52 protein-coding genes, 1 tRNA gene and 1 pseudogene (2 of these 54 running past the window's edge) are annotated in these 57,671 nt (G+C 42.2%); 18 read left to right on the top strand and 36 right to left on the bottom strand.

All coding sequences use genetic code 11. The features are described from left to right. From AC1EK4_RS06605 to AC1EK4_RS06535, 15 genes are all read right to left on the bottom strand, one after another. Window positions 1-159, bottom strand: the 5' portion of a protein-coding gene (locus AC1EK4_RS06605; RefSeq protein WP_480357507.1) for an AAA family ATPase. The gene continues 1,662 nt to the left of window position 1, outside the view; only the first 159 of its 1,821 coding nucleotides appear in the window; it begins with the start codon at window positions 157-159; its stop codon lies off the left edge, out of view. Between the two features lie 2 nt (window positions 160-161). After that, on the bottom strand, window positions 162-3,074 hold the full coding sequence (locus AC1EK4_RS06600) for an N-6 DNA methylase (RefSeq protein ID WP_480357505.1): 2,913 nt from the start codon (window positions 3,072-3,074) through the stop codon (window positions 162-164). Window positions 3,075-3,079: 5 nt separating this feature from the next. After that, window positions 3,080-3,970, bottom strand: coding sequence for a DNA-methyltransferase (locus AC1EK4_RS06595; protein WP_480357503.1), 891 nt, complete (start codon window positions 3,968-3,970; stop codon window positions 3,080-3,082). Beyond that, window positions 3,960-4,250, bottom strand: coding sequence for a helix-turn-helix domain-containing protein (locus AC1EK4_RS06590; protein ID WP_276911411.1), 291 nt, complete (start codon window positions 4,248-4,250; stop codon window positions 3,960-3,962). Before AC1EK4_RS06590 ends, AC1EK4_RS06595 begins: the two co-directional genes overlap by 11 nt. Window positions 4,251-4,398: 148 nt before the next feature. Further along, window positions 4,399-5,040 (bottom strand): hypothetical protein, encoded by a 642-nt coding sequence (locus AC1EK4_RS06585; protein ID WP_480357501.1) that lies wholly within the window; start codon window positions 5,038-5,040, stop codon window positions 4,399-4,401. A gap of 2 nt (window positions 5,041-5,042) precedes the next feature. Further along, on the bottom strand, window positions 5,043-5,963 hold the full coding sequence (locus tag AC1EK4_RS06580) for a relaxase/mobilization nuclease domain-containing protein (protein ID WP_480357500.1): 921 nt from the start codon (window positions 5,961-5,963) through the stop codon (window positions 5,043-5,045). Further along, window positions 5,960-6,313 carry a plasmid mobilization protein gene (locus AC1EK4_RS06575; protein WP_480357498.1) on the bottom strand — a complete coding sequence of 118 codons (354 nt, stop codon included), beginning with the start codon at window positions 6,311-6,313 and terminating at the stop codon, window positions 5,960-5,962. Before AC1EK4_RS06575 ends, AC1EK4_RS06580 begins: the two co-directional genes overlap by 4 nt. Before the next feature lie 143 nt (window positions 6,314-6,456). After that, window positions 6,457-7,386 carry a toprim domain-containing protein gene (locus AC1EK4_RS06570; protein ID WP_480357497.1) on the bottom strand — a complete coding sequence of 310 codons (930 nt, stop codon included), beginning with the start codon at window positions 7,384-7,386 and terminating at the stop codon, window positions 6,457-6,459. Between the two features lie 106 nt (window positions 7,387-7,492). Beyond that, window positions 7,493-7,843, bottom strand: coding sequence for a hypothetical protein (locus AC1EK4_RS06565; RefSeq protein WP_464685093.1), 351 nt, complete (start codon window positions 7,841-7,843; stop codon window positions 7,493-7,495). A 17-nt stretch (window positions 7,844-7,860) separates the two neighbouring features. Continuing rightward, window positions 7,861-9,051 (bottom strand): primase-helicase family protein, encoded by a 1,191-nt coding sequence (locus AC1EK4_RS06560; protein ID WP_480357495.1) that lies wholly within the window; start codon window positions 9,049-9,051, stop codon window positions 7,861-7,863. A 4-nt stretch (window positions 9,052-9,055) separates the two neighbouring features. Then, window positions 9,056-9,370, bottom strand: a complete 315-nt coding sequence (locus tag AC1EK4_RS06555) for a helix-turn-helix transcriptional regulator (protein ID WP_480357494.1) — start codon at window positions 9,368-9,370, stop codon at window positions 9,056-9,058. A 173-nt stretch (window positions 9,371-9,543) separates the two neighbouring features. Beyond that, window positions 9,544-10,467: a DUF6043 family protein gene (locus tag AC1EK4_RS06550; RefSeq protein WP_480357492.1), complete on the bottom strand. Its 924-nt coding sequence runs from the start codon at window positions 10,465-10,467 to the stop codon at window positions 9,544-9,546. Window positions 10,468-10,475: 8 nt separating this feature from the next. Then, window positions 10,476-11,813: a site-specific integrase gene (locus AC1EK4_RS06545; protein ID WP_480357516.1), complete on the bottom strand. Its 1,338-nt coding sequence runs from the start codon at window positions 11,811-11,813 to the stop codon at window positions 10,476-10,478. Window positions 11,814-12,129: 316 nt separating this feature from the next. After that, window positions 12,130-12,306 carry a hypothetical protein gene (locus AC1EK4_RS06540; protein ID WP_232223197.1) on the bottom strand — a complete coding sequence of 59 codons (177 nt, stop codon included), beginning with the start codon at window positions 12,304-12,306 and terminating at the stop codon, window positions 12,130-12,132. 29 nt (window positions 12,307-12,335) lie between these two features. After that, on the bottom strand, window positions 12,336-12,533 hold the full coding sequence (locus tag AC1EK4_RS06535; RefSeq protein WP_480357489.1) for a hypothetical protein: 198 nt from the start codon (window positions 12,531-12,533) through the stop codon (window positions 12,336-12,338). A 271-nt stretch (window positions 12,534-12,804) separates the two neighbouring features. Here AC1EK4_RS06535 and AC1EK4_RS06530 point away from each other — a divergent pair, with 271 nt between their 5' ends. Beyond that, window positions 12,805-14,025 (top strand): restriction endonuclease subunit S, encoded by a 1,221-nt coding sequence (locus AC1EK4_RS06530; protein WP_480357488.1) that lies wholly within the window; start codon window positions 12,805-12,807, stop codon window positions 14,023-14,025. 27 nt (window positions 14,026-14,052) lie between these two features. Here AC1EK4_RS06530 and AC1EK4_RS06525 read toward each other — a convergent pair whose 3' ends face one another. Then, entirely contained in the window at window positions 14,053-14,856 is an 804-nt protein-coding gene (locus AC1EK4_RS06525) for a tyrosine-type recombinase/integrase (RefSeq protein ID WP_480357486.1), read from the bottom strand. A 63-nt stretch (window positions 14,857-14,919) separates the two neighbouring features. Here AC1EK4_RS06525 and AC1EK4_RS06520 point away from each other — a divergent pair, with 63 nt between their 5' ends. Next, complete coding sequence (locus AC1EK4_RS06520; RefSeq protein ID WP_371563633.1) at window positions 14,920-15,441, top strand: restriction endonuclease subunit S; 522 nt, start codon at window positions 14,920-14,922, stop codon at window positions 15,439-15,441. Here the strand turns inward: AC1EK4_RS06520 and AC1EK4_RS06515 are convergent. The 9 genes and pseudogenes from AC1EK4_RS06515 to AC1EK4_RS06475 form a co-directional block, all read right to left on the bottom strand. Continuing rightward, on the bottom strand, window positions 15,436-16,821 hold the full coding sequence (locus AC1EK4_RS06515; RefSeq protein ID WP_480357484.1) for a restriction endonuclease subunit S: 1,386 nt from the start codon (window positions 16,819-16,821) through the stop codon (window positions 15,436-15,438). The genes AC1EK4_RS06520 and AC1EK4_RS06515 overlap by 6 nt on opposite strands. 11 nt (window positions 16,822-16,832) lie before the next feature. Beyond that, window positions 16,833-17,993, bottom strand: coding sequence for a PDDEXK nuclease domain-containing protein (locus AC1EK4_RS06510; RefSeq protein WP_480357483.1), 1,161 nt, complete (start codon window positions 17,991-17,993; stop codon window positions 16,833-16,835). 5 nt (window positions 17,994-17,998) lie between these two features. Further along, window positions 17,999-19,420 (bottom strand): type I restriction-modification system subunit M, encoded by a 1,422-nt coding sequence (locus AC1EK4_RS06505; RefSeq protein WP_480357481.1) that lies wholly within the window; start codon window positions 19,418-19,420, stop codon window positions 17,999-18,001. A gap of 3 nt (window positions 19,421-19,423) precedes the next feature. Next, entirely contained in the window at window positions 19,424-22,135 is a 2,712-nt protein-coding gene (locus AC1EK4_RS06500; RefSeq protein ID WP_480357478.1) for a DEAD/DEAH box helicase family protein, read from the bottom strand. Between the two features lie 14 nt (window positions 22,136-22,149). Then, on the bottom strand, window positions 22,150-22,293 hold the full coding sequence (locus AC1EK4_RS06495) for a hypothetical protein (protein WP_156958402.1): 144 nt from the start codon (window positions 22,291-22,293) through the stop codon (window positions 22,150-22,152). A 99-nt stretch (window positions 22,294-22,392) separates the two neighbouring features. Continuing rightward, on the bottom strand, window positions 22,393-22,875 hold the full coding sequence (locus AC1EK4_RS06490) for a hypothetical protein (protein WP_480357476.1): 483 nt from the start codon (window positions 22,873-22,875) through the stop codon (window positions 22,393-22,395). A 15-nt stretch (window positions 22,876-22,890) separates the two neighbouring features. After that, window positions 22,891-23,718, bottom strand: a complete 828-nt coding sequence (locus tag AC1EK4_RS06485) for a GIY-YIG nuclease family protein (RefSeq protein WP_480357474.1) — start codon at window positions 23,716-23,718, stop codon at window positions 22,891-22,893. Between the two features lie 87 nt (window positions 23,719-23,805). Then, window positions 23,806-24,009 (bottom strand): helix-turn-helix transcriptional regulator, encoded by a 204-nt coding sequence (locus AC1EK4_RS06480; RefSeq protein WP_006949100.1) that lies wholly within the window; start codon window positions 24,007-24,009, stop codon window positions 23,806-23,808. 116 nt (window positions 24,010-24,125) lie between these two features. Beyond that, window positions 24,126-24,546 (bottom strand): annotated as a pseudogene (locus tag AC1EK4_RS06475) (site-specific integrase); the annotation flags it as partial. Between the two features lie 141 nt (window positions 24,547-24,687). Here AC1EK4_RS06475 and AC1EK4_RS06470 point away from each other — a divergent pair. After that, the gene (locus AC1EK4_RS06470) at window positions 24,688-26,235 is read left to right on the top strand and encodes an L-lactate permease (protein ID WP_480357473.1); all 1,548 of its coding nucleotides are present in this window, start codon (window positions 24,688-24,690) and stop codon (window positions 26,233-26,235) included. A gap of 471 nt (window positions 26,236-26,706) precedes the next feature. Here AC1EK4_RS06470 and AC1EK4_RS06465 read toward each other — a convergent pair whose 3' ends face one another. The 3 genes from AC1EK4_RS06465 to AC1EK4_RS06455 form a co-directional block, all read right to left on the bottom strand. Continuing rightward, window positions 26,707-27,783, bottom strand: coding sequence for a glycosyltransferase family 9 protein (locus AC1EK4_RS06465; RefSeq protein ID WP_052052992.1), 1,077 nt, complete (start codon window positions 27,781-27,783; stop codon window positions 26,707-26,709). Further along, a complete protein-coding gene (locus AC1EK4_RS06460) occupies window positions 27,780-28,385 on the bottom strand; it encodes a DUF4254 domain-containing protein (RefSeq protein ID WP_036899950.1) in 606 nt (201 codons plus the stop codon). The genes AC1EK4_RS06465 and AC1EK4_RS06460 overlap by 4 nt, the downstream gene beginning before the upstream one ends. A gap of 92 nt (window positions 28,386-28,477) precedes the next feature. Continuing rightward, complete coding sequence (locus AC1EK4_RS06455) at window positions 28,478-30,250, bottom strand: alpha-1,3-galactosidase-related protein (protein WP_480357472.1); 1,773 nt, start codon at window positions 30,248-30,250, stop codon at window positions 28,478-28,480. A 241-nt stretch (window positions 30,251-30,491) separates the two neighbouring features. On the opposite strand from AC1EK4_RS06455, the gene AC1EK4_RS06450 reads away from it, so the two are divergent. From AC1EK4_RS06450 to rnc, 3 genes are all read left to right on the top strand, one after another. Then, on the top strand, window positions 30,492-30,728 hold the full coding sequence (locus tag AC1EK4_RS06450; RefSeq protein WP_036899954.1) for an acyl carrier protein: 237 nt from the start codon (window positions 30,492-30,494) through the stop codon (window positions 30,726-30,728). Window positions 30,729-30,859: 131 nt separating this feature from the next. Then, window positions 30,860-32,122 (top strand): beta-ketoacyl-ACP synthase II, encoded by a 1,263-nt coding sequence (gene fabF, locus AC1EK4_RS06445; RefSeq protein ID WP_062435755.1) that lies wholly within the window; start codon window positions 30,860-30,862, stop codon window positions 32,120-32,122. Next, window positions 32,112-33,200 carry a ribonuclease III gene (rnc, locus tag AC1EK4_RS06440; RefSeq protein WP_036899958.1) on the top strand — a complete coding sequence of 363 codons (1,089 nt, stop codon included), beginning with the start codon at window positions 32,112-32,114 and terminating at the stop codon, window positions 33,198-33,200. Before fabF ends, rnc begins: the two co-directional genes overlap by 11 nt. Window positions 33,201-33,292: 92 nt before the next feature. On the opposite strand, the gene AC1EK4_RS06435 is transcribed toward rnc, so the two are convergent. After that, window positions 33,293-33,937: a DUF4476 domain-containing protein gene (locus AC1EK4_RS06435; protein WP_480357471.1), complete on the bottom strand. Its 645-nt coding sequence runs from the start codon at window positions 33,935-33,937 to the stop codon at window positions 33,293-33,295. Window positions 33,938-34,352: 415 nt separating this feature from the next. On the opposite strand from AC1EK4_RS06435, the gene AC1EK4_RS06430 reads away from it, so the two are divergent. The 12 genes from AC1EK4_RS06430 (at window position 34,353) to AC1EK4_RS06375 (ending at window position 50,674) form a co-directional block, all read left to right on the top strand. Then, on the top strand, window positions 34,353-36,425 hold the full coding sequence (locus tag AC1EK4_RS06430; protein WP_480357469.1) for a glycoside hydrolase family 20 protein: 2,073 nt from the start codon (window positions 34,353-34,355) through the stop codon (window positions 36,423-36,425). Window positions 36,426-36,465: 40 nt separating this feature from the next. Next, window positions 36,466-37,062, top strand: coding sequence for an RNA polymerase sigma-70 factor (locus AC1EK4_RS06425; protein WP_480357467.1), 597 nt, complete (start codon window positions 36,466-36,468; stop codon window positions 37,060-37,062). 66 nt (window positions 37,063-37,128) lie between these two features. After that, window positions 37,129-38,112, top strand: coding sequence for a FecR family protein (locus AC1EK4_RS06420; RefSeq protein WP_480357465.1), 984 nt, complete (start codon window positions 37,129-37,131; stop codon window positions 38,110-38,112). Between the two features lie 107 nt (window positions 38,113-38,219). Continuing rightward, entirely contained in the window at window positions 38,220-41,678 is a 3,459-nt protein-coding gene (locus AC1EK4_RS06415) for a TonB-dependent receptor (RefSeq protein WP_480357464.1), read from the top strand. Between the two features lie 14 nt (window positions 41,679-41,692). Next, the gene (locus AC1EK4_RS06410) at window positions 41,693-43,498 is read left to right on the top strand and encodes a RagB/SusD family nutrient uptake outer membrane protein (RefSeq protein WP_480357461.1); all 1,806 of its coding nucleotides are present in this window, start codon (window positions 41,693-41,695) and stop codon (window positions 43,496-43,498) included. A 65-nt stretch (window positions 43,499-43,563) separates the two neighbouring features. After that, the gene (locus tag AC1EK4_RS06405) at window positions 43,564-45,069 is read left to right on the top strand and encodes a sulfatase family protein (protein ID WP_480357514.1); all 1,506 of its coding nucleotides are present in this window, start codon (window positions 43,564-43,566) and stop codon (window positions 45,067-45,069) included. 570 nt (window positions 45,070-45,639) lie between these two features. Next, the gene (locus tag AC1EK4_RS06400) at window positions 45,640-45,933 is read left to right on the top strand and encodes a hypothetical protein (protein WP_062433606.1); all 294 of its coding nucleotides are present in this window, start codon (window positions 45,640-45,642) and stop codon (window positions 45,931-45,933) included. After that, window positions 45,923-46,117, top strand: coding sequence for an alpha-N-acetylglucosaminidase C-terminal domain-containing protein (locus AC1EK4_RS06395; RefSeq protein WP_036900693.1), 195 nt, complete (start codon window positions 45,923-45,925; stop codon window positions 46,115-46,117). Before AC1EK4_RS06400 ends, AC1EK4_RS06395 begins: the two co-directional genes overlap by 11 nt. A gap of 26 nt (window positions 46,118-46,143) precedes the next feature. Continuing rightward, complete coding sequence (locus tag AC1EK4_RS06390; RefSeq protein ID WP_480357460.1) at window positions 46,144-47,211, top strand: Gfo/Idh/MocA family protein; 1,068 nt, start codon at window positions 46,144-46,146, stop codon at window positions 47,209-47,211. A 66-nt stretch (window positions 47,212-47,277) separates the two neighbouring features. Beyond that, window positions 47,278-48,762: a Gfo/Idh/MocA family protein gene (locus tag AC1EK4_RS06385; RefSeq protein WP_480357458.1), complete on the top strand. Its 1,485-nt coding sequence runs from the start codon at window positions 47,278-47,280 to the stop codon at window positions 48,760-48,762. Between the two features lie 70 nt (window positions 48,763-48,832). After that, complete coding sequence (locus AC1EK4_RS06380; protein WP_036900689.1) at window positions 48,833-49,738, top strand: 3-keto-disaccharide hydrolase; 906 nt, start codon at window positions 48,833-48,835, stop codon at window positions 49,736-49,738. 12 nt (window positions 49,739-49,750) lie between these two features. Further along, on the top strand, window positions 49,751-50,674 hold the full coding sequence (locus tag AC1EK4_RS06375) for a sugar phosphate isomerase/epimerase family protein (protein WP_480357457.1): 924 nt from the start codon (window positions 49,751-49,753) through the stop codon (window positions 50,672-50,674). A 91-nt stretch (window positions 50,675-50,765) separates the two neighbouring features. On the opposite strand, the gene AC1EK4_RS06370 is transcribed toward AC1EK4_RS06375, so the two are convergent. The 7 genes from AC1EK4_RS06370 to AC1EK4_RS06340 all read right to left on the bottom strand — a co-directional run. Next, on the bottom strand, window positions 50,766-54,179 hold the full coding sequence (locus AC1EK4_RS06370; protein WP_480357455.1) for a glycosyl hydrolase 2 galactose-binding domain-containing protein: 3,414 nt from the start codon (window positions 54,177-54,179) through the stop codon (window positions 50,766-50,768). A 268-nt stretch (window positions 54,180-54,447) separates the two neighbouring features. Further along, window positions 54,448-54,518 (bottom strand) — tRNA-Gln (locus AC1EK4_RS06365). 83 nt (window positions 54,519-54,601) lie between these two features. Further along, complete coding sequence (locus AC1EK4_RS06360) at window positions 54,602-55,015, bottom strand: hypothetical protein (protein ID WP_480357453.1); 414 nt, start codon at window positions 55,013-55,015, stop codon at window positions 54,602-54,604. A gap of 56 nt (window positions 55,016-55,071) precedes the next feature. Beyond that, window positions 55,072-55,524: a hypothetical protein gene (locus AC1EK4_RS06355; protein ID WP_198025882.1), complete on the bottom strand. Its 453-nt coding sequence runs from the start codon at window positions 55,522-55,524 to the stop codon at window positions 55,072-55,074. A 132-nt stretch (window positions 55,525-55,656) separates the two neighbouring features. Beyond that, on the bottom strand, window positions 55,657-56,958 hold the full coding sequence (gene tyrS / locus AC1EK4_RS06350) for a tyrosine--tRNA ligase (RefSeq protein WP_480357451.1): 1,302 nt from the start codon (window positions 56,956-56,958) through the stop codon (window positions 55,657-55,659). 169 nt (window positions 56,959-57,127) lie between these two features. After that, window positions 57,128-57,379 carry a membrane protein insertion efficiency factor YidD gene (gene yidD, locus AC1EK4_RS06345; protein WP_036897697.1) on the bottom strand — a complete coding sequence of 84 codons (252 nt, stop codon included), beginning with the start codon at window positions 57,377-57,379 and terminating at the stop codon, window positions 57,128-57,130. Next, window positions 57,376-57,671, bottom strand: the 3' portion of a protein-coding gene (locus AC1EK4_RS06340; RefSeq protein ID WP_036897700.1) for a ribonuclease P protein component. 112 nt of this gene lie beyond the right edge of the window; 296 of the gene's 408 nt are visible here — the last part of the coding sequence; the start codon falls outside the window, past its right edge; it ends in the stop codon at window positions 57,376-57,378. Before AC1EK4_RS06340 ends, yidD begins: the two co-directional genes overlap by 4 nt.

Raw genomic sequence — 57,671 nt, 5'->3', positions numbered from 1 at the left:
TTTAACTATATCATTGTTGAAAAAAATCTCTAACGCCTCTAATATAGTTGATTTCCCCGCATCATTTTTACCGATAAAAGTAGTTATGTTCTCAAAGTCTACACTAATCAAGTCTTTATAACTTCTAAAATTCTCAAGATATAATCTTTTTAATTTCATATTTATTTGTTTTTTAATGTTACTCTATCTGTTACCGCACTTGTTACAACTGTATATACGCTTGGTAGCATGTATTTATCTAATCTAAAGCACTCAAATACCGTCTGATCGAATTTTATACGGTCTTTATCGTTAACTTCTTCAAAAACACTGTTGATTTTTCTGTGTTTTAATGGTTCAAATGCTCTTTTTATCTTTTGTGAGTGTTCTTTTGATAACAAATTAGGATTTAATAAGCATATCTGCTTCAAATAATCGGCATTTAAATCTAAAGCACCTAAGTTTCTCGATGTCCCTCGCATTTCAAGTATTAGGAATGTTATAACAGAGTTCAGTAGGGCAGCAATCAACTCTACATCATAACTATCCTGTACCTGCATTGCTATCAAACGTTGATCAATAACAAATGGCTCTTTGGAAAAGGTAAAGAAGAAACGCTCATATGGATTAATTGCAGTGATAATATGTGCCCTTTTGGGATTCAGAGAATACCAATAAGGACGATGTCCTGCACATGCCTGTGATATTGTTTGGCTACCATTCTTGTTTGGTGCATTCACAAATTTATCAATCCATGATTTCGTTCCTTTGTCTATTGCATTTTCCTCATCTTGGCAGACGAATGTCCTAAACTTATAATTATCATCAAACTCTATCTGTTGAAGCTCTGATGATGACTTCACATACGGGACCAAATACTTTTCGTCAATGTGCGAAGTCCTTACATTTTCTTCTTTGATAACGAACATTGGGTTCCAACCCGTTCGCTCGCCTCTAAACACCTTTACGATGTTGGGATAATATTGTGTCAGACAACTATCAAAGCTGCCAAATAGATTGGTGGAAAGGAAAAATTGTCCCCAATTAGTCTTGCTTTCAAGACTATCTAACAAGTGTTCTTTAGATGTCAAGCATACCGACAAACTCCCATCTTTACGCTTATACAGGTCAGCAAAGAAGTTATCCTTCTCCCATAGCCCATTATGAGAATCACTGCAATTATCTATATCACTATAAAAATCTTCAATTTGCTGTATTTGTTCGTTCTTAGATTCTGCAACAAACAACTCACTCAACTTACGATTGAGTGTGATAAACTTTGTTGGTTCATTACTTTGTATCTTGTCTAAGACAAAATAAATCGTGGACACTTGAGAATCCTTAAACCAATGTTCTGCATTGCTCTTTACAACATATCGTATATGAAAGTTGTCTAATAAGAACTTCTTAAATTGGAACCCATACTCTTTCCCTAACCACGCATTAGATGTTATTGCCGACAAGCAACCATCAGGTTTGAGAAATCTATCAGCGTTATAAATACAGTATGTAAAATAATCAGATCGCTCATTGATTTTGAATGTTTTGTCTTTCAAAAAAGCTTGCTGCTCACTTTGAAATTGCTCTCTAAAGAAAGCTGATAGTTTCTCATTGGGAATATCCTCCTGCTGTATGAACGGGAAATTGCTTGCAATGCCATCAAAAATTGGTATAGGCACATCAATACGCTTATTATGGTCGTGCGAATCTGGAAAAACGACCTTTTCTCCAACTTCCAAATTAAAAAAGTCATTACGCATAACACGAGGAAAATTGTCAGTTGCAACCACATCTTGCTTATATAGGTTGATAACAGATAAAATTGCAGGGAAATGGGAAACGTCATTACCCCATATCTGCTTTAGTAGTTTCCTATGCTCCTTTGTACCTAATATTCGTAAAATCTCATAAAAAGAACTTAGAAAAGTACCAGTTCCGCAAGTTGGGTCGAACAATACGTCTTTATTGGTCTTAACAACAGGGAAAGCAACAAGTTTTGCCAATACTTCATTAGTAAAATATTGTCCAAACTTCTGCTTCTCATCATCAGGCACAAGGTTTTCCAATATATGCCCAATAACTTCTGTTGGCAACACTTTGAAATCAAAAGCGATCAGCACCTCCAATAGAGCATAAATAGCTTTATCGACCAAAGTAGAATATTCTATACTATCTGTGAAATACGGTCTAAAGATAGCTTGATAATCAATCTTCTTTGCTTTGTCAAAATAGCTATTCAATAAATCTTTAGCAGATTTATTATCATCAAGAGCAATTGGTTTCAACTCTCCGCTTAAGTTCTCGCAAAGAGTCAAATAGAAAATGGTCTTGCCTATCAAGTTGTAGAAAGTAAACTTCGCCAAAACCTGTTCTGGTATGACATGCTCCTTCTTTCTTGACGAGGATTCTAAAATCTTCAAAGTGGAACTTTCATAAATTTTCCATTTATTAAATTCATCTCTAAACGCACGATTACTACCTTTCTCCTGAATTATTGCCTCTTGAAATTGTGGAATAATGATAGTAGATGCTTCTCGTACAGCAGAAATGATATTTTTAGAAATATCAAGTGCAGGTTTCAAAGTTCCATTATGATACAAAGAATCTAAATCATGCAGAATTTCCTCAGTACGCTCTTTCAAAAATGGTTCGTGCTGTGCAAACTTTACAGGATCAGCTAAATCCTCACGACTGTTGATAGTTGAAACCTTTGGATAGACTTTTAACTTTGATAGGCTATCAAGTGTATATTCTTCATCGTCTATATGCCAAATGATAGCTTCTGCACCGTTCCATGTAACAAAGGAATCAGAGTGTAACTTATTTGCCTTTTCCAGCGCATTCTCCAACATAACGGTATCGTCAACGGCAGTATCTGGAAACTTCAATTCCCATCCATTGAATATTACACCAGAAGTCTTATCAACGAAAAGAAGAATATCAGGAAATTTAGTTCTTCCCGATTTCATTTTTATTCCTGTATCATTAGTTGCATCTTGAAAAACAGTAGTCTTTTTGTCAATAGCTGATTTTATCCAACTAATAAGTTGACCAGCCCAATCTCGTTCGTTTCTCCTTACATCAAGTTTTGCCATAACTATTACTTTGCAGCGGAGGTATATACTTTGTTGTCAAAAAGTCCTTGTATGACAGGTTGCATTTTATCATTGTGCTGCTTAGCAGTAACCTTTGCAAGGCGATCTGCACATACTTGTATATAATCTATTTCTTTGACCTTATGTAGCATTACATTCTGATTTTTCTCAATTCCGATATACTTTCTATGCTCCATAGCAGCAGCAACTAAAAAACTACCACTGCCACAAGCATTATCAAGAATAATATCGCCAGGGTTAGAGAATGTTCTTATTAAGTATCGCCCAAGCTCAACAGGTTTTTGAGTTGGATGATATACAGCTCCTTCTGATTCTGCCGTTTTAACATACAAAAAGTCTTCTATTGGCAATTCATTATCATCCATAAGCAGAACATCATTTGGATAGCGCATACCATTACTTTGAACGTGTCGCGGTTTGAAATCTCCATAACTCCCTGTATATTGATTCTTGCGGACGCCCTTATCATAACTTTCTCCCTTTGTCATTTGAGGATTATATGTGGGTTGTTGTTTATAAAACACACAAATATCCTCGTGTTTTCGCAAAGGCTGTTTCTTGGCATTTAAGAAATTTGTTGATTTGGATTTTATCCATACTATTTTATATTTAAACCAATCCTCATTGCTTAAAATGAGTTTTGCAGTAAAAAGACCTTGGGCAGTCAGAACAATAGCACCATTATCCTTTATTATACGCATATACTGTTGCCAAAGCTTCTTTAAGTCAATGACAGAATCCCACTTGTTTTGTGTTGTACCATAAGGTAAATCGCACAAAATCATATCAACAGATTTGTCTGGAATATTAGGCATAACTTTCAAACAATCGTTTTCAAAAACCTTATTAGTAAAATCTTGAATGTTATTTTCCATATTCGCGTATATTTTCTGCAACCATACTAATTACTCCATCAGCACAATCTTCTTCTGCTAAAACATCATAGACTTTATCTGCGAGCCATAATTGCAGAAGTTCCTTTTCGTTTGCGTCAAGTAATTTTGCCAATAAAATGACTTGTTCTCTTTTGGCTTTTCTTTCTCCTCTTTCAATACGGCTATACATAGGGGTATCTATCTCCAATGCAGAAGCCAACTGCCTTTGAAGTAACTGTTTCCCCTCTCTTAGTTCTTTTAATTTATCAGCAAACAGCATATTTGTCAATAATTGATTTGTCTTTATTTGGCAAATTTAATATTTCTATTTGAAACAAACAAATTTTTCAAAGACTTTTTGAAACATCCTGCGGCCATTTAAGTTAGATAGAGCGAAGTACATTCAATCTATCTTGACAGATTTCATTTCATCTTGCCTGCATCAAGCTATCAGCCTTAGATTTTAGTTGTAAGTCGTATCCGTCTGCTTTTTCCTTAATGAGCTTAATGGTCTTTTCGTTTCGATGAATATCGAACACCTCATTGAGCCATAGGATTTCCTTTGGACTACAACCTCTCCACACTCTGATAATACGGAATTTCAAGGCATCATCCTTGTATTGCTGTTTGCTTTGCCACAAGAAGTAATTGCCGACCAAAGAAACAAAACAAAGGACAGATACTGCTACCATATAAGTAAAGACTTTCGAGGACTTGAGGTCAAAACTGTGCCTGTGGATATGTTCTTGCGGTTGTGGATGCTCTTTCTGTTCCTGCCATTCGTGCAACATGGCCAATACGCTTGCCACCAATTTGTCTATGGATTTAGCCTCCTCGTCTTTGATGCGCACTTGCACACCAATATACTTGTTAATCACTTCTTTTGTTCGCTGTTCATACTGATTGAGCAATTCCTGTTCTTTCTGCTCATCACTTTGTGCTGGTGTAGATTGGACAGGGAGGGAAACAGAACCGTTCTCCTTTTCTTTCAACTCCTTTAGCTCCCTGTAAATTGTCTCCAGTTTGTTTTTGATTTCCTCAAAGAGGACAAATGTATTATTATCAGCCATAGTTATAAATGTATTTTACGTTTTTTCTTTTTCTTCTTTTTATCGAGTGTGTTGTAAACCTCCGCAGGGACAGTACCATGAGTTTGAAACAAATCCAATCCTCCTTCTATGAGTTCGTTGACTATTTCGCTCGTAGCATCTGCAACATTAGATATAAGGTTTATCGTTCCTTGCATCTGTTGTTTGAGTTCCCTGTCATTCTGTTGCAGGGCAAAGTCTATTTTAGAATAGCTGAAATTCCTATCCACCTTAGAGCCATTGAAATGATAGCCATTCTTTTCAAAGATAATTCCCTGCACCTCCTGTGAGTTGCCTTTGTACTTGAAGCGGACATCAATATCTTGCTTTTCCAAATGACTAAGGAGAGTTGTCCAATCCCTGCACCGTGCAATTTCTGCTTTCAATGCCTGATAGATTTCATATTTTGTCTTGTCAGGTTCTTTCAAGCGATACTCTTTGACTTTCTCCTTGCCATCGGCGAAATACAAACCATATTTGGTGGTCAGTTCCTTACAAATCTTCTCACTTCTGAATCTGTCGTTACGATCAGAAATGGTCTTGCCGTTGTTATCTATTCGGTTGAAAGCTATATGCACATGAGGGTGCTCTTTGTCAAAGTGGCGACCGATAATGTACTGCGTATCTTTTATTCCCATCTTCTCCATGTATTCACAAGCGATCTGCGCCATCCATTCATTACTGAGTTTGGAAGAATCCTGTACAGAGAAACTTAGGGAGATATGTCCCACAACCTTACCCACTCGCGGATTAAGTTCTGTTTGGTCGATGAAACTTTGGACAATATGACTAATACTGTCTGTCCGCACTCCGGAACTGTCTATAAGCTCCGTTCCTTTCTTCGGGTCAAGGATGTAATTGATTACACCCTTGAAGCCCGAACCTTTCATTATCTTTGCAATCATCTTCGTATCAGATTTAGGATTTCATCAATCTTGCTAATGATGATTTTATGGAAAGGAGCAATGGTATGAAATCCTTCCGCATTAGCACGATGTGCCAACTGATTGAGATTATTTGCCATGCCACACAGCTTACGGATGAAGTCTGCTTGCTCTACGGTCAGTCGCTCAATGATATTTCCTTTATCAAGAACTTTTCTTACAAACTCACTCATGGTTACTCCTGCACTTTTGGCTTTACCTTTGAGCGTATAGTAATCCTGCGTATTCAGTTTCACCGTGATACGGTATTTCTTCTTTTCGGCTACGCCCTTGGTTGGACGACCACCTTTTTTATATTCTGTTTTTATCATACTTGTTTCGTTTATTGATTTGATGGAGACCAACGGGATAATCCTCCAAACCGAGTGATAGGAGGTGGAGCAAGTGGTTTTGGTATGCCCAAAACATAAACTTGCTCCCCGAAAAATAGATTATGCGGAACATATTCCTGTAATCATCGCTTAATCCCTTTGGTTTTCTTGATTTCTGCTTTCTCAGAACGTTTGAATTCAGCACACAGATACTCGTTCAAGTCCTTGAAACCATTGTATATAGTTGATGAATCCGTAACAGAATCTCGTAGTCTTTTTGATAATTGCAGGTAGGCATTTCTTCCTGCATCGTCATTGTCTAAGAAACATTGAACACTGTCATAGCGTGATAATCTCTCTATCGCCTTATGAATATTCGTTACAGAATTGAGTATCAAATAATCCTGTTGCCTTAGTCCAGTATTCTGTGGATTTTCTTTCCTTTTCAGTGTCATGAGTGACAGGAAGTCCATGAAACCCTCGAAAAGAAAACAGACTTTCTTTGGCTCGTCGGCATAGAAATGACTGATATCTTTCGGTGCAATGCAGCCCTTGAAGAATGGATTGCGTAATTCGTAGCCACCTGCGATATTGGGAAAACCAATACCGAAGTAATGTTTGCCATTGGAGTCATAATGTAGTTCCTTACATACAGAAGATGCCACCTCCAAATCAATACATCTGTCCCAGAGATATCTCATCAAAGCTGGGTGAGATAAAGGAAGTATTTGTAAATTCTCAAAATAGTTTGTTTGCTGTTTCTCCTTAATATCTGCAAATGATGTAGAAAATATGGATGTACAATTGGGAACATTATCCTCTATCTTGCGAATAAGATACGACACATTAGAGGATTTGTAGAGCAGTTCTGCTAAGTCTATGATGTTTCCACCCTTGCCAATACCGAAGTCGTACCATTGGTTGAGTTCTGTATTTACCTTGAATGAAGCTTGGCGTTCAGTACGAAAGGGAGAGAGATACCATAGCTTATTACCTTGCTGTTTGATAGGCGTATGTCCCAGACTTGCAAGAAAATCTTGCAGCTTTATTGTTTTGATTTCTTGAATGTTCATATTACAGTGAAGTTGAATGGTATGAAAAATTGATGATTTGATGAAATGAAACATAATATGCTAATTATAAAAGGCTTATATACTCATCGTTGCTTCATCGCAATGCTTATCGAAGTAGAAGATACTTCTTAGAAGTACCAATATCTCGATTGCATGATTTCGTTATTTCCCTATCTCGTTTCTTAATATTTTCCCGAAATACTGAGATTTCTCCTTTATTGCATACCTGACTTTGTTTAGCAAGTTGTACTTTTGTGCGGACAAAAGTGTTGCCAATTTCGTGAAATCGGGAAGGGGAGGCGCAACTCACGTAAAGGAGCCAACCAAAAGAGAAACTTGATGTATTTTTCTTTTGGATAGTACAGAATACTTCTTTCATCATTCCTTTATACTGATGAGCAAAAGGATGAATGAGCAAGATGTTGCCAATCAGGAATTTATATGCTTCTTTTATCATTTCATCAAAATAAATGATTAAATGTTTGTGAGTAGTTCTTTGGTCACGGTGTAGTACCTACCTGTCCTCTTGATGGGCGAATAGTTCCTGAAACTATTGTAGTCAATCTGATAGGTGAGATAGGTAAGGCTGTTGGGAGCAGGCGAGAGTTTCCAAATATCCTGTACAATCCTTCGGACTTGGCTTTTATCAGCCTTGCATCCTGTGTTGTTCAGCAAGCATACCATATCATTAATACAGAATGAAAGTTCGGTAACAGCCATCTGCTCCATTATCTCCAAACAGAGTTCGGACAATTCCAACTCAATCTTATTGCGGTTGCTGCGGATAATGCGCTGCAAGGCTGGAGTAAAGGTCAGTTTGGGAGCAAACCACATACGACTTTCCTTGTGGGTGGACAACGTTCGGTGCTGTAGGAAATAGAGAAAGGCTGGAATTTCGGCTTTCAGCTTTTGCAGAAAGTCGGTATCATCGCTTTTAAGACGTTCTATCTTCCTGACCCAATATCGGGTTTCTCCCACGTCAATGATGACAGGGAGTAACTCGTTATTGGAACAGAGCACAAACTTGGCAAAGAAGGAGATTTCATCTCGGTCTTTGCCTTTTGCTTCCACCTTATAGGAAAGCGTTGTACTGAGATTTTTCAATCGTTCACTGTCTTCCCTGCGGTTGAGTAATACCTCGTCCACAACAATGAGCAGCTTTCCTGCCCAATCCGAATTGAACTGACTGCGAAAATCCTCGTTAGTGTTGAAAGTTACATTGTTCTGGAAAACGGCTTTAAGGAAATTGAGGAATGTACTTTTCCCAGTATTGCGTTCCTCTGACACCATTAGGAGGATGGGTAGTTTCTGCACGGGTTGGAGATAGAGCAACTGCAAGTAGTCCATCCCCAACTCGTATTGTTCCCCGAAAATGTGTCTTATCAGAGATTCAATGTGTGGGAACTCTCCTTCTTTTGGTTGGTGTCCTATTGGCTCGTAGAGATTGAGAAACTTGTCAATAACTGGTTGATAATTCACATGGTTAGGAACAGTACAGAAACCATCATACTTCGGTACAGTGGCAATGAAGTCCTTGCCATAGTCTTGCCGTAGCGTTTCGTTGTTCCATACGATACGCTTCTTGACAAAACCGCCATTGATGCGTGGTTGGTTCACGATTTTGTATAAGGTCGTGCCAACACGGATAAATTTTTCCTGTGCCATAATATTAGATGTTTGAAGTATGGTTTCCTAAAATCCTCTGCACGTCAGACATTTTATATCTGACTTTGTTACCAACCTTTATTGGCTTCAGGTAGTTCTTTTTACCCCAATGCCATAAGGTTGCATCGCAGACACCACAAAGTTGTTTTACCTCTTCTTTTGAAAGAAATCGTTCCTTACGTGCTTCTTCGACAATAGTTGTTAGCTCGTCTTTAGCACGGTTAATAAGATTGTTGGAAAATGCCAACAGATCCTCACCAGATACTTCTAATCGCACATGTGCATTAGAATCTTTAATGATAGACAAAATATCGGTCATAATTTTTAGATTCCACCTGCTTGTTTGACTCTCTGTTGTCGGTGGGTTTAACTAACAAAAAGTCGTCACCTCATTTGAGATGACGACTGCAAATTTATATCGTTAAATAATTGATTTTCAGCATTTTGTTAAACGCTTAATTCATATAAATATTAAGCGAATTAAACGAACTTTTATTCTGATAGAAAGGCTTTAATTTCATCTATCGAAGTACGGTCTTCTCCTCTATCTATCAACCTTATTCCTGTTTTTCCTATGGTTTCAGAAAGTTCCTTATAGGCTTTCTGAATACCTCGAAGCCCTATCAGGCGAATATTATAATGATCAGATAATGCTCTATAGAATGGTGCAATATCACATTCTCTAAGCAAGTTTTCTTCTTCCAAAGCTATTTTGAGGTAAACAATATCTTTCTCTGTAGGTTTGGTCAATATCCGAGTTCTAATTTTTGAAAGCAACTCTTTCTTTTCTACAGGCTTTAGAAGTTCTGCTAAAGTTCTCTCATCCTTAGGTCTGCCACGCCTTTTACTATTTACGGCTGGTTTATCAATGATGGGGGCTTCCTCTTCTAAAGCAGATTCGATAAGTCCATCAGATTCTACAGCTTTCTGGTATTGTTGAAACTCTTTCCAATCTTCCTTTGTTCTTTCCCCCAATGATATACTTCTGTGAATAATATATTTTACCATTAAAGAAAGCAGCCATTTGTGTAGTCGGTTGGTTTTATTGTTTTGAATTAGGGTTTCACCATGTTCTACCATGCATTCATAGCTACGACCAAAATATAACCATGCGAGCATTGCTGGAACTATTGATTTCCTGTCAGTATTATGAAATTCATGTACCAATCGTTCCGCAAGGTCTGAATTAGTTAACATATTTTCCAAAGAAGAAAAATCCCTTACTGTATCATTGAACATTCTTTTCTTGACCTCGTCTTTGTATTTCGGTACATACTTTATTACTAGCATAAAGACTTTTTGAAAACCAGCATTGTTTTTACAGTTCATTTCCTCAATAAATGAACCGTATTCTTTAGGGTGTGTATCAAGCCACTCTTTAATTAGTCGCTTAAAATCTTTAAAACTTTCTTTCATCGTAGAATTTAGTCTAAAAGTTTAACCAAGTCTTTCTTCATTTCGTCATCGATATCTCTATAACGTCTAAAGGCTTTGCTTCCCTCCTTATGTCCTGATAATGCTGAAACCAGATTAGGGTCTTTTACTTTTTTATAGATATTACCAATGAATGTTCGTCTTGCCAAATGACTACTTGCTACTTCATATATCGGTCGCTTCACCTCCTCATGTGTCAGAGGATCTAAGATCGTTACAATCCGATCTACACCAGCTCCTTGAAAAATACGTTTAATGGCAATATTATATTTTTGCTCTGATATGAATGGAAATAGTTTAGCTCCTTTATAATCCTCATAGCGTGCTAATATTATCTTGGCTTTGCTATTCAAGGGTACTCTAACGGTTACAGGATTACCCTCTCTGGTCTTTTTAGGGATATATTCTATAGCCTCATTGACTATGTTTCTTTTGGTCAGCCGATATAAATCGCTAACTCTACAACCTATCAAAGTTTGAAAAATAAAAATATCTCGTTGAATAGCAAGTTGTGGGTGTTCAGATAAATCTGCATCAAATATTTGGTCACGCTCATCTAAGGTAATGTAATACGGTGTTCCATAGATACATTCGTCTAATGGAAACTCATCAAATGGGCGATTGGTTGTGATTTTCTTATCGTAGCACCATATAAAGAACGTTCTTATACGGGAAAATCGGTCTATTAAGGTATTCTTACCTCTTGGTAGAGGAACCCTTTTTTCTGGAAAGGTCTCATACAATTTAGGATATTTCTCATAGTAAATATACTCATTTTCAAAGAAATCCCACATATCCCTTAACGTGTCAGCAGTCACCTCATCAACATCAAGAATAAAATCATGATATCCACGTTTAATGGTTCTAACATACATTTCATACCGTGCCAAAGAACGTTGAATAACCTTAAAGTTCTTCACACGTACCGCAGATAATTTATGTTCAACAAGAAATTTGGCGAAGAGTTCCAAAAGTTTAGGTTTATTTTCCTGCATCAACTCTTCTTCTGTCTTATATTTATTAGGGTGATGATATTTGTCAATAATCATAGCCAACCATTCATTGTTAGCTTCTGCCGTGTATTGTTTGGATATCGTTGAAATTATATCCTGAACGCTTTGAGACAAATGCAATTTGTTCTCTTCTGAAACCAATGCTACTCTGTCCTTGTAGCCCTGCTTTTCACTGCTCCAATGATTCGGATTGATAACTAACTCACTTGCAGCCTTAATATCTTTTTTACCATCACGCAAACGAAAATAGATAGTTGCCATACTATCTGTATCGTTCTTTTTTGCTGTCTTGCGAATGAATGCAGTAACCTTCATAATAGTTGTTTTTAGTTCTATTGCAAAGATACTAATTTGTTCCCAAATTGTTCCCAATCATCCTAAATATATTTTTATCATTTTCAATCAGAATAAATGTAACACTTCTTTATTTTATTGATTACAAGTGATTTATATTTAATTGTAAGGTTTAATAAAATTAATTTAATGTTCCCATATTTAATATTTCAAATGCGGGTCTGGGTACCACAAATCCCTTGTAAATTATTGATTTACAAGGGATTTTTCTTTCTTAAAGCGTACTAAAAGTGTACTTTGTAACAAAACAATGAGAAAGGTGTACTGTTGTAATTTTTCAGCTCTTAGTTTTATATTTAATTAACGACAGCTCTTCCCTTTTATTTTGTTTCCTTCCCTTCTTTGGCTTTTGGTACTTATTACGCATATATTCGATATTACGCATAATAGAAGTCGCACTAATACCAACAGCAGAAGCAAGTTCCATCTTGGTTATATAGGGATTTTCTGTCATTAGCTGCAAAATGGTAATACGATTTTGCGTTAATTTATCACCATTTCTAATGCTTTAGCCACTGCTTTTTCTACTATCATCTCTCGCTTATCAGTAACCTTAGTTTGTTTTTCAGTAACCCTATCAGATACCTTTGCCTGCTCATCAGTAACCTTTTTAGATACTTTCGAGAGAGTATCAGTTACCTTATCTACATTCTCTTTCACAGACTTTTCTTGCTCTGACATAACCCTTAGCACTGTAATCTTCAAAATGAAACCATCAAGAGGGATATTTTTATCAATTACTGAGACTTACAGTGGCATTTTCGGCATTTACAGTGGCATTTACAGTTGCATTTTTATTGATAGCCAGTTGGATAAAGAACCTTTTCACCCCTTGACTGTTTGTGGGTATTTTCCCTCTTTATTGGCGAACTCATACCTTTCTCTCTTATTACATACCAGAGAAAACAGATAACAGCTTAATTCTTCTTATACGCACCATTATGAGCAGGATGTGCCGTTTGAGGTGTCGAAGGGGTGGGTGTGGACAACGTTGGGAGAGATTGGAAACTGGCAGTCAGGAGCAACTCCAAGTAGAATGCAAAAAGAATATTATGAGGGTACAATACCTTGGCTCAAAACAGGAGATTTGAATGACGGCCTTATTACTGAAATTCCTGAAAAAATAACAGAGAAAGCACTTGAAGAAACTTCTGTGAGATTAAATCCCTCTGGTAGTGTGTTAATTGCAATGTATGGAGCCACTATCGGAAAAGTTGGAATCTTAACTTACCCAGCAACTACTAATCAAGCTTGTTGTGCATGTATTGATTACAAGATTAATCAAATGTTTCTTTTCTATTATTTATTAGCAAATCGTGAAACGTTCGTGTCTATCGGTGGTGGAGGGGCGCAGCCAAATATATCCAAAGAGAAAATAGTTTCTTTCCCTTTACCTCTTCCTCCACTTGCTGAACAGCATCGTATTGTTGCTGAAATAGAGCGATGGTTTACTTTGATTGATGCAATTGAGCAGGGCAAGGAAAATTTGGAAACATCAATCAAACAAGCCAAGGGCAAAATCCTCGACCTCGCTATCCATGGCAAACTCGTGCCACAAGACCCGAGCGATGAGCCGGCATCAGAACTACTCAAACGCATCAATCCCAAGGCACAAATCACTTGTGATAACGAGCATAGTAGGAAGTTACCCTATAATTGGTGTTTATGTAATCTTGGAGATGTTTGTATGCTTGAGAATGGCTTTGCATTCAGTAGCGACCAATATAAAGCAAAAGGAACGCCATTGATTAGAATATCAAACATCAAAGACAATGAAATTTCACTATCTTCTTGTGTCTTTATAAATGAAGGATATGAAGAAAAATATATCGTTCATAGTGGGGATTTACTGATAGCAATGTCTGGTGCAACAACTGGGAAAATGGGCATATATAATCAAAAATATGTTGCTTATTTAAATCAGCGCGTTGGTAATATTAAGATTGTGGATTCTAATTTGCTTTTTGACAAGTATAGAAATTATTTCCTCTTTTCTCAAAAAAATAAAATTTTAGAATTAGCATATGGGGGAGCGCAGCCTAATATAAGTGGCAAAGTCATTAACTCTTTATTTGTTCCTCTTCCTCCCATCGCCGAACAAAAGCGCATTGTTCAGAAAATAGAAGAATTGTTTTCATTACTTGATTGTATAGAAAAAGCTTTGCAAGCATAGTCTTATCGGGTTATGCCTGCAAAGCGATTACCAATTCACCACTTTATCCACTATCTTTTGTTGCTCGCTCGCAGTTCTTCTCAGATAGATGCGAGTGGTCTCTATGCTTTCATGTCCCATAAGGTCGGCTAATAGCGCAAGGTCGTTGAAACGGTCAAGGAAATTCTTTGCAAAGCGGTGGCGGAAAGAATGTGGATAAACCACATCACGATTGATGCCATACTTTTCAGCAAAATGTTTGAGCTGTTGGGCAATACCACGTGTTGTGATTCGATTGCCAAAACGATTGAGGAATATATACCCCGAACTTAATCCCCTCTCTTTAATCCACTTGTTTGCTTCTGTCCGTAAATTCTTAGGAATATATAAACGCCTTATCTTGCCACCTTTACTATAAAGATCGAGATACCCTACTTGTACATGCTCTGCTTTAATTTGCAGCAATTCACTAACACGTGCACCCGTTGCTGCCATAAACCATATTGTGAAGTACCACTCATCAAAGCCATCAGCCTTTAGCTTGGTCTTCAAGAACTTGTAGTCGGCATCACTTATCACATTTTCCAAGAAGTTCTTTTGCTGTACCTTAACAAACTTCACTTTTAGTTTGTCTTGCTTTGAGTACTCCAAGAATTTGTTAATAGCTTGCAAGCGTAGATTGACCGTTTGGGGCTTAAAATTCTCTACAAGAAATCCTTTGTATGCTAAAAGATTCTTTTTGTTCACTTCTTTGTAATGTTCAAAGAAGTAGTTTACTGTCCACACATACGATACAATGGTGTTTGGTGCCAAGTTGGTCTTGGCAAGATGTTTCTGAAATGTTGTTACCATATTACATTGATTTATAATGAATAAAGTAACAATATAATAAAGTATATCGAGCATTATGCGCAGTTGCCAAAAGGATGGAGTATTTGTGAGCTTATGGACGTAGCAAAAATAGTAACAGGTTCAACTCCCAGCAAGTCTAACCTTTCTTATTATGGAGGGAATTTTCCTCTTTATAAACCTTCAGATTTAGATGCTGGTAGACATACAAATACGGCATCGGAATACCTAACAACTAAAGGTCGAGACGTCTCCAGGATTATACCGCCGAACTCTATTGCAATATGCTGTATAGGGAGTATCGGAAAAGTCGGCTATATCGAGCAAGAAGGCACTACAAACCAGCAAATAAACACAGCAATTCCCTCATTAGCTATTTTCCCAGACTATTTATATCATTTGTGTACATCAACTTATTTCCAAAATAGTTTGATGGAAAAGTCATCTGCTGTAACTATTTCTATAGTAAATAAATCAAAGATGGAACACATCAAAATACCTTTGCCTCCCAAAGAAGAACAAGCACGAATTGTTGTAGCAATAGACAACCTATTTAATGCCTTAGATGCAGTCAAGGAGAACTTATAAGTTCTCCTTGACTGCATCAAGTAAGTTGAATGTCGATTTAATCGCTTCTACTATTCTTATCTGCTCATTATATGGTGGCAAAGGGACGGCAATAGCCTTGAATAGCTTTTTATTCAAGTGAGGTATTGCAGACCCCACTTTATTCTCTCTTAATACCTTTCGATGTAGGTTTATTACATTGAGAATATATTTCTCATTGACATTTTGGTCTATATCTAACTGCTTAAATGTACTTCCTTGATAGCCATCTATCGGGGTTCTAAATACTTCACCTGAATTCTCACCATCTACTAAAATCATATAGGAATTAGCTGTTACAAACTTACCTCTATCAATGACTTTTCCAGCCGAAGTCCCTCTTAAATACTTTACATCCAAATTTACCAAAGGAGTACTGTTCAGCTTTATTCCATCTTTTAGTTTACAAACATCTTGCATTGATATTACACTCCATCCTTTTGGCAACTGCGCATAATGCTCGTTATCACAAGTGATTTGTGCCTTGGGATTGATGCGTTTGAGTAGTTCTGATGCCGGCTCATCGCTCGGGTCTTGTGGCACGAGTTTGCCATGGATAGCGAGGTCGAGGATTTTGCCCTTGGCTTGTTTGATTGATGTTTCCAAATTTTCCTTGCCCTGCTCAATTGCATCAATCAAAGCAAACCATCGCTCAATCTCTTTAATTATTCGGAGTTGCTCTGCGAGAGGGGGTAAAGGTATTACTGTTTTCTTTATATCTACTAAGTGTAAATTGGGTAATCCTATACCTGTTAAATGGCTGTTAAATTGTTCTTTACAGAAATCACTATTTATAACTTGATGTAAGTATTGTGGGCATACATTTTTGCTTGGGCGTATGACTGCTAGTGTTACATAAATATCAAAGACTCGTGAATCTTCTACAATTGCAGCAACTCCAGTTGTTCCATTTTTCGCTAATAAAATATCATCTTTTTGAGGAGCTACTCGTTTGTATAATACCTCATGTAGTTCTCTTGTTATATATTTTATGTTGCTCCAATTTATTTTTTGACTTGTAACATCTTTTGATGAAATAAAAGGAACGCCTTGCTCTTTATCTGTATAAGTAGGCGTCTGGTGAGTACCATCAGTTATTGGAATAATACAAAGTTCAGGCAATGTTGTCCACACCCACCCCCGTGGCACCTCAAACGGCACATCCTGCTCATAATGGTGCGTATCGGAAGTTTTCACGGTCTTTCGACTGCGCTTTATCTTTCCTTCTGAGATTAAGCGTTCTTTTTCAGCACGGATGCGCTCAAGAAGAACTGATGCTGGCTCATCATTAGGGTCTTGAGGTACAAGCTTGCCGTGAATGGCAAGGTCTAATATCTTTTGTCTTAATTTCTTTGTGTCCATTATCTACCAAATTAATCATTTGCATTGTGTTTCTCTTCCAAGAATAGGTTGCAATATTCATTGAGCTGCTCTTGCATACGCTCTTGCGGAATAAGAATACGTTTGTATTCTGTTATCAAAGTTGGACTCATACTACGGCTCATCGCGTATTCTACCACCATTTTATCTGCATCAGGACATAACAGAATGCCAATAGAAGGGTTTTCGTTGCTACGCTTTACATCACGATCAAGGGCTTCGAGATAAAATTCCAACTGTCCGAGATCACAAGGATGAAACTTTGTCTTTTTTAGTTCTACCGCAACAAGTGCTTGTAACCCACGATGGAAGAACAATAAGTCTGCTTTGAAAGTTGATGCGCCCACATTGAGATTATACTCTTGATCCATAAAGATAAAATCTTTACCCAACTCAAGGATAAATTGCTTCATGTGTTCTATCAGCCCTTTCTTAAGTTTTGTTTCACTATGTTTTTGAGGTAATCCGAGGAAATCAACAAACAAAGTGTCCTTAAATACAACAGGAGCATTAGGATAAGTTTGCAATAAGCCTTTCGACATATTCTTTTTATCGCCTAACAATGTTGTGTAGGTCTGGTTGGTAATGCTACGCTGAAGCTCTCTTTTTACCAAATGCTCTTTGTGAGCATACAGAATATAGAACAACCGTTCTTCACTACTTTTACAACGACATAATATCTCTATATGATTCGTTAAAGTGGTTAGTGTGAGTAGTTTGGGAAATTGTCCAATTCTTGGCTGGACAATTTGCATAGGAAAAACAGTTGTACCTTGGTTTGTCTGTGCTAGGGAGGGATTATTAATTTGTGCAGTTTTTGGCTGGACAAATTCTTTAGATAAGTATTGTGATGCCGTGGATAAAAATCTTTCAGAGGAGTATTCCTCGTAGAATAGTACCATATTGTATATGCTACTTCTACTATACCCTTTCAGCTTTGGTTGTTTGGTACGGATATATTCAGAAAGTTGAATAACAACTTTGCTACCCCATTCTTCTGATTTTAATTTATGGGAAACATAACCACCCACATTCCAAGCCATAAGCAGCGTTTCTTCGTTCACCGCTCTTGAAGCACGGCTCTGATGCTGCAAAATGATATTGATTACCTCATCAAACTGCTGCTCTTGACTTAATATAATGTTGCTATCCATTCCGTTTACTCTTTAATTCCCCTCATTAACTTTTGCAATTCAGCAACAGCCTTACTGATGTTGGCGGCTTGAGTTGTGATATTTGTCATTAGCTCATCTAATGTAAACTGTTCTTCCTCTCCACCAGCCTTTATCCATGTAATATCAAGACTTGTTTTGTCGCGAGCCATAATGTCCTCTACCGTATATTTGCGCCATCTACCATCACGAGCAGTATCTTCGTTATAAGTTTCGGCACGAGGATTAGCATTGTAGCAGGCTACAAAATCATCAAGATGATGACGTTGCAACTTATTTGTTGCCAATGTATGCTTCACATCTGTGCGATAATCATAGAACCAAATATCCTTTGTTGGTTGTCCTTTCGTGAAGAACAACACGTTGGCTTTAACGCCTTGTGCATAGAAAATGCCAGTGGGCAAGCGTAAAATGGTGTGCAAATTGAAGTCGCTCAATAGCTTCTTGCGGATTGTTTCGCCTGCACCACCTTCAAACAGCACATTGTCAGGAAGTACCACTGCAGCACGCCCACCTGTTCTCAGCATCAACATCATGTGTTGCAAGAAATTGAGCTGATTGTTTTTAGTCTCTACATAGAAATCGGGACGATTGATGTCCACCGAACCAGCGGGGCGTGTCCCAAAAGGAGGATTGGCAAGAATTACATCTACCAAAGTTTCAGGCTCTTTTTCTAAACTATCTTCGCACGCAATAGGGCTACGGTCTGTCCCAATGCCATGCAAATATAGGTTCATCGAAGCCAAAGTTACAACTAATGGAGTGTTATCAATGCCATGAAGTGCCTTATTATTTAAGAATTCACGTTTGTCCTTATCTTGTGATTGCTGTTTCATACTATCGTATGCAGCCAACAAGAAACCTCCTGTGCCACATGCCGGATCGCAAACGGTTTCGCCAATCTTGGGTTTGATACAATCTACCATTGCCTGGATAAGAGGACGAGGCGTAAAATACTGCCCTGCACCACTTTTCTTATCTTGACCATTCTTCTCCAAGATTCCTTCATAGATAGCACCTTTTACATCGCCATCCATAACAAGCCACTGCTCTTCGTCTATCATTGAAATCACCTTCTTAAGATAAACAGGCTTATCAATCTTATTTTGTGCCTTAGTAAAGATTGTACCTATCAGATTGTCTTGCTCGCTAAGAATTTTCAGTGTCTTCTCATATTGCTCTATCAAGTCTAAACCATCAAGTTCTATCAGATTACGCCAACGATAGCCTTCAGGAATAGAAGATATATCCTCAAACAATTCCTCATTCTCCGCATCCATTTTGAGAAAGAGAAGATAGGTAAGTTGAGTAACATAGTCGGTGTAGCCAATACCCTGTCCTGATAGTGTGGTCGCTAAATTCCAAACCTTTTTGGTAAGTGTTTGCTCTGTTGATATATTTGTTGCCATTTGTTAAGCTATTTTTCTGTAAATGATAAATTGTGATAATGAAGCCAAAGCTTCGTTTGCTATATTTTTCCCACCAAAGGCACGGATAAGTTGCGCCGCTTGTGTCTTATCATTGTCTTTAATCTCTGTAATTGTGCAATACCCATTCGATGCAATATAGCTAAATACTTGTTGCATCACTCCAATCTGTTCTTCTGTAAGAGGTCGTTGGTTTTGTCCACACCAAAGATTAAACCTTTGGCTGGCAGATGGGTATAAACTTTCGAGCCTTTCTATCAGGTGAAAAGCATAACGCACTAACTGGATAATGTTTGTAAGAGCTTCTTTTTCCTCTTTTGTAGAACTATGTTTTACCATTTGGGGATTGATGATAGCGTAGGAGTTCCAAAGCAACGAAGTGTTGAATTTACTACTTGCAAACTTCAATTTGTTCTCCAAGTCCTTCAGTATGGTGTATGTGAGTGGCTCGCCTTGGTTGTTGTAGATGATGCGCAATGCTTCTATTTCGTCTTTATGCTCCTCACAATAGGCTTCAAAAGCCGAAGTGGTGGTTTGGGCTTCTTCTTGTGAGAATCCCTTTGATATTAGCGTGTCCTCGCCTGGCATCAAGGTCTCAATAAAACCTGCATTAAGTATCAACAGGAATTCTCGTGCGTCTGGGTGATTTGCAATATTACGCACTAAGGCTTTGCGCTCTAAGTTTGGCGCATTGACATCAATATACTCGGGAAGCAAGTCGTTTTCAAATGCTGCAAAGATGTCAGATGCAATATCCATCATGCTTTGATGAGCCAAACCAAGAAATTTTTCACGGTCTGTTTCTTCACATTTATGACTGATACGAGATAAGCGACTTGCTAATAATCTCAAATTGTTATCATTTACATTACCATGCGTTATTTTCTCCAAAAGTTCTTTCAAGGACATTAGTTTGGAGGTTGCTCCCTCAGATGGTGAAGTTATAACTTTCTCGTGTTCGGTAACTCCAATAGCATCCACCAAGAAGAAGCAATCCTTACTGTAAGCGTTGGGCGTTACATTTCGTAGTTGCTCATCGCCTATGGTACGTACGCCTCGTCCTTTCATCTGAATATATAACGGTTCTGATGCCACATCACGCATAAACATTACCACTTCAAGGGGTTTAATGTCAGTACCTGTTGCCACCAATGTGCAAGTTACGGCGATACGAAAATCTTTATCATTACGGAACTGGCGTATCAGCTCATTGCTATCACCTGCCGAATAGGTGATTTTTTGTACGAAACGATTATCATTGTGTCCAAACACTTCTTTTGCTATTTGCACGATATTAGTTGCATGATTTTCATTGAGTGCAAATATAAGTGTCTTGGGCAGATAATCCATATTGGGTTCTCGCTGCGGTTCAGTAAATATTTCAGTATATACCGCATCACGATAGGTTTCCAATATCAGCTTAATCTGTGCAGGGTTGATGATACTACGGTTAAGTTCCTCACGAGTATAATTTTTTGTTTCTTGGTTGTTAATAGTCTGAACTTGCCCCGTATAGCATGTTTCTCTTTTTACTTTATCGCCTTCGAGAATAGCACCGCCATTCTCTGTTGCTTGCGTTTTGATACGATAAACACGACAATCGACATTTACGCCATCAACGATAGACTTCTCCAGCGTATAGTTTACGATGATATTGCCATTGAAGAAAGCCTTCGTCTCAGGAACAGGTGTTGCTGTTAATCCTATCAACTTTGCTTTTGAGAAATAATTTAGGACTTTCTGCCAATTACCATAAATAGAACGGTGGCACTCATCAATAATTATCATATCAAAGAAATCTGAAGGAAGATTAGGATTCTCTGGGAGTATTATTTCTTTATCTTCTATTTCTTCATCGTCCTCATCATTATCGGTAATTTCGTCACCCTTTAACAATGAAAAAAGTCGTTGTATAGTGGATATTACCACATTGCTATCCGTTGGTACAATTGAAGACTTCAAGCGATTAACCGTAAAAATAGTATTGAATGGATCGCCATTCTCTGTTAAACGGAATGTACCAAATTCGGTTTCAGCCTGCTTGCCCAAATTATTCCTATCCACCAAAAATAAGATGCGCTTCATTGGCGTGAAAGCTAACATGCGATAGGATGCCAAACAAGCAGTATAAGTCTTCCCCGCACCTGTTGCTAAAACCATCAAAGCACGATTTTCACCATTACGAAACGATTGCTCTAATTGAGTGATTGCCTCATATTGACACGCGCGCAATCCTTTAGGGCTCAATGTGGGCAAGCCAACATAATCATCTTCCAAGCCTAATAACTTTTTAACTTCTTTGGGAGTATGAATTTTCTTACAATACTCAAATTCAGAATTACTCTTTCGAGTATCATAAAACATCAGGTCTCTACTATTAGCAACATAGGCAAGGGGTAAAGGTGTATTAGGAAACCATGCTTGGCACCACTTAGGACAACTACGGGTATATAAGCGAGCTTGTTCTTGCACAATATCAGAATTTATATCTGTTTCAATGCGCTTAGCTTCCAATACTCCTACTGCTTTGCCGTTAAGAAACAATAAATAATCGGCTTCCCTATTGCCAACCATCAATCCTTCCCTGATAGCCACAGCCGTCATATTTGGAGCATACTTATCTCTATCAACGACTTTCCAGCCTGCTTCTTCAAACATTCTGTCAATGATAACTCGTGCCTTTTCTTCTGGGTTCATATTTTCTACGGTTCTTATAAATACATATTATCGGAAGTTATAGAAATGATTTTTGCAAATGCAACGGTGGTAATAGCCAATGCTTTAGGATCAATTTGAATGCTTTTGCAATCAAAAGTCTGGTCTTCCTTGCGGGTTGTTATTTCTTGTATTGTCATACTGTCCGATTATAAGATGCTTAAAAATATCTTGATAGATTAAGTGAAACAAAAAAGAAAGCTTTAATAAAATTTTATCACTGCGACTTCAAAGATAATCTATAATTCAGAATTATTTAATTCCATGGCTTTAAATTTTTGTAGTTCCTTCTTGTCTTGCATTATATTTAACAAGATAGCATCCCTATCTATCTTTGTTTTTCCACACATATCTTTTCTAATTAACACCATAACATCCAAAAAGCTATCCAGTTGCTTATAGGTACTTGCCTCCGTAAAAGAACTTAAATAATTGTTCAAAGCGAAAACTACGTCATCTGTCCCATACATAATTAACTCTTTCTTTGCATCAAGAAGCTTATTACGCATATCTTTGTTGCTAACATTCCTATTATCCTTCGTGTTTTTAAACATTTCATAGAAGAAATCATAAAGTTTCGCATAGGCAGAGTATCTTTTTTCAGACAGTTGCCCTTCCATAATTTTTATTCTCTCAGTTTTACGATGAAGCAAAGCACCTAAGTAAGCGCACATTAAAGTAACCACTATACTTATAAGCCCTAATATTACATTCATATCCATTTCGATATCTTTGTTTTATTCTAATTGTTTTCTATACACCGAATTCAAAGTGTTTCCATCTTTATCTTTCCAAACAAGCCAACCATTATTACTACTTCCTATACAGAAATCGGCAGCAGTGCTTGGACTATTAAAAGTTGTATCTGAACTCAATTCTAATTTCCCATTAGAAGAGTGCGTATATTCGCTCAACATCTTTTCACGCTTATTTTTCCATTTAAAAGACGGAACAGAAGAACTCACTATAGTACTTCCTTTCAACACTGTGAAACCTTTACTATGATAAAACCCTTTTGCGTTACAGCCACGCCCTTTGGTAAAGAAAAGATGTTCCTCTTTAGGCTGCGCAATATCAAAAATATTGCAACCTATGAACGAAGTCAGGAACTTCACGTCCTCGAAAAACTCATCCATATCGTCCTTTCTATATTCTGGAAGATTAGGAGCTTTAGGTGTCTGCTTGTTTTCATTTAGCACAAAAGAGTTTGAAACCTTCGCCTCCACTATCGCTTTATGCTCCAAGTATTGCACATCAGCTTTAGTCATTGCTGCATCTTTAGAAATAAACAACAAGGCTTTTTGCCAAAACGCCTTCTTGCTATCGTGGTCTCTCACCCGTTCACGAAAGTTCTCTGTCTCCCCAATATATGCTTTTGGTTTCGTCTCTTCGTCTTCACCCAATAGAATGTAAAAAGCCGGCGTCTGCAATTCTGTCCGTTCATTCAAGATTGAAAGATTTGAACGTGGAATTACATACATCTGACAAATTTTATTGCTGATAAACACATATTGTGTTCCTTTTGGATCAGCATCTATCAAATATGTTGTTACCGTTTTTCCCATACTTACCTTTTTATTCTTTAAAATACTCTTATCCTTACACCCTTTTATGAGAAGTAGATAATAATTTTACCACCCTATCATTATACCTTATTCTGTCCACAACAAATCATCAACTCTCACTCCCAATATCTTTGCCAACTGAATGAACATTTCTACATTGGGTTGGGCAACATTTGTTACCCATTTTGATATAACTGTAGGATCTTTATCCAAGATTTCTGCCAGTTGTTTATTGGTCATTCCTTTTTCGGCGAGAACCACTTTTAGACGGTTTATTTTCTTGCGTTCCATACTTATGCAACTTGATTACGCCATAAAATTACTCATTATTTCTTAGGATGTATGTATTTTGAGCAAAAAGATGGTCGCATCTAATCAAAAAAATGTTTTTCAATTCATTTTTCTGATTACAACTTCAATTCTGGCAAACTATTGATAGCTTCCGATTTCAACTTATCCACAGCACGAGTATATTTCTCGGTATGCTTCAATCCGCTATGCCCCAATAGGCTTGCAACGGTCTTGATATTGGCACCATTATTCAGGATGTTCACGGCAAAGGAGTGGCGGGCACAATGCCAGCTGATGTGCTTATTGATTCCTGCACGCTTTACCCATCGCTTCACCGACTTACTGTAATTTTCATAGGAAGGGAGATTGAAAAGAGAAGTATTCAAATCATCCGGTGCTTCACCAAGCCAATATGAGCAAACCATCATTCAAAGGGATAACGACCCCATTATTGGCAGAATGTCCTTTGGTCTTATTCTGCTCAAACTTCAAAAGGTGGTTGGTGTAGTCGATATTTTTATAGGTTAGGTCTTTCAGCATCAATTCATGGCGAATCTAGGGAATAAAATTCATGTTTTAACACTCGATATGCGATAATTCAATAAGAATGTAATAACTTTGAGGGTGTTTTATGATAATCTAATTATTAACCTGCTGTTTTTACATATTATACAACTTATGGCTGCTATTATCGCTATTATTCCGATTGTACTGCTCTTCGTCTTGATGTTGGGATTGAAGATGGCAGGGCACCAAAGTGCATTTATTACTCTCCTTGTTACCATTGCGTTAGCTCTTTGGGTAGCCCCCACTATGGGGTTCGCACCGCAAAATTTCACGACAATGGGCGTGGGGTGGGCTGTTGTCGAGGGTATTCTCAAAGCCGTATTCCCCATCCTGATCATCATCTTAATGGCTATATTCAGCTATAACGTGCTGGTGGAAAGCAAGGAGATAGAGGTCATCAAGAATCAATTCACATCGTTCTCCGACGACGACGGCGTCACGGTGCTCATGCTGGTATGGGGATTTGGCGGACTCTTGGAAGGTATGGCCGGCTTCGGAACGGCCGTAGCTATTCCGGCAGCTATTCTTATCTCACTCGGCTATAAGCCTATTTTCTCGGCTTTGGTGGCATTGATAGCCAATACAGTACCCACCGGTTTTGGTGCCGTAGGTGTGCCTGTCATCACCCTTTGCAACGAGGTGGCGCTGGGCGGAGCGGCAGCTCCCGAACTCATACGCGAGGTTGCGACCTACTGTGTGGTACAGCTCTCCCCCCTCTTCATTATTCTTCCGTTTATCATCCTCACCCTTACCAATCGCAGCCACAGCGCTATTGTACGCAACCTGCTGCTCTCGTTGTGGGTAGGTGGGGTATCATTACTCACGCAGTATGTCGTTTCCATGTTCCTAGGAGCCGAGACTCCAGCCATCATAGGCAGTGTGGCAGCCATCATAGCTCTTGTCATTTATTCTAAACTATTTGCTCCGAAGAAGGATAAGAGCACAGTAAAACATTACACGCTCGCCCAAACATTCCGCGCATGGAGCGTCTATCTCTTCATCCTCTTGTTTATCTTACTCTCCGGGCCATTGTTCCCTGCCATCAACGGCTTCTTGAAATCGCATTTGGTAAGCCACGTAGCCCTGCCCATCTATACGGCAGGAACTACATTCAATTTCGGTTGGATTAGCAATGCCGGCCTTATGTTATTGCTCGGTACGGTGATTGGCGGACTCATCCAAGGTTTGTCGCCTCGCCAACTCCTTGTGATTTTGGCCAAAACAACAGTCAACTTGCGCAAGACCGTTATCACGATTATCAGTTTGGTATCTATCGCTTCGGTGATGAACTACGCGGGTATGATAGTTGTCATCGCCTCGGCTTTGGCAGCAGTCACAGGACAATTATACCCATTCTTTGCTCCGCTCATCGGTGCTATCGGCACATTCGTCACGGGTAGCGATACTTCTTCCAACATCCTTTTTGCCAAATTACAGGCCAACGTAGCCCATCAATTGGATTACAGTGATCCTAATTGGCTCGTTGCAGCCAATACCACGGGTGCCACAGGCGGTAAGATGATTTCGCCGCAGAGTATTGCCATTGCCACAGCGGCATGTAATATGCAAGGTCGCGATGGCGAGATTCTGCGTGCAGCATTGCCTTATGCCATCGGATACATCGTCATTGGCGGACTCATGGTACTATTGGCTGTATAATATAACAGCCCATAACGCTATTCACTTCAAAACTCATAGGCTTGCTGCAGGGGTGAGGCAACATTGCTGCCTAGCCACTGCAGCATTACTGAATGGGCTAGACAGCATCGCTGGGGAAGCTTGGCAGCAACCTCATCTCAATCACCTACAGCCCCATCCCAGCCATTACCTCCCTCGCTTTCCGTCGCACCGGCTACGCCGACAGCGACTACTCGGTCGATGACCGAGGGTTCCCCAAAAGGGGAGGGAGAACAAAGAACTCATAAACTTAGCCCTCATGAACTAACAAATTCACTCAATAACTCATTAACTCTATATAATTTCCCTCCTTTTTGGGAGGGTTTGGGTTGGGGCTAACGATAGGGTAAATGGTACTCATACCATCTCTACACACAGAAATATAAGGCTTATTCTTGCTCATACCGAGCGATTGGCATTTACCCTATAATGCCAATTCATTTATAGGAATAGCTAAAAAACGGACTTGATGAGTTTCTCGGTAGCCGTCAGATTGGCTTCTACACGTTCCACAATGCTTTCGGGTGTGATGTCATGGAGACAAGCCCAGTCGCCACGCATGCAGGGTTTGTTGCCATAAATGCTACATGGACGACATGAAAGATTCACTTGCACGGTATTGTCGGCACACTGGTTCCACCCCATAAAGCCAGCGTAGGGATGTGTGGCACCCCAAATGCTCACCACAGGGCAAGCTACCAACGAGGCTAGATGCATATTGGCACTGTCCATACTCACCATGACGTCAAGCCGACTCATGATGATAAGTTCGTTGGACAAGCCTCCGGCAAGTGCCGAAGCATTAATACAATTGGTGTAACGCTCGACCCATTGGTCGAGTATTTGACGCTCGTTGCCCCCACCACCAAACAAGAAGATGCGACAAGAGGGATGCAAATGGATGAGTTGAACGATGACTTGTTCCATCAACTCCACGGGATATATCTTCCCCACGTGGGCAGCAAAGGGAGCAATACCTATCCACTGTTGGAACGGACGTTTCTCCCCAATGGTCGCAGGAAGCAGTCGGAGCGGTGCGCCTTCGGGCGGATAGATGGAACAAAAGTTTGGTTTAACGGGATAGCCCAATTGGGCTAGCACGTCGGCATAGTTTTGGAAAGAAGTAGGTTGCTGTACAAGTACCTTATTATCAGCATCGACAAGCCGGCGTTTACCGGCACGGTGCTTGTCGATATGAGCCACGCGATAATTGCCGATATTAAACCGCATGCGCAGATACTTGGACCTAATAATGTCGTGAAAGTCGGCGATGGCCGTGAAATTCTTGGCAACAAGTCGGCGATAGAGTGCATTCAATCCCTTGACTCCATTGTATTCAGTCTTCAAGTCGGCTTCCATGAACCCGACGTTGGGTGCCAGTTGCTCAAAAAAAGCGCGAGCAAAAGGCTTACTGAGAACCGTGATTCTCAAATGAGGATATTGGGTGGCAAGGGCATATACCACCGGAACGGCCATAGCAACATCGCCCATGGCCGAGAAACGGATAATGAGCAAGTGTTCGTTTTTCACTTTTTGGCGTAGAGCACAGGATTGGTTGAAGGGTCGTTGTACATCTTCATTTGTCGGTAAACCTTCATGTATTTGCGACCGGCCTCGATGTCTTCCAACAATTGATCAATGGCTGTAGAAAGGTCTTTTTGCTGTTCGAGCAGCACTTGCAACTTATTTTGGCATGCTGCCTTGTGCTCATCTCCGGCATCGGTACGCTCCGTCTGCTCGCGCATGTGATAGATTTTCAGTGCAAGGATAGACAAACGGTCGACCGCCCAAGCCGGACTCTCGGTGTTGATACGTGCATCGGGCAACACTTTCACGTCGGAATATTTCTGTCGGAAATACGAGTCAATCTGCTCTACCAAGTCGGTACGGTCTTGATTGCTGGTATCGATGCGACGCTTCAACGCCAATGCTTCGAGCGGATTGATGTGCGGATCGCGGATAATGTCTTCGAAATGCCATTGCACAGTGTCAATCCAGCATTTCAAATAAAGTCGGTTTTCAATGCTATCACGATGATAGGGATTGCTAATCGGCGTGTCGATACAGTCCTTGACATGATAGTCTTGGATAGCTTTGTTGAAAATCTCGTTGCAGAGTTGTGTGAATGTCATTCTTGTTCAGGTATGTGTTTAACTTCTTGCAAAAATAGAAATTTTATTTGAGAATACAAATGTTTGCCCGCTAGATTTGCGGGCAAACAGCCTTATTTCTCGTCTATATCGCTTTGATAGCGGGCAACATTCTCCAAGGTTACGGCTTTCCGATTGTGGTGGAAAGCCGGATAGGCATTGTTATGTAGCACTCGATTGCCACGCATTGTGATGCCGTCGACCGATTTAGCGTACAACAATGGAGCATCGAAGGTCTCGAACACGTTGTCCAGAATCTTGATACCGCTGTGGAAGTATCGTTTCTGCTTGCTGAATTCTGGTATTTCCGGGTCGATGGAGATAACGCCTTCAGTGAATTGGAACATATTGGTGAGGGCATTGACAAAGACATTATGGCGAATGGTTACATCGCGACAAGCCCCCGATTCGTACCATCCGTTGCAGTCGCCACAGAGTAATATGGCCGTTCCGGAGGTGTGGTCGAAGAAATTATCCTCGCAAACCACACGACGAGGAGTGGAGAACAGACAGCCGCGAGCACGGTTGTTACGCACTACATTGTGGTCGAATTGTACGGTAGGTGTCAGTGTCAAGTCTTCTACACCGATGCTGTTGCGCTCATCAATATCTGCTGCCAAGGGCTGAACGAATGTTATCTCATACTCTTTAACACCTTTGTCGATGGGTTTGTCAATTGCCTTAATCTTCTTTATGACATTGGTTCCGGGGATATGTTCCATGGTTCGGGAGGCGATAAACTGCACCGTGTCGCCCACATAGCCCCATTTGTAACCATAAGCTTGGTCGTGCATGAAGCGGGCGCGGATAGTATGATCGTCCAATCGTTTTGTCATTTTGAGGTAAACACCATGGATATTAATGGCATCATCCATCATACTCTCGTACAAACCATGCCTGCTGACAATCTCGCCACTGCAATTAACAAAGTGGGAAGCATCGGCCTGTGTAGTGAAATAGCGGTGGGTACCGGGACGAGGGGAGACGTTGAATCCATCGAGCGATACGTTATGGCACAACTGAGCCAGCACTCCCATGCCTTCCATATAATATATGGTGATGTCTTCGAGCTTCGTATTCTTGCACTCATAGAGGAAGATGGCCGGTGCAGGACGTGTCCATGAACGCATGGCGAGCACGGTTCCGGGCTTCAAGCGGGCATCGTTCCATCCACGAGCAAGAAATTTTCTATCGGGCAAAGCGCTTACTCCGGTCACACGGATGCCTATGTCGCTAGTGCGATAGACCATGTGATGAGTCTTGGGGTCGAACGCAATAGCCGAATTCAGGAGATATTTCCATCCCTGCCCATTGGTATATAGTGTGTCGTGAGAAAGTGTATAATTCACTTCGGGTGACAGTTGATAAACGATTTCGTGGCTCACTGTGTCGTTGCTGACAATGGTTGCTTGGGCTATATGTGGGTTGGCGTGGTCTACACGGAAACCACGGAGCGTGCAGTTCTCTGCTCCCACAAGACTCAGGGGCAACATACGGCCATGGAAGATGAAATCGGAACCGCCACCGTCGAAAGTCACATTGCGCAATCGCTCCATGCAGATGCCCACCGCACGAGGATTCAATTGGTCGTGATTGGAGACGTAGTACTCACGTACCGTAGCCCCATCGGGATAGAAATGATAGCGTCCGCGCGGCACTTTTACAGTTATTTGATTGCCTTTAATAGCTGCTTTTTGCACTGCTTTCATGGCTCTACTGAAAGCTATGGAGGCGTTGATGGTAGTGTCGGAAGACAAGCCATAGTGCGCCAAATCAATTGTAATATTGGCTGCATGTGATATGATAGCAAACATACTAACGGCACATGACAGAATGAGTCTTTTCATTATAAATATAGATTTAGTTATACTTGCAAAATTAGTATATGTTTTTCATAAAACATATCAAACTGTCTGATAATAGGGAATTTACGCATTAAATAGCTATTTATATGCACAATCACTACTAGTGTGTGCAAGAATGAGCGCTTTTTTGAATAAAAAACTTGTCAGACTGAAAATAAATTCGTTTCTTTGCAGCCGATTTTATAATGAGAATTATTTATAAACAATTTAAATTTAGAGTATTATGTCAGAAATTGAAAGCAAAGTAAAGGCTATTATCGTAGACAAACTTGGTGTTGATGAGGCTGAAGTTAAGCCTGAAGCAAGCTTTACAAACGACCTCGGCGCAGATTCATTGGATACTGTAGAGCTGATTATGGAATTCGAGAAGGAATTTGGTATTTCAATTCCCGACGATAAAGCAGAAACCATCCAGACTGTTGGTGACGCTATCAACTACATTGAGCAGAACGCTAAATAATAACGTTTCGTAGTTGAGTGTTTATGGTTGGCGGAAGCTTTCCACATCTCTTAGTACCTTATTGTGTGCATAGAGACGGAAGCCGTCAACCATAAATATTTGCTATTGATTCAATAAATACTTTCTGAATAATGGAGTTAAAAAGAGTAGTAGTAACAGGTTTAGGCGCAGTAACGCCCGTTGGCAACACTCCGGAAGAAACTTGGAGCAACTTGTTGGCAGGTAAGAGTGGTGCCGCTCCTATTACATCATTCGACGCTTCTAAGTTCAAGACACAGTTTGCTTGCGAGGTTAAAGACCTCAACGTGAACGATTACATCGATCGTAAAGAAGCTCGCAAGCTCGATCGTTACACTCAATTGGCTATGATTAGCGCCATTCAGGGTGTAAAAGATGCAGGTTTGGACTTGGAAAACGAAGATAAAAACCGTATCGGTGTGGTATACGGTGTAGGTATCGGCGGTATTAAGACTTTCGAAGACGAGGTGACTTACTACGGTCAGAACATCGAAAACGGCCCTAAATTCAGTCCTTTCTTCATCCCAAAGATGATTGCCGACATCGCTTCAGGACAGATTTCAATCCACTTTGGATTCCATGGACCTAACTTTACCACGACATCTGCTTGTGCATCTTCAAGCAATGCACTCGCTGATGCGTTCAACTTGATTCGCTTGGGTAAAGCAAACGTTATTGTAAGTGGTGGCGCCGAGGCTGCTATCTGCGAATGTGGCGTAGGCGGATTCAACGCTATGCACGCACTTTCTACACGCAACGACGATCCCGAACACGCTTCTCGTCCATTCAGCGCAAGTCGCGATGGATTCATCATGGGCGAGGGTGCCGGCTGTTTGGTACTCGAAGAGTTGGAGCATGCAAAGGCTCGTGGCGCTAAAATCTATGCTGAGATGGTGGGCGAAGGTGCTAGCGCCGATGCTTATCACATCACAGCCAGCCACCCGGAAGGCCTTGGTGCTAAGCTCGTAATGATGAATGCGCTCGAAGATGCCCACTTGAATCCGGAAGATGTAGACTATATCAATGTGCACGGAACATCTACTCCGGTAGGTGATATTTCTGAGGCTAAGGCCATCAAGGAAGCGTTTGGCGATGCAGCTTATAAGTTGAATATCAGTTCAACCAAGTCTATGACCGGTCACCTGTTGGGTGCTGCCGGTGCAATAGAGGCTATGGTATGTGTATTGTCAGTTCAAAACGATATCATTCCTCCAACGATTAACCACGAAGAGGACGATAGAGACGAGAACATCGACTACAATATGAACTTCACATTCAACCAAGCTCAGAAGCGCACAGTGCGTGTAGCACTGAGCAACACCTTCGGTTTTGGCGGTCATAACTGCTGTGTAGTGTTCAAGAAATATGCTGAATAATCTTATTGATAGAATCAAGCTCCCTTTCCGAAAGGAAAAGGAGCTTTTTTCTTCCTTGCGCAATATCATAGGCTTTTACCCTCACAATATCAGTTATTATAAGCTTGCTTTGATGCACAAGAGTGTGATGCGACGCAACGCTAAGGGTAAACCCATCAACAACGAACGCCTAGAATTCCTCGGAGATGCTATCCTCGACGCTATCGTTGGAGACATTGTCTATCAGCATTTCCCCGGAAAACGTGAGGGATTCCTCACCAACACGCGTTCCAAACTCGTACAACGCGACACGCTAAATAAGCTCGCTCAGTCGTTAGGACTAAGCAAACTCATCCTTTCTAGCGGACGCAGTTCTTCTCACAACAGCTATATGGGAGGAAATGCTTTCGAAGCTCTCGTCGGTGCTATCTATCTTGACCGCGGTTACGATGCCTGTATGGCATTCATGAAGAACCGCATTTTGTCCGAGATGATCAACATTGACAAGGTAGCCTACAAAGAGGTGAACTTTAAGAGCAAGCTCATTGAGTGGAGTCAGAAGAATCGAGTGCAGCTCGACTTCAAGATGCTCAATCAGAAGAAAGACGACAATGGTAGTCCTACTTTCAGCTACGAGGTGCTTTTGGAAGGTATACAAGGATGTTCGGGCAATGGCTATAGCAAGAAAGAAAGCCAGCAACTGGCCAGCAAGCTCACCTTGGAGAAGTTGCGTCGTGAACCTCAGTTCATCGACGAAGTATTTGCTGCGAAGACCAATCGTACCAAGATGGAGGAAGAACCTGTAGAGAACGTGCCGACCACAGAGGCTAAAGATGACTTCATCATCACTAAAGATATTGACGAAAAAGCATCGGTAGAGAAGCACGAGAACACGTTCCGCGAGGAAGTATTCGACGATAAACCACGTCGAAACAAGCGTCGTCCGCCCATGTATCGCTCAGACAACGAAGTAAAATCGGTTGAGAAAGAAACAACGGATACCGATGAATTCGACCTGAGTGACATCAGTGCTGGTCCGCAAAGCAAAGAAGACATTATCAAAGCTGCCGAAGAGGCCGCTTTCAATGAAATACAGTAAATACGAACTCGTATCTATATATAAAAACGCGACAAGCTTTTTAGTGCTTGTCGCGTTTTTATTCTTTATTACAGCCTATCATCTTTTATCTCCTACCTCATATTCCCCCAAGGAATTCCTAGCATTCTGGCAGCCTCTTCCTTGCTCGACTCGAAAGTGAGCTTCGATAATATTATCGTAGCATTCATGCGGTCTACAAGTCGTGGAGCCATGATTTTAATCACTTTCAACTTCTTATCGTCGAAGTTAAAAACATCCATCATGCGAGCGCACTGCCGACAACTGAAACCACCATTCAGACTTCCCACTGTGATAAGTTTCAACTTGTTGTCGTCGAAAGTCTCATTGACTACATACCGATAGAACACATTAAAATCGGCATCATCCATCACGTTGCGATACATGGGCATCCTACCATAGGGCAATGGAATTTGGTATTGGGGTGTATAATCTATTGAAGTGTTGGGGCGTTCGTATGAGTTACATGCTACCACATGGTTGTTCGCGAAGTCCACGGTCGTAATATAAACCACCGAACCGTCCAGTTTCAGCGAGTGGTATTCCCATTGTTCCGAATCGTAATTCATGCGTTTAAACTTCGGCTTACCTACTAATGCACGTACTTCTGATTGGGTCATACCCAATTTTATCTCATCAAATCTTTTTGCTTCCATACATATCGGAAACATCAACAATAATAATAGCGTGGCCAAAGCCTTGAGTCTTACTTGTTTCATCGTCGTGGTATTTTAGTTGAACATTGTACACAGATAGCACTAACGGGTGCTATGAAAATTTATTTTCAAGCTGTCGAGTGCTGAATAACTTATGCAAAGATAGAGATAATTTCTCCTTTTGCAGATGGGAAATCCCTAATCTGTGAGGTGGAATTTCCTATTTTAATGTGTAGAGAAAACTGGAATAGAAAGACATATGTAGGCAGAAAGGTTTATATTGCAAGAGGAAATACTCCCATCCCGCCCATTACCTCCTGTGTTTCCGTTGCACTGGCTACGCCGACAACGACTATTCGGCCGATGACCAATGATTCCTCGAAAAGGAAGAAAACCACTATTGTATATTAATTCTACTGAACGCGAAACATAATTGGATGAGAAATTGTATCTTTGTAGGTGTCAAAAATACCATACGATGAAACAATTCAAACTATCAACTTCCTTATTTTTACTAGGTATATTGTTATTGTTCCCAACGATTTCGGCCGTTGCACAGGGTATTATACCCAAGCCTCACACAGTAGTTTACCGTGACGGACAGTTCAAAATAGACAATGAGACGCGCTTATATAGCAACTTGTCGCGTAAAAATTTGAAGACGATACGATATTGGTTAGGCGAAGTCACCTCTGCTCCATTGAAGAAAACGCGAACAAGGAATGGTAACCAAATCATCAGATTGATTCAGACGGGCAAACCGAACGAGATGAACACCGTGCCATTCAACCGGTATTTACAGGGTTATACGCTCGACGTATCGGAACGAGGCATTGAGATTCTGTCGCCATCCAAAGCCGGATTGCAGTATGGATTACAGACATTAAGGAACTTAACGGCTGCAGACGGTACCGTGAGATATGTGCATATAGAGGACACACCACGGTTTGCTTATCGCGGTATGATGCTCGATTGCTCGCGCCATATATGGACTACTGACTTCATCAAGAAGCAGATTGACATGCTTGTAAGATTGAAGATGAATCGACTACACCTGCATCTGACCGACGAAGCAGGGTGGCGCATCGAGACCAAGCATTATCCCGAACTGACGGAGAAGGCTGCTTATCGAACCACTTCAAACTGGGAGCAGTGGCGTGCGTCGGGTATGAACTATTGTACCAAGGACACACCGGGGGCGTATGGTGGCTATTATACGAAACAAGAGTTGCGCGATATTGTGCGATATGCGGCTGAACGGGGTGTCACGGTGATTCCAGAGTTGGAGATTCCCGGCCATAACAACGAAGTGACAAGCACCTATCCACAGCTTTCGTGTACCGGTGAGCGAGCCTCTGACTTGTGTATCGGAAACGAAAAAAGCTTTGAATTCATCGAAGGAGTGTTGAAAGAAATCATGGATATATTCCCTTCCGAGTACATACATCTAGGCGGTGATGAGGCATCGGGAAAGAATTGGCTGACGTGCGAGCGTTGTCAAAAGCGCATGAACGACGAGCATCTGCAGTCAAAAGAACAATTACAGGCCTACATGATGAAGCGTGTGAACGCTTTTTTGAATCGTCATGGGCGCAAGATGATAGGTTGGGACGAGATAACAACGGGTGGTACGCCCGATGGCGCAGCCGTCATGGCATGGCGTGGAGCCGATATGGGCTTCAAAGCTGCCAAAGATTCAAAGGTTATCATGTCGCCTACGGAATGCTACTACCTTGATTATTTCCAATGTAATCCAGCTACCGACGAGCGAGGACAATTGGGCTATACGCCTTTGAAGTCGGCCTACAAGTTCGACCCGATACCCATTGATTATCAAAACAAGCCCGAAGCAAAGAATATATGGGGTGTACAAGGTAACCTGTGGACTGAAAGAGTGGACACAGAGGAGCGTGCCGAAGACATGATTTACCCTCGTTTGTTTGCCGTAGCAGAGGCAGGATGGAGTTCACCTGCCCGGGATTATAGCGACTTCAAGACTCGTGCGCTCGGTCTGATTGCCCGGATGAAACGCGATGGATATGCTCCTTACGACTTACAGAACGAGTTGGGAGATAGGAATGAGAGTACGTCAGCGGTGGTACACGATGCCATTGGCAAACCGGTGACCTACCTGTCGCCTTGTTCACCACGCTATGCCGGAACGGGGAATGGTACACTAGTCGATGGAAAAATGGGCGACTGGAGTTTCAAAGATAATGGTTGGCAGGGCTTTATTCAAGCAGGCAGATTGAGCATCGTCATTGATTTACAGAAAGAGATGGACATTAATAATGTGTCGGCCGACTTCTTACAGTTCCGTGGTCCGGAGATTTTCTTCCCCGCTGAGGTAACCGTCGCTGTATCAACTGATGGGCAAAACTTTGAAGAAATAGACAAGCAAACCTTCAAGGACGACTCTACCCGTTATTTCGTGCGCCCATATACATGGCAAGGAAAGGCCAAAGGACGATATGTAAAAGTCACAACCCGCGCCCCTAAACAAGGCGGCTTCATCTTCTGCGACGAAGTAATGGTGAACAGAAGGGGGTGAATGTATGGGCAATCATGGCAAAACAAAATCATCTGAATAGATGGAACGCACGGAAGTATTGATTATAGAACAACTACGCCAAGGTCAAGAGGCTGCATATAAATATGTATACAAACATCATTATACGGTGTTGTGTCGTGTGGCTATGCAGTATGTCGACGACCAATTTTTGGCAGAAACCATCGTGGGTGATGTGATATTTCATCTTTGGGAGATTAGAGAATCGCTGAATATCACATCATCTTTACGTAATTATCTGGTTACAAGTGTTCGCTATCGATGCCTTGATTATCTCAAATCAAATTATAATCGGAAAGAAATACGTATATCCGGAGTGAGTTCGGTAGATATTCCTGTCATTGGATATTTGCAAGCTGAGCAGTATCCTTTAGGCAAATTACTCGCTCAAGAACTCGAAGGAGAAATACAAAAGGCTATCTGTCGACTGCCGGCGGAATGCCAACGGATATTCAGAATGAGTCGGCTAGAACAGAAATCTTATGAGGAAATAGCTCGTATTTTAAGCATTTCAGAGAATACAGTGAAGTATCACATGAAGAAAGCATTAGCACAATTGCGTGAAGACTTGCATAAATATCTCATCACAGCAATAGTTTTCTTCTTTTTACATTTTTAGAAAAAAGTTCATATTTAGACTACCCATACGATAAATTCTATCGTCTTGTTAATAGAATTAAATCCTATGGTAGAAATAAGTGAACATATAAAAGACCTCATTATAGCATCTCTGAGTGGAGAAATGGGGCAAGAAGAAGCGAAAGAGTTGCAAACATGGCTACGTGCTTCGAAAGAGAATAAACAATATTATTATGAATGGCGTGAGATATGGACATCTACTTCGCCGTCGCCAAAGTTTGATGTAGAGGCTGCTTATCAAACTTTCCTTTCGCGTATTAAGAAAAGTGAGCCTGTAACTACGCACCGTTACCGCTATCTATATTATGCAGCGGCAGCCATTGCTTTATTTGTTGTGTCGGTATTATCATATAAAACAGGTGAATCGAATATCAAATCTAACTTTGCAGATATTGCCGTTGAAGCACCTGCTGGTTCGCGCTTGAAGCTGAACTTGCCTGATGGAACGAAAGTATGGCTTAATTCCGGCTCCAAACTAACATACTCTCAAGGTTTTGGTGTAGACAAGCGTGAGGTAAATTTGATGGGTGAAGCCTATTTTGAAGTGAAACACCAAGAGGACAAACCTTTCAGTGTGAACTCTACAAACCTTCGAGTGAACGACCTTGGAACAAAGTTTAATTTCTGTGATTATGCTGATGATGACGAGGCTATCGTTACTTTGACAGAAGGAAAAGTGTCGCTAGACAACTTTATGAATTATCAAAATAATCAACTTCTAGCACCCGGACAGAAAGCAGTACTGGATAAGAAAACTGGTGAGTTGACGATTAATAATGCCGAAAATGATTATCAGGATTGGCAAAATAATATGCTTATCTTTAATGGCGATGCCCTGAATGAGATAGCCAAGAAGTTGCAACGCAACTACAATATAAAGGTTATAGTGGCCAATGATGCTCTCTACCAATTGCGATTCCACGGTAGTTTCAACACCCAAGAAGCACATTTGCGTGACATTTTGGATGCACTTGTAGCAACCAATAAAATACATTACCGTGTACAAGGTAAGAAAGTGACCTTTTATTAATCCAAAATATCAACCTTTAAAATTCTCAACCAGCATGAACAGGGTTTAGTTATAGTTAGTGCAAAAAGCAAAAACAATAAGTTTAATATCTTTAATATGTCTTTACTATGAACCTTAAGAAAGTCGTTTTGATAGGTTGTGCTCTTGCTTGTCAGCTAGTGGTATTTGCCCAAGCAGTGAGCCTTAAAATGCAAAAAGTCTCAGTCAAGAAGGCTATGACCGCCTTAAATCAGAAAAGCGGTTATTCCTTTATTTACGAAGAGTCTGATGTGAACACCTCTGGTATTGTAAATGTAAATGCTACAACCGTAGGTCAAGCTGTTGACCAAATACTTGTTGGGCAGAATCTCACTTATGAGATTAAAGGTAAGTCGATTATTATTTCAAAGTTGTCTAGTCGAAAATCGACCTTGCAAACCGGTAGTGTAAAACACAAGATAACCGGTAAGATCGTTGATAACAATAACGAACCCATCATTGGAGCTACTGTTAAAGTAAAAGGAGAAAGCGCCGGTACGATTACAGACTTAGATGGTAATTTTGCTTTAGAGGCTCATCAAGGAGCCGATTTGGAAGTTTCGTATATCGGATATCAAAGTCAGACGGTGAAAGCAGTTCCTAATAAGGCTTTGACTGTGAAGATGTTGGAGGACACCAAAGCCTTGGAAGAAGTTGTAGTGGTAGGTTATGGAGTCCAGAAAAAGGTAAACTTGACAGGTTCGGTATCATCGGTAAAAGGCGAAGATTTACAGTTGCGACCTGTAACCGATGCTTCCCAAAGTTTACAGGGATTAGTTCCGGGCTTGTTGGTAACCAATGATAACGCAGGAAGACCGGGTGCCACAGGTACGTTAACACTGCGTGGACAAGGCAACCTGTCTAATACTGGTCATCCTTATGTACTTGTCGATGGTATAGAAATGAATCTCTCTGACGTCAATCCAAATGATATAGAGAGTCTTTCGGTGTTGAAAGATGCATCGGCTTGTGCCATCTATGGTGCGCGAGCAGCTTATGGTGTGATATTGGTAACGACGAAGAAAGGTACAGAGGGAACCATGCGTGCCAATTATCAAGGCTCTGTGGGCTGGAGTTCACCAACGGTATTGCCGGAAATGGTAGACTCTTATGCCTTTGCACAATATTGGAATGCGGGTGTTGCCAATGCCGGTTCTTCTCGTCTATACAGCGAAGAAAAAATGAAAGAATTGCAATCTTACATCAATGATCCTTCGAGTGTGAACCCTTGGCATGAGTTGTCAGCGAATGCAAGTATGAATCCTGCCTTCGAGAACTCGGAGAAAGGTATAGGCAATGTGGACTATTTCAAGTTGCACTATAAAGACCATGCTATCAGACAACAGCACAATTTAAGCTTCAGCGGTGGTGGTAAGAGTGCACAATATTATGTTTCTACTGGTTATTTAAAGGAAGATGGTATCTTGCGTTATGCCAAAATCAACTACGAACGCTTGAATGTTTCTTCTACCATAAATTCGGAACTGACTAAATGGTTGAGCTTGCAAGTTGGTTTGAAATTTAGCCATTCAGTGAATAACACGCCTTTTGGCGATGGTGGTATAGGCGATGGGTTCTTCCATTCATTAGCAAGATTCCGCCCGACAATTTCTCCGATAGACCCTAACGGACACTTTACCGAACTCTCAATGGTTCCCTATTTGCAGAGCGGAACGTTCACTAAGAACAAGAGAGACATGATGAATCTAACCGGAGGAATCAACCTGAAGCCATTTAAAAACTTCAATGTCTATATGAACTATACCTATAAGTTGATTGCTAACAACTATATGGCAGAAAATGTTGCACCGCTTATCTATGGAGCCGACGGTGTTTCGACCTCCAAAGGTGTACGCGATGAATTGGATATTACTGCTGATGGAAAGTTCACACGTGCCAATTCGCATACCCATTACCAGACTTTGAGTCTGTATGGTAACTATGTATTCTCTTTGAACAATGCTCATAACTTCACCTTAATGGCTGGATATCAAGAGGAAAACTCCAATTATGATTACCTGAAGAATGTAATTACTGGATTATATTCTACCGCAAATCCGAACGTAGGAGTCGGCACAGGCGACCGTTCTGTGGTAGATACACGTAACGGATGGGCTACACGAGGCTTCTTCGGACGTATCAACTATGACTATAAGAGCCGTTATCTCGTAGAAATCAATGGTCGTTACGACGGTTCCTCTCGCTTTGCGGCTGGTCATCGATGGGGTTGGTTCCCTTCTATTTCATTGGGTTGGAATATCACGCAAGAAAAGTTTATGGAACCGTTGACCAATGTTGTCTCTCATCTTAAACTTCGTGCATCTTACGGTTTACTTGGTAATCAGTCGGGAGCAGCTCTCTATACTTTTGCTTCTACAATGGCATTCAGCAGCGGACTGGGTAACTACATCTTCCCCGATGGCCGACATGTGTACTTGTTAGCACCCGGTGTAGTGAATCCGGCAACCACTTGGGAGAAGGTGAATAGTAAGAACATCGGTCTAGACTTTGGTTTCTTTGGTAATCAATTGACAGGTAGCTTCGACATCTTCGAGCGTAAGACAAAAGATATGTTGGGGCCCGGAGTCGATTTCCCCGACTTCTTTGGTGCAGCAGCACCACAAACCAATAATGCAAGTATGCGCAACCGTGGATGGGAATTGACTTTGTCCTACCGTGGAAAGATTGCTAAAGAGATTGATTATCAAATTGGTGGCTCTCTCTCAGATGCAACCTCTGTGGTAACAGAATATGCTAACCCGACCGGAACAGCACCTGCTTCCAACTGGTATACTGGTCGCAAGGTGGGTGAAATTTGGGGATATAAGACCGATGGTTTGATTCAAACAGCTGAAGAGGCAGACAAGTATAATAAGACACATGATATGTCTTTCTTCACCCCAAGAGCATGGACACCCGGCGATGTGAACTTCCGCGACCTCAATGATGACGGTAAAGTGAACAACGGCAAGAACGTATTGGGCGATATGGGCGATTTGACAATCGTAGGAAATACGACACCTAGATACCAATATACATTGAATGGACAGATTTCTTGGAAAGGTTTGAGCCTAAGCGTAATGTTCCAAGGTGTTGGAAAACGTGATTGGGATCCGACCGGAAGTGTCTACTTCTGGGGTAGTAGTTCGTATGCTCAAGTCACTGTATTCAAACAACATCTCGACTATTGGCGCGAAGACAACAAGGGAGCTTACTATCCTAAGCCGTATATCAACACAGCCGGTGGAGTGGGTTCGTACAATGCAAAGACTTCAGCTCGCACAACCGATCGTTATTTACAGAATGCAGCGTACTGTCGTTTGAAAAATATTACATTGAGTTATAACCTTCCTGCTGCTTGGTTGACAAAGGCTCACCTGTCTCAAGTGAGAGTCTTTGTAACGGGAGAGAACCTCTTGACCTTTACCAAACTGATGGGTATGTTCGACCCCGAAGCCATCTTTACCTCTAATGATTATAGTTCTGAGGGTGGCAAGAACTATCCTATGAACAAAGTTATATCTGTTGGCCTATCCGTAAACTTATAATAATATAGATTATCATGAAACTATATAATATTTGTATTGCAGTTTTTGCTGCGGCAACATTAACAGGTTGCTATGATTTATCGAAGTCTCCCGAAGGAGAATTATCCACGGTGAATCCATTCTCATCGGTCGGTGAGATGTCTAGCTACCTTGACCAATTCTATCAAACCGGTGTCAGGAATCAAGGATATGATTGGGGGGGAAGCTATATAGCAAATGGAGACTTGAATAGCGACAATATGTCAAATAGTTCGGTAAGTTCTCGTTTGAACGGTGCATTGACACTTAGCAATGCCACAAAGATGACAGAATACACCTATATTCGCAATGTCAACTTCCTCATCAACAATTTTAACCATGTAGCCAATACCAGTTCGGCAGACTATAAGCAGTGTGTTGGCGAGGCATATTACTTCCGCGCATGGTATTATTTCCAGTTGTTTAAGAAATATGGTAAGCTCACTTGGGTTAGTAAACCGCTAGATCCAACTGCCGAAGTGATGAATCTACCACGTCAAGAGCGTACAGTGATTGCTGATAGTATCCTTGCCGACCTTGACAAGGCTATTGCTAATTTACGTCAACAGAAGTCTTCTGCCACCATGAGAGTCCATCAAGACGTGGCTAGAGCGCTCAAGGGCGAAGTTGCATTGTACGAAGGAACGTGGGAGAAATATCATAAACAGAAGAAAGATGAATTCTTTACACCGGGGGTAACCGACGAGAAGATATCCGATTATTTAAAGCAATGTGTTGCAGCATGTAAGGCTGTGGTAGACCGCGGAGTTTGGAAAATCTATTCAGCAGGCAATCCTCTGAACGATTACAGAGTTATATTCCAGACCGAGGATTTAAGTTCAAATCCTGAAGTGTTGTGGTTTAAACGTTATGATGGTAACAATATTGGTAACAGTGTAGACCGCTACTTGAATCAAGGTGGTGGTGGTACAGGTGTCAATGCATCTTTGGTCGACGATTATCTGACGATAGATGGTAAGCCGTTTATCGGTGAACAGGTTGTCAATGCCAAGAAAACATTCGGCGAAGAACTGAACCCCACATTGCGTGACCCTCGCCTTTGCCAGACTATTTGTATGCCGGGACAGGTATTACGTCCCGATCAAGCACCCTATGTAGTACCACCTTTGACCGGTTCCGGATATAATAAGAACGAGTCAGGATACTCTTTGCTCAAATTTGTACAGATAGATTACAAGGGTAACTTGGATGCAGAGTACAAAGGAAGCACCCCCGCTATACAATATCGATATGCAGATATTCTTCTCAACTACGCAGAGGCACTTGCCGAACTCGATGGTTCTGCTAATGCACAACAGATTATCTCATTGCTCAAACCACTTCGTGATCGCGTAGGCATGCCTGTTATAAATTTTGATAGGGAATATAATACATCGACAGATTATCCGTTCTCACATTTAGATAAGTATATCCAAGTTGTGAGAAGAGAACGAAGAGTCGAACTTGCATGCGAGGGTAGACGACTGGACGACATCATGCGTTGGGCAGCAGCCGACGAGTTAATCGTTGGAAAGCGTGCTATTGGAGCGATGTTTGTGGGCAGTAATTTGGAGAACAATGCTGCCTATGGTGATAAATTGGTTTATGACAAGGCTTCCGGTAATAACTTGTATCTCACAGGAAAAGCCGGTGATACCTACCGTTACATCCTGCCTATCAACCCCTCTGGGTACGAAAAAGGGTGGGCTTTCAACGTGCATAGAGATTATTTATTGCCAATCCAATCGAGAATGTTGTCGTTGACAAACGGACAATGGACTCAAAATCCCGGATGGGAATAGTATAACAATAATATAAACATATGAACACAACGTTTTCTTTATCTCTTGCCGGTCTGACATTGGCTATGTCTCCGGCCAGCATGATGGCTCAAAATCGTGCTCAGAAGCCTATGAATATCGTATTCATCATGAGCGACGACCATGCCTATCAAGCCATCAGTGCCTACGATTCAAGCCTTATCAAGACTCCTAATCTAGATTGGTTGTCTCAGCATGGCGTACGCTTTACCAACAGCTTCGTGGCCAATTCACTCAGCGGACCGTCGCGTGCCTGCATGCTTACCGGTAAACATAGCTATTCAAATGGGTTCACCGACAATACCAAGAGGTTTGACGGAAGCCAGCAGACTTATCCGAAATTGCTGCAGAAAGCAGGCTATGAGACGGCTATTGTGGGTAAGTGGCACCTCTCATCCAATCCCACCGGCTTCGATTACTGGAATATCCTTATTGGTCAGGGAGAATATTACAACCCCGATTTCATCGACAATGGCAAGCGTGTAAGACTGCCCGGATACGTCACCAACATCACCACCGACTTGGCATTGGACTGGTTGGACAAGCGTCACAACCCCAATAAGCCTTTCTGTTTGCTCATCCATAACAAGGCACCTCATCGTGTTTGGATGCCCGACACCTGTGATTTGGATGCCTTCAACGACCGCGTTTACCCCATGCCCAAGACCTTCTACGACGACTATAAAGGTCGCAAGGCGGCCGCCAAACAGGAGATGAGCATCATCAAGGACATGGACTTGGTGTATGACTTGAAGATGGCTGACAAGGAAAACGAGATACATTCCAATCCCGAACTGGAGAAGTGGGGACGCGCCAACTATGCCCGAATGACTCCCTCGCAGCGTGCACAGTGGGACAAACACTACGACCCCATCATACAGAAGTTTAAGAAGGACGGTCTTTCGGGACGTGCTTTGGCTGAGTGGAAGTACCAACGCTACATGCACGACTACCTCCGTGTCATCCGTAGTGTGGACAGAAATGTGGGCAGAGTGATTGACTATCTGCGTCAACATGATATGCTTGACAACACCATGATAGTCTATACATCCGACCAAGGATTCTATCTAGGCGAACATGGATGGTTCGACAAGCGCTTCATGTACGAAGAATCGTTCCGCACACCGCTCTTGGTTTATTATCCCAACGGCAAGCGTGGCGATATAGAGCAGATGGTACAGAACATCGACTACGCTCCTACATTCTTACAGGTAGCTGGTGTTGATGTGCCTAAGGATATACAAGGCGTTTCTATGTTGCCATTGTTGAAGGGTGAGAAGCCTAAGAACTGGCGCAAGTCGCTCTATTACCACTATTATGAGTATCCTGCCGAGCACTCCGTATGTCGCCACTATGGTGTGCGTACCGACCGTTATACGCTCATCCATTTCTATAACGACATCGATACATGGGAGTTGTACGACCTGAAGAAAGACCCCGAGCAGATGCACAACCTCTATGGTAAGCCCGGTTTCGAGAAGCTTACGAAGAAACTCAAGAAAGAGTTAGCACGACTCAGGGAGCAATACAACGAGACGAACGTCACAGAATAGCGAGACGTTTTCAAACAGATAATCCCGGTTATTCACCTTATTGGTATATTCTAAGTATATCGTAAGGAGAGTAACCGGGATTTTTATATTTCCCTATATCCTCATTGTTATAGAGTGATTATGCCTTTCTTAAATCCCAATGCGATAATCTATAACCTTAAGACAAAAAGAATTTAATTTGCTGCAGTGGTTTGCCAGCAACACTGCATCGCTCATTCAGCATTGCTGAAAAGCCGAGACAGCATGGTTGCTAAGCCGAGGCAGTAAACTGAGTTGATAAATTCTTGATTTTATAAGTTCTTCTTTCCCAAGAAGAGGGAGCTTATTTCTAGTTGACAAGTAGGCTAGTTAGGAGTGAGAAGTGAGTGTATTTCTTGTTGGTAAGTGGTTATAAGAAGTGCAATAGCATTGAGGGGGAATGTTTGTTTATGGCTACTTCTTGTACGTTGGATGCTGAACTCTTTGACAAAAATTATGAAATATTTTTATCATCCATTGACCTTTAGATTACAATAAAATACATACCTTTGTAAAAACAAATCTTAATTAGAACCTTCTAACCCATGAATAATGAAAAATAGCCTATCTTTTGTGCGTACGCGTACTATATATATAGTGCTCTTTATCTTGTATATGCCGGTTTCGGCATGGGCACAACGGGCTGTATCTTCAAAAGAAAAGGTGGCTGCTGCGGCACAGGTGATTCAACGTTTCTCTCACGATGACCGTGTTCGTTTGAAACTTTTGGAGCGTAAAACGGGAGAATTGAAAACCTTCAAGCAGCAAGTGAATCATAATAAACTGATTATAGAAGCCACCAGTCGACGACTATTCTGCTCGTATATGGTCGGGCTTGATACGTGATTACTATCTGCCGAGATGGCAACACTATTTTGAACAACAGAAGACAGGTGCGAAATTCGACATCCCGGCATGGGAGAAGAACTTCGTAGAACGGCAGAAAGGATTTAGCAAGGTGACTCCTATAGCCGATAAAGTGGCTTATGGTATTCAGCTTATCAATGAAACAAAAAACATAATAGAATAAATTAAAAACAGGAAAAGATAATAGACATGAAGATACAAGTTGCGATTATAGGATTTGGAAGGATGGGACGCTTCTATTTACAAGAGTTCCAAAAGAACCCGAAATACGAAGTCTGCTACATCTGCGACGTCAGTCCTGTATGCCGGGACGAGGCTCGTCGACTTTCTCCTGAATCCAAAATCGTGGCCGATTCAGACGAAATATTTTCCGATACTGCCGTACGTTTGGTGGTCTTGAGTGCTGTAGCGAGCGATCGTAAAGCCCGTATAGAACAGTCACTTCGGGCAGGTAAGCACGTGATAGCAGAAAAACCCATTGCCGACACAATAGAACATGAGCGCGAAGTGGTGCAATTGGCTAGCCAAAGCGACCTTTTCTGTACGGTCAATCTGTATCTTCGCAATGCTTGGTACCACCATACGATCAAGCAATTTGTTGATTCCGGAGAGATTGGCGACTTGGCTATCCTGCGCATTTGTCACATGACGCCGGGCTTGGCACCGGGCGAAGGCCATTCATCCGAGGGACCTAGCTTCCATGATTGTGGCATGCATTATGTGGATTTGGCGCGTTGGTATGCCGCCAGCGAGTACAAAACGTGGCACGCGCAAGGCGTCAGGATGTGGAATTATCGCGACCCTTGGTGGCTACAGTGCCACGGAACGTTTGAAAACGGGGTGGTGTTCGATATTACTCAGGGCTTTGTCTACGGACAATTGTCAAAAGACCAGACCCACAACTCGTACATCGATGTGATTGGCACGAAAGGAGTGGCACGCATGACGCACGATTTCCACACGGCAAAGGTGGAGTTGCGAGGAGTCACGCAGACCATTGAAGAGGAAAAAGATTTTGGTGGGAAAAACATAGATGTACTTATCGAATTAATGGCGGAGTCAATCTTGACTGGCAAACGTGATTCTCGATTGCCTTCATTTGCCGATGCTGCTATCGCTTCGGAGTATTCATGGGCGTTTTTCAATGACAGCCTGGAGCATGATTTACCAGTGAAAGGCGACCTAGGTATATTGGAAGAAATCAGAGAACGTCGCCGAAATATGACCGATGGATATGGTCTTCTGCCCCGTAAATAGGGCTTATCGTCTCGTTGATAGATACTAATCTAAACATAAAACATTCACAGTTTAATTCTAACAGTTATGACAAACATCTCAAGACGCAACTTCATTAAGAAAGGAAGTGCAGCACTTGCAGGAATGATTATCGCTCCGAGCATCGTTCCAAACACGGTATTGGGCAAGACACATGGACATGTTTCGCCCAGTGATAAACTCAATATTCTGGGCGTAGGCGTCGGTGGAAGAGGTGCAGCCGACCTCCAAGCCATGGAAACAGAGAACATTATTGGTCTTTGTGACGTTGACTGGAAGTACGCCGGACACGTTTTCGACAAGTATCCGAAGGCTAAACGCTACAACGATTATCGCAAGATGTACAGCGAGATGCTCAAGAGTGCCGATGCCGTTATGGTGGCTACGGCCGACCATACGCACGCTATCATCGCGGCAGAAGCTATTGCTGCGGGCAAACATGTGTATGTTGAGAAGCCTTTGACGCTCTATGCTTACGAGTCACGACTGCTTACCAATTTGGCAAAGAAATACAAGGTGGCTACTCAGATGGGTAATCAAGGGGCGTCATCGGCAGGTGCTCGACAGGCCATCAACTGGTTGTGGAATGGAGAGATAGGCGAGGTAACACGCATTGAAGCTTTCACTGACCGTCCCATTTGGCCACAAGGCATGGCCGCACCCAAAGAGAAGATGTCCATTCCGGATACTTTGAACTGGGACGCCTTTATTGGTCCGGCTCCATATCGTGACTATCATTCATCTTATACACCTTGGAACTTCCGCGGATGGTGGGATTTTGGTTCCGGTGCATTAGGCGATATGGCCAACCATATACTGCAAGTGGCGTTCAAAGGGTTGAACTTAGGTTATCCCTGCGAGGTCATTGGAAGTTCTACAATGCTTATGACCGATGCTTGTCCGACGGCACAAAAGATTACTTATAAGTTTGATGCACGCGAGAATATGCCTCGTTTGGGGCTGCCGGCATGTACATTGACGTGGTACGATGGTGGGCTTTTGCCCGATTATCCGGAAGGACATCCACTCGGAAAGAAGATGGATGTGAATGGTTGCTGTATCTTCTACGGCACGAAAGATACAATGGTGGTGCCGTGTTATGGGCATGATCCTTATCTCTTATCGGGTAGAAAGCCGGTTGTTCCTGAGCGTCTGCGCGTTGTAAAGGATGACAATCACCAGCAAGATTGGATTCGTGCATGTAAGGAAAGTGCTGCCAATCGTGTGCCGAGTGCTTCCGATTTCAGCGAGTCAGGGCCTCTGAACGAGATGATAGTGATGGGTGTTGCTGCCGTAAGATTGCAAGAATTGGGTCAATGGTTGAAGTGGGATGGTAAGAATATGAGGTTTACGAACATCCCGACAGGCACCAAGATTCGTTCAATCATCGAAGATAAGTTCCAGATTCACGACGGTCATCCAACCTTCGATCGTACTTATAGTGAGCCGGTAGACGCTAATGAACTGGCTGCACGACTCATTCGACCGGTCTATCGCAGTGGTTGGAAGTTGCCCGAAATGCCTGTATTGTAAAGACTAAGTATTGCGAATATAACGACAATCTTATGTATCAATCAACTAAAAAACTTAATCTGAAAGAATTATGAAACATATATTATTAGCAACTGCCATCGCTGCTACGCTGTTGGCATCGTGTGGTAACAAGACTTGTAAGTGTGGTTGTACGAATTGTAAGTGCTCTTGTGCGGCATGTACTGGGGCAAATGACGATTCTACTAAGACGCTTGAGGCTGGCAAAGACTATAAGATAGCCGATAGAACCATTATTGATATTAGTAAATATACTCAAGATAAGGATGGATTTATCACCTTGTTCGATGGTAAAACGCTGACCGGATGGCGCGGTTATGGCATGGACGCGACACCTAAGAACTGGAATGTAGAAGACGGTGCTATGCACTTGAAGGGTTCAGGCAATGGAGAAGCACAGGCAGAAGACGGTGGCGACATCATCTTTGCGCATAAATTTAAGGACTTTGAATTGCAGTTTGAGTACAAAATCTCCAAGGGCGGCAACTCCGGTGTGTTCTATTTGGCTCAAGAAGTCACCGTCAATGAAAACGGAAAAGATGTCTATATTCCCATTTGGCAGTCGGCTTCTGAGTATCAGATACTCGACAATGCCAATCATCCCGATGCTCAGTTGGGTGTAGATGGCAATCGTCAGGCTGCCTCTTTGTACGATATGATTCCGGCAAAGCCACAGAATGCCAAGCCATACGGTCAATGGAACACGGCTAAGATTATGGTATATCAGGGTACAGTGGTTCACGCCCAGAACGGAAAGAACGTTGTGGAATACCACTTGTGGACTCCGAAATGGACCGAAATGTTGCAGAATAGCAAGTTCAAAGAAGGTGGAGAGTTCCCTGTTGCATTCCCATTGCTCAACAATATGGGTGGCGATAACCACGAAGGTTACATCGGTTTCCAAGACCATGGTAATGATGTATGGTATCGCAATGTTCGTATCAAAGAACTCAAATAAACTCTGCGGCCTATGAACAATAAGTTTTTATGTTCATGTATGGCGCTGTTGTTGGTTGGATCCGGCGTTGTTTACGGACAGCGCCGAGCCCATCGGCAACATCGGCTTATGCCGAATAAGGAGATGGCATTGCAGCTTTACTCCGTTCGCGACTTGATAGGCGATGCCGAAAAGTATGCCAAGAATCATGTGGAAGTCTTTCAACGGCTCCGACAGATGGGCTATACGGCAGTAGAAGCTGCCAGCTATCGCGATGGAAAATTCTATGGTGTGTCACCTGAACAGTTTAAAAGCGACGTACAGGTAGCCGGCCTCATGCCACTGTCCTCACATGCTACGCGCGTCTTGACCGATGAAGAAGTGAAGAATCACGACTTCACTGCGGCCATGAAATGGTGGAAAGAGGCTATCAAAGCGCACAAAGCGGCCGGCATGACTTATATTGTTACACCATGGGGTGACGTTCCTAAGACGCTTGAAGAGGCACAAACCCTATGCGATTATCACAATGCTGTGGGTAAATTGTGCCGCGAGTCGGGACTTCTCTATGGCTATCATAGCCATTCACACGAGTTTCAAGAGGTGGGTGATGAGGCGTGGTATAACTATTTCGTAAGCCATACCAACCCCGAATATGTCTTCTTTCAGATGGATGTTTATTGGGCTGTGATGGCTCAACAGAGTCCTGTGGAATGGTTCAAGAAGTATCCCGGTCGTTTCAGACTGTTGCATATTAAAGACATGTATGAGCTTGGTAAGAGCGGTATGGTAGGTTTCGACGCTATCTTCAAGCATGCCAAGGAAGCCGGATTGCACGGTTATGTAGTCGAGATGGAAGGTACCGATGGTACGATAGACATCATGGAAGGTGTGAAACGATGCGCTAATTATCTGCGTCGCAGCCCGTTTGTGAAGGCAAGCTATACGCAGAAGTAAGATGTTTATATAGAGAAAGTGGAACTATGCAATCAGCATAGCTCCACTTTTTGTGTTTGTTTACTATTATATATAGGTGTAAAAGTGCTTTTTAATGGCTGTCTTCTACACGGAAACTCACTTTAACGGTCTTCTCTTCGCCCGGCAACAATGTGAAGTAATTGTCTTCGTAGAGCACGGGGAGAATCTGTTCGCCGTCATTACCTTTCAGATTTAAGCGTACATAGTAGGCCGGAACGTCCGACAGGTTCTTTGCTGTCATGTGGCCCACCATTTCATCTCCCTGCTGTTCAAAGTGCTGACTGAATTGTAATTTGGCTTCAGGCAATGCTTTCAGTGCCTGATAGTCGGCTTCCGAGCGAGCCTCGATGTAGAAGTTTTCGGTCACTTTCCGACCGTTTTCTTTCAGTGTCAGGCGTACCAGTCGGATGGGTAAATCGGCCGATAGCAACTCCGCCACGCGCACGGTTTGGTCTTCTGCCACGTCGGCACGATGGTTACGTGTGCTAATCTTGTTGCCCCTGATGTCGAATTGTTCTTCTACTATCTCCACTTGATGTGCTTGCAAGGTGGTGTTTACCACCTCGATATTCTTGGTATGGGCGTTGAGTTGCACGTGAAGTGGTTCACAAGCCTTCTTAATACCGAAGTAAGCAGCTGTCGGTTCGAGGTAGTAGTCATAGGTTTGCCATACCATTGACGGCCAACAAGGATGACTCATCCACATCAACATGCCCTGTCTTGTTTGCTGAGCTGCCTCATACATGGCGCGATGTAGGTCGTAGTTAATCCATTGAGCTTGCTCCGTGAAGGTCTTGGCACTCTGTGGTTGACCGAATCGGGTAGCTAATATCTCGTTGAAGCTGGCACCACGTTGCGCACCCTTTTGGGTGAAGTCGTGCTGTGCCCAAGCAATGGATTGCGGCCAAAGATGTTCGGGTGCGAGCATGCGCTTAAGACTTTCGTAGCTCACGATATTGGGAAGTCCACGCTCAGAGTGTAGTTTCTCGCCCGTATGAGCGAAGTACCAGTCGGCCGGAACTGCCCAGTAAGGACCGTGACCACTCACTCCGTCGTCGGCTGAACTGGAAATATAGCCTAGTTGCGGATGCTCTTTGGCAATACTCTTGCGCAGTGCTTGGTCGAGCGTAGCAGGCGGATAGCCTTCGTTTCGTCCCACGTAGATGCCGATAGAGGCATGTTGGCGAATGCGATAAATATAGTCGTTGGCATTGTCCATGAACATATTCTCCTGATAAGGGTCGGGGCCGTCCCATGGATTAGCAAGCCAAAAGTCTTGCCAAACCACGATACCATACTTGTCACAAGACTCATAAAATTCTTCGTCGCCAATTTGTCCGACCCAATTACGAATCATCGTGAAGTTCATATCGCGATGGTATCGCACGGCAGCATCGTATTCGCGGCCACGGTAGTTGAGGTTGGTTTCAGAGAAACCCCAGTTTCCTCCCTTCGGATCGAGCCTGTGTCCGTTGAAGAATATTTGCAAGGCTGTATCCATGGTTTGATACGATACTTGGCGAATACCGGCTTTGTAACGGATTGAATCAGACGTTCCATCCATCTCTACGGTATATCCTGCGTCGTACAGATAGGGCTCGCCCATGCCGTTAGGCCACCAAAGCCGCATCTTGCGGTTGCGTAGTTGTGGGTATTCGGTGGGTAAGAAGCTGATGTCTTGTGTGGTATTGGCGTTGAGATGTACCCGCTTTTTGAACTTGATTTCACCAATCCATCCATGTATAGTAGCATCTACAGCACGGTTCAAACTATTGGCTACGCGCACGGTAGGCGTCATTGTGGCCAGCGTGTCAGGCGTGTTAAGTTCTGTAGTCACCATTGGGTCGGCTACGCTTACACCGTCGTTAGCAGTCAAGAAGACGTCGTTCCAAATACCAACTTCTCGTCCCGGCGTCGATGTTATCCAGTCCCAACCGATGCTAGCATGGAATGTTGGGTTGTCGGCACCCAATGCTCCGCCGTTCAAGTCGGTACTTTCCTCGTTCTTTATCTTCACAATGCCGGGGTGGGCGTTGTGGATTACCTTTACTTCCAAGGTGTTCTCGTCTGCTCGGAGATATTTCGTTACGTTGAATTTGCCACGTTTGAAGGCGCCGTCTATCTTACCGATGAGGATGCCGTTGAGGCTGATTTCGGCTTTCCAGTTGATACCATCGAAGTTCAACCATACTTGTTTGCCCTTGTATTCTGTAGGTACGGTGAAAGTGTTTCGGTAGTTGAAATCGGAGTTGAAGAATGATTCCGATACCTGGCGGAGGTTATTGTCGAAGTTGGTCGGGGGCAAAGCGCCGATATTAGCATAGCTTGTGAGCACCGTGCCCGGTACAGTAGCCGGTATCCATTGGGTATCTCCGGCACGACAAAGTTGCCAATTTCCACCGTCGAGCCAATAGCGACCGTCTTCCATACCACGTACTTTGGCCGGCTTGGGCGTGAGGCCGCCACGTCCCATCACCTCTATTTCGGCCAGTGCATAACGACGTGTTGAGCCGGGCTTCTGTAGTAGTAGGCGTACGTAGCGGGCATTGCCGTTGCACGAAATATCTTGTATGGCTTTCTTCGTAGGCATCAGTTGAGCTGCATCGGCCCATGTATGACCGTCTTGAGAAGTCTGTATTTTGCCCTGCTGGGGTGCTTCTATCCAGTGCAGACGCACACGGTCAAAGGTTACTTTCGTACCTAAATCCACTTTCAACCATTGTTCTTGTGAGCCGTCGGCCACCCATGCGCTGGTGAAATTCCATGCTGGTGTTACCTCGACAATGCGGTCTGCTCGCTTAAAGTCCATGCTGCTCACTTCCCAGTAAGCACAGCCTGCCATACGGAAGTGTATGCGGAGATATTTTTGATGGAAACTACCGATGGGCATACGCTTCAATAAAGCACGCAAGGGTAGACGTACTACATCGGTCTGCTTGTTGGGATCGGAGCTTACCATCTGCCGTGTAGCGATGCCGGGCAGATTCTTGGAGGCATCGAGATAGATGCGTTCCCACTTCGTTCCATTGTCCGAACCTAGAATTTCAATGCTGTACCCCTTCGTCGCCTTATCGGGATAATAAGCTATTTTGGCATTGAAAGCGATGGAATCAGCTTGCGGTTGCATACCCTCCCAATGCATTTGGATGTAGGTGTCTTCGCCTTTGAGGAAGTTGGATGTGTGGATATTCTGGTCGAACACACGTTCCTTGTTGCGCAGATCGAGCGTGCCGTCGGGTGTGGAAACCGTGAGTGTGGTCGGTTTTGTGACCGAGGCGATGCCGTCGGTGGCCAACTGTGCCGTCAAATTATAGTCTATCGACGACGAGGCGATAGCTGCTCTGTGCAAGGCTACATTGCGATAAGTGTTGTCTACGACCATTGTCGGGGCAAAGTTTTCGCACGCTCTTCCCGGATAGAGTCCTATTCCGCGCGTACGGGCATGGCCGTTTGCCGAGGCCAGTAAACACACTGAAGCCATCATAGTAGTTAAAATTAAACGTTTGTGCATATAGTAAATTGCTTTTATAGATAGTTTTTACGGATAGTGCAAAGATAATAAAAATAATCAATAAGCTCTTGATTGATAGATAAAATAAGCGAACAGGATTTACTGCATAGCCGTGGCAGAGATGCTGCCTAGCCCATGCAGCAATGTTGAAAGGCCGTTGCAGCATTGCTGAAAAGCCCCTGCAGCGAGATAAGAAAACAAAAAGAGCGTAACAAACTTAATGTTGTTACGCTCTTTTCTGTTGTCCTAGGCGGATTCGAACCACCACAAACAGAACCAAAACCTGTTGTGCTACCATTACACCATAGGACAATTAAGCGGATGCAAAGGTAGTAGTTTTTTGTGTTACTACCAATTTTTTAGTTGACTTTTTTATGATTTCGTGTGATAACAGGTTATTTCTTAGGGGTCGGTTTGCCAATAAAGCGTTCGTATTTCTCTTCAAACCCTATAGTTGAAATAACCTTATAGCCTTTTTCTGAACATAAAACGACGAGAGAACCGGCTTCTTCCGGTGAGAATCTGACAATCTTTTGTTTCTTTCCATTATCATAGACCGGTTGTTCGTCATTTGAAACTTTGATGAAAGGAGTTTTGTTTTCTTTTAGATATTTTACGGCTTCGTACCCATAATAATCCATATCCTCAGCTACAATATAGAAGTCGCCTAGCCCTTGTTTATCCCAGCGTTTGGTTTGTGCATAGGCTGGAAGAATGAAAGCTATATCTCCCGGATGCAGAAATATGGCTTTTGGAGAAAATCTCTTCGGACTTTTTGCTTTTGCAGGGGTGGTAAAAGTGAAAGCCATGATTGTAATGATGAAGGTTAATAAAGCTGCTCTTATATCATTAAGTTTTAAAGGTTTTACTCTAAAGAAGAGTGCTGTTGGGAGGGTTGAATGTCCATAATACGAGTGTAAGACTGGACGAAATCTACGGTCGAAACGACTTTGTAGCCTTTGCTTGAACACAAGATAGCGATGCCGCCGGCATCCGCTGGCAGGAAGTCTACAACCTCTTCTTGGTCACCGTTGACATAGATGAATTTTTTGTTGCTGGTCTCTTTGGTACTCGCAATGCCTTGAGCGTCGAGGTATTTGGTGGCTTCGTTCACGTAATAACGCATGTCGCGGATAGTCTCCCGGTCGTCGGCATTACCTACAGCCATCCAATGATTGAGCTGGGCACGCGTGGGTTGGATGAAAACAATATTGCCCGGACGTAGGTAAACGGTGTTGGATGAAACCTTTTTAGGTGTTGTTGCATGGACTGAACTAGCGAATATAAAGGTTATGAGGGGTAGAATAACGGAAAACATCCATGTGTTAATATTGTTCCTAAAGATGTGTAGATGAATCATTTTAAGTAGTGGAATACGGATAGAGAGGATGTATAAAAACAAAAGTGTACCTATCTCCACGGTGCGGATGATGGGTACACTCCTATAATGTTACTTCACTGTGATGAGGAAGTAGTTCTTTTTACCTTTTTGTACGAGCAAGTATTTGCCGTCGATAAGGTCGTCGGTGCTGACAACTTGGTCGAAAGCTGTGAGCTTTTCTTTGTTCAGCGACACACCGCCACCTTTAACGAGCTTGCGCATCTCGCCCTTGCTGGGGAAGATATTCATACCTTCTTGGCAGAAGATTTCGATAGCCGGCTGTCCCAGTACGCTGCTGTCGATGGTATAGGTGGGCACACCACTGAACACATCGAGGAACGTTGCTTCGTCGAGCTTCACCAAACTGTCTTTCGTTGCCTTGCCAAAGAGGATGTTACTTGCCTCGATAGCCATTTCCAAATCTTCGCGAGAGTGAACCATGGTGGTTACTTCTTCGGCCAAACGACGCTGCAATATGCGACGACCGGGGTCTTGCTTGTGCTCTTCTACGAGCACGTCGATGGTCTCTTTATCAAGACTTGTGAAGATTTTGATGTACTTTTCAGCATCGTCATCGCTCACGTTGAGCCAGAATTGATAGAATGCGTAAGGTGTCGTACGGTTGCGATCGAGCCAAATATTACCGCTCTCGGTCTTACCAAACTTCTTTCCGTCGGCTTTGGTGATGAGCGGACAGGTGAGGCAGAAAGCTTCTGCTTCGTTGCCAAGGGTACGGCGAATAAGCTCGGTACCCGTAGTCATGTTGCCCCATTGGTCGTTTCCACCGAGCTGAAGTTTCACTCCATGCTTCTCATAGAGGTGCAGGAAGTCGTAACCTTGCAGCAATTGGTAAGTAAACTCGGTGAAAGAAAGACCGTCGTTAGCTTCTCCGCTGAGGCGTTTCTTCACACTATCCTTGGCCATCATGTAGTTGACAGTGATGTGTTTGCCCACTTCGCGGGCGAAATCAAGGAAAGTGAAGTCTTTCATCCAGTCGTAGTTGTTCACCATTTCGGCACGATTCTCATCGGCAGAATCGAAGTCAAGGAATTTAGCTACCTGTGCTTTAATAGCCTCTTGGTTGTGATAGAGGGTTTTGGCATCAAGCAAATTGCGCTCCTGACTTTTGCCTGAAGGGTCTCCAATCATACCCGTGGCGCCACCGACGAGGATATATGGCTTGTGGCCGCAGCGTTGCAAGTGGCGCAACATCATGATACCACAGAGGTGGCCGATGTGTAATGAGTCGGCAGTGGGGTCGGTTCCCAAATATGCCGAAACTGTTCCTTTCATCAAAAACTCCTCGGTACCCGGCATCATCTGTGCCAACATACCGCGCCATTTCAGTTCTTCTACGAAGTTCTTTGTCATAGTTGATAGTTGATAATTGACAATTGGTAAGAATGATAACCTTTTGTCTCTTATTGATTGTAAACGTTAATATTTTGTTTGAATGTTATTTCTTCCAGTCTTACGAGTCGTTTTCAGATTGTCAATTTATAATTTTAAATTATCCATTGTCAATTCTTCATTTAGTATTTCAGGGTACCGGGTCGTATCCACTGCCTCCCCATGGGGTGCAACGCAGAATACGCCAAATGGCCAAGGCGACTCCTTTGAAAGGACCATGCTTCAAGATGGCTTGCCGGGCATACTCGGAACAGGTAGGCGTGAAGCGACATGAGGGTGGTGTGTAGGGGCTGATAGCCGCTTGATAGAAACGGATGGGTAGTATCAGAAGCCAACCCAAAACGTGCAACAGTGTGTGAAAGATGTCTTTGATGGTACTCATAACTTCTCTGCCACACGCGTCAATAGGTTGCATACACGCTGTTCTACCAACTTACTTTCGGCTAATGTGTCGCTTAACCAAATGAAAGCCAGACTCACACGACGATTGGGCTGCCCGGCTAAACGGTCTATAACAGTGTATTTATTGCGCCTGTATGCTTCGCGAACTTGTCTTTTGACGCGGTTGCGTTTGACTGCTCGCTTAAAGCAACGCTTTGGTACGCTTACCAAAATGGCTACTTGTGCGTCCTCAACAGGTTCTTCCAGTTCCTCAACCATATAGACTATCCGTA

The sequence above is a fragment of the Prevotella sp. C0026C3 genome, from assembly GCF_056590795.1.
Note: the sequence above shows the minus strand (reverse complement) of the source record. Positions and strands in the feature narration are given on the sequence as shown.

Bases quoted from the DNA above. Each gene is read 5' to 3' on its own strand.
- AC1EK4_RS06600 (WP_480357505.1), bottom strand. From the start codon at position 3,074: ATGGCAAAACTTGATGTAAGGAGAAACGAACGAGATTGGGCTGGTCAA.
- AC1EK4_RS06595 (WP_480357503.1), bottom strand. From the start codon at position 3,970: ATGGAAAATAACATTCAAGATTTTACTAATAAGGTTTTTGAAAACGAT.
- AC1EK4_RS06590 (WP_276911411.1), bottom strand. From the start codon at position 4,250: ATGCTGTTTGCTGATAAATTAAAAGAACTAAGAGAGGGGAAACAGTTA.
- AC1EK4_RS06585 (WP_480357501.1), bottom strand. From the start codon at position 5,040: ATGGCTGATAATAATACATTTGTCCTCTTTGAGGAAATCAAAAACAAA.
- AC1EK4_RS06580 (WP_480357500.1), bottom strand. From the start codon at position 5,963: ATGATTGCAAAGATAATGAAAGGTTCGGGCTTCAAGGGTGTAATCAAT.
- AC1EK4_RS06575 (WP_480357498.1), bottom strand. From the start codon at position 6,313: ATGATAAAAACAGAATATAAAAAAGGTGGTCGTCCAACCAAGGGCGTA.
- AC1EK4_RS06570 (WP_480357497.1), bottom strand. From the start codon at position 7,386: ATGAACATTCAAGAAATCAAAACAATAAAGCTGCAAGATTTTCTTGCA.
- AC1EK4_RS06565 (WP_464685093.1), bottom strand. From the start codon at position 7,843: ATGATAAAAGAAGCATATAAATTCCTGATTGGCAACATCTTGCTCATT.
- AC1EK4_RS06560 (WP_480357495.1), bottom strand. From the start codon at position 9,051: ATGGCACAGGAAAAATTTATCCGTGTTGGCACGACCTTATACAAAATC.
- AC1EK4_RS06555 (WP_480357494.1), bottom strand. From the start codon at position 9,370: ATGACCGATATTTTGTCTATCATTAAAGATTCTAATGCACATGTGCGA.
- AC1EK4_RS06550 (WP_480357492.1), bottom strand. From the start codon at position 10,467: ATGAAAGAAAGTTTTAAAGATTTTAAGCGACTAATTAAAGAGTGGCTT.
- AC1EK4_RS06545 (WP_480357516.1), bottom strand. From the start codon at position 11,813: ATGAAGGTTACTGCATTCATTCGCAAGACAGCAAAAAAGAACGATACA.
- AC1EK4_RS06540 (WP_232223197.1), bottom strand. From the start codon at position 12,306: ATGACAGAAAATCCCTATATAACCAAGATGGAACTTGCTTCTGCTGTT.
- AC1EK4_RS06535 (WP_480357489.1), bottom strand. From the start codon at position 12,533: ATGTCAGAGCAAGAAAAGTCTGTGAAAGAGAATGTAGATAAGGTAACT.
- AC1EK4_RS06525 (WP_480357486.1), bottom strand. From the start codon at position 14,856: ATGGTAACAACATTTCAGAAACATCTTGCCAAGACCAACTTGGCACCA.
- AC1EK4_RS06515 (WP_480357484.1), bottom strand. From the start codon at position 16,821: ATGGACACAAAGAAATTAAGACAAAAGATATTAGACCTTGCCATTCAC.
- AC1EK4_RS06510 (WP_480357483.1), bottom strand. From the start codon at position 17,993: ATGGATAGCAACATTATATTAAGTCAAGAGCAGCAGTTTGATGAGGTA.
- AC1EK4_RS06505 (WP_480357481.1), bottom strand. From the start codon at position 19,420: ATGGCAACAAATATATCAACAGAGCAAACACTTACCAAAAAGGTTTGG.
- AC1EK4_RS06500 (WP_480357478.1), bottom strand. From the start codon at position 22,135: ATGAACCCAGAAGAAAAGGCACGAGTTATCATTGACAGAATGTTTGAA.
- AC1EK4_RS06495 (WP_156958402.1), bottom strand. From the start codon at position 22,293: ATGACAATACAAGAAATAACAACCCGCAAGGAAGACCAGACTTTTGAT.
- AC1EK4_RS06490 (WP_480357476.1), bottom strand. From the start codon at position 22,875: ATGGATATGAATGTAATATTAGGGCTTATAAGTATAGTGGTTACTTTA.
- AC1EK4_RS06485 (WP_480357474.1), bottom strand. From the start codon at position 23,718: ATGGGAAAAACGGTAACAACATATTTGATAGATGCTGATCCAAAAGGA.
- AC1EK4_RS06480 (WP_006949100.1), bottom strand. From the start codon at position 24,009: ATGGAACGCAAGAAAATAAACCGTCTAAAAGTGGTTCTCGCCGAAAAA.
- AC1EK4_RS06470 (WP_480357473.1), top strand. From the start codon at position 24,688: ATGGCTGCTATTATCGCTATTATTCCGATTGTACTGCTCTTCGTCTTG.
- AC1EK4_RS06460 (WP_036899950.1), bottom strand. From the start codon at position 28,385: ATGACATTCACACAACTCTGCAACGAGATTTTCAACAAAGCTATCCAA.
- AC1EK4_RS06455 (WP_480357472.1), bottom strand. From the start codon at position 30,250: ATGAAAAGACTCATTCTGTCATGTGCCGTTAGTATGTTTGCTATCATA.
- AC1EK4_RS06450 (WP_036899954.1), top strand. From the start codon at position 30,492: ATGTCAGAAATTGAAAGCAAAGTAAAGGCTATTATCGTAGACAAACTT.
- fabF (WP_062435755.1), top strand. From the start codon at position 30,860: ATGGAGTTAAAAAGAGTAGTAGTAACAGGTTTAGGCGCAGTAACGCCC.
- rnc (WP_036899958.1), top strand. From the start codon at position 32,112: ATGCTGAATAATCTTATTGATAGAATCAAGCTCCCTTTCCGAAAGGAA.
- AC1EK4_RS06435 (WP_480357471.1), bottom strand. From the start codon at position 33,937: ATGAAACAAGTAAGACTCAAGGCTTTGGCCACGCTATTATTATTGTTG.
- AC1EK4_RS06430 (WP_480357469.1), top strand. From the start codon at position 34,353: ATGAAACAATTCAAACTATCAACTTCCTTATTTTTACTAGGTATATTG.
- AC1EK4_RS06425 (WP_480357467.1), top strand. From the start codon at position 36,466: ATGGAACGCACGGAAGTATTGATTATAGAACAACTACGCCAAGGTCAA.
- AC1EK4_RS06420 (WP_480357465.1), top strand. From the start codon at position 37,129: ATGGTAGAAATAAGTGAACATATAAAAGACCTCATTATAGCATCTCTG.
- AC1EK4_RS06415 (WP_480357464.1), top strand. From the start codon at position 38,220: ATGAACCTTAAGAAAGTCGTTTTGATAGGTTGTGCTCTTGCTTGTCAG.
- AC1EK4_RS06410 (WP_480357461.1), top strand. From the start codon at position 41,693: ATGAAACTATATAATATTTGTATTGCAGTTTTTGCTGCGGCAACATTA.
- AC1EK4_RS06405 (WP_480357514.1), top strand. From the start codon at position 43,564: ATGTCTCCGGCCAGCATGATGGCTCAAAATCGTGCTCAGAAGCCTATG.
- AC1EK4_RS06400 (WP_062433606.1), top strand. From the start codon at position 45,640: ATGAAAAATAGCCTATCTTTTGTGCGTACGCGTACTATATATATAGTG.
- AC1EK4_RS06390 (WP_480357460.1), top strand. From the start codon at position 46,144: ATGAAGATACAAGTTGCGATTATAGGATTTGGAAGGATGGGACGCTTC.
- AC1EK4_RS06385 (WP_480357458.1), top strand. From the start codon at position 47,278: ATGACAAACATCTCAAGACGCAACTTCATTAAGAAAGGAAGTGCAGCA.
- AC1EK4_RS06380 (WP_036900689.1), top strand. From the start codon at position 48,833: ATGAAACATATATTATTAGCAACTGCCATCGCTGCTACGCTGTTGGCA.
- AC1EK4_RS06375 (WP_480357457.1), top strand. From the start codon at position 49,751: ATGAACAATAAGTTTTTATGTTCATGTATGGCGCTGTTGTTGGTTGGA.
- AC1EK4_RS06370 (WP_480357455.1), bottom strand. From the start codon at position 54,179: ATGATGGCTTCAGTGTGTTTACTGGCCTCGGCAAACGGCCATGCCCGT.
- AC1EK4_RS06360 (WP_480357453.1), bottom strand. From the start codon at position 55,015: ATGGCTTTCACTTTTACCACCCCTGCAAAAGCAAAAAGTCCGAAGAGA.
- AC1EK4_RS06355 (WP_198025882.1), bottom strand. From the start codon at position 55,524: ATGTTTTCCGTTATTCTACCCCTCATAACCTTTATATTCGCTAGTTCA.
- tyrS (WP_480357451.1), bottom strand. From the start codon at position 56,958: ATGACAAAGAACTTCGTAGAAGAACTGAAATGGCGCGGTATGTTGGCA.
- yidD (WP_036897697.1), bottom strand. From the start codon at position 57,379: ATGAGTACCATCAAAGACATCTTTCACACACTGTTGCACGTTTTGGGT.